This is a genomic window from Pseudoalteromonas rubra (assembly GCF_001482385.1).
GTDB classification, from domain to species: Bacteria; Pseudomonadota; Gammaproteobacteria; order Enterobacterales; family Alteromonadaceae; genus Pseudoalteromonas; species Pseudoalteromonas ardens.
Window position 1 is genome coordinate 576,714 of record NZ_CP013612.1, and the last position, 57,671, is coordinate 634,384.

The following is a 57,671-nucleotide window of genomic DNA, read 5'->3' on the forward strand; positions in this document are numbered from 1 at the left end:
TACCAGTAACTCCTGTGTTTGGCAGGTCTGGGTGGCCACGAGTATAACCTGTGTCCATGATACAGACCTTTTTGTTACCTGCACTGCTGTCACTTACCTGGTTTGCCTGAACCATAGTGATACCGTACGGAACCGACTCAGCAAGTGGTACCACAGAACCGGCAGTTACCTCTGGCAGATAGCGCTTCGGATCGACTTCAATTGAAGCAACGTTGCCACTTGCTTCAAGGGCTGACAATTGCTCTGGAGTCAGCTCCATAACAACGGCATTCACGCTTGGCAATGTTTCGATTGCTTCGACGTTGGCTTGTGTCGCGATGCTCGCAAGGCCTTGTGTTTTGAACTGAGCAAGTTCAGCATCAGACACGCGCATTGGGAGCGTGTTAGCTACTGCTGAATCTTTAACCGTGACGATGACTCGTTGTGTTTCAGACGCTTGTGCTGTACCGAGTGCCGCAGTGACACCTAATGCTAGCAAAGAGTATTTTACGCTTGTTAGAACTTTGGTTTTCATAAGTTTACCTATATTACATGTTGTTAACCCTTATAACTAAAACAGGGAATGCTAGCGCTGTCAATAATGAAAAAATAAGGAAAATTTTGCTGAGGAAATTTTATACTATTTATGGGGGTTTTGTGGATTGAAGTTTGTTGCAAATGCAACTTGTGGGGTATTTTATTTTTTTATATATAGAATAAAAAAATTAAAATTTTAATTGCTGATTCAGTGTCTTAATATTGTAACTTTGGCCACCTATGGTGAACTGTTTAAAGTCAATGTCATTCAAATCTGCACTATGGAGGGTGTGATATAAAGGTCTAAATTTTTCAGAGTAAGGCTTGAATATAGCAATTTTTTGCTCTCCAATAGCGCTAATCTTATGGTCGTGGAATTTTCTAATCTCTGTTAACAAGTAGCCTCCCAATAGCACGTGGCCACCCAGTGACACATCGATGACAGTTTCATGACCTAAATCCCAATTTATCCCCCCAATCTTAAGTTTTTCTCTGATATTGAGTTCGGATGCTGCACGTGCCGCGCCGCGCGCAATTGGATCATTTGCGCACCAGATTAAACGGGTATCTGGAAATCGCTGCAGTAGCCCAAATGCCAGCTCGTAGGCACTTTGCTCAGACCATTGCGCATCAACGCGTTCAACCAGGTTGACCCCATAAGTGCGATTAGTGTAGCTAAGCAAGCCTTGTTCGCGTTGGATTGCGGCATTTGTGGCGACATCACCCAATAAAGCAAGCATAACGCTACGCTTATTTGTTTGTTTTGTACTGCTGGGTAATGCGTCATGGAGTAGTTTGGCCAGTAGCCGGCCGGCCTGATAGTTGTCAGGCGTGACGGAACCAAGCACGCCTATGCCCTTGGCTGTAATGCGCTTTAGTGCCAGCTTATCCGGACTATTCAGCAAAAATGCGACGCGCTTATGCTCACCAGGTACGGTAAGCAGTGCGTCCGTAATAACGCCTTTTTCATCAACGAGAATAAGATAGTCAGTTTTGGCGTTGAGCGCATCCTGTACGAGTTTCTTCATATGAATATGGTTTCTATCGGCGTACAGCGTGGTGAGGTTGATATCCAGGTCTTGTGCCGCAGCTTCCATGACCTTTGTAACGTTTTGCCAGAATGCGCCAGTCGGGTTGGTGTGTTTATGGCCAGGATTGACGAAAGTCACGGTGATTGTTTGTGCAAAGGGGGCGGAAGCCACAAAAAGTAGCACAACAGACATAATTAACTTTTTCATTGTGCACCTCGATGTCAGAGCGACAGTTTGTTTGCCGCGCTTTTACTTATATACTAGCCCATTCTTGAATAAGGGGGAAAAATGAGGCTGTTGATACTCTTTCTTTTTTCTGCACTTTTTGTGCAGTCAGTAATGGCACAGCAAAGCCAGGATCTAAATCAGACGATGAAGAATATGGGGCATGCGTACAAACAGGCGATGGAAGCTCAACAAGCAGAAGAGGTCAACAAGCATCTCGAAACCATGTTGCGTTTGATCCAGCAGAGTAAGCAACACAGCTTTAAAGCTGATGTAAAGGTGGAATCATTACAAGGGCTGGATAAGGTGGCTGATGTTATCCGCTCAGCGCAAGGGTTGCTGGCCAAGGCGCAACTGCAACAAGCTAAAGATTTACTCAGGCAGATAGACGGGTTGCGCAAGGAATATCACGAATTGCATGAGCCGCCTGGGTTTTGGGAGCTTTTATTCGGAAAATAACTGCCATCAGGGTATACGCAGGGGGAAGTGCTAATGAGCACTCCCCCTGTGTATGTATTTAGATCTGCCAACTGACATCAAATTTCACGGTACGCTCGGCATGAAATGGTGCATCTTCATCTGCAGTTGTTCTGTGAAGACGATTGAAGAGGTTTAACACACCAGCACGCACTGTCCAGCTTTCGTCTAAGTACCAATTTAGGTTTAGATCGACAACCAGGCTTTTGTCCAGCTCGGCTTCACCTGACCCAGGCTGGTGTTTCGCCAGTTGATAGGTTAGCGCGGGTTTAAACTCGAACGACTCCCATGCATACTGACCGGATATACTCAGTTTGCGAGGCGCGATATCCGACAGGTGATCACCATCATCACTCTTTCCTTTTTGATGTGTGTATCCTAGTGTATACGACAGTGCGTCGTTTACGTCGATTTTAGTTAGTATTTCAGCCCCTGAAATGCTTGCCTGATCCAGGTTAAGATAGGTTCTGTCTCCCGACTCCAGTTTTACTCGTTCAATGTAGTCGTCCAGGCGAGTATGGAACAGGTTTAGCGTTGTCTTAACAGTTTTGTGATCATGGCGGTAAGTCAATTCGAATCCTTGGCTGGTTTCAGGGTTAAGTTGGGGGTTACCAATGGTATTACCTCTGGGGGTAATACCGTTAAAGTACAACTCTGTCAGTGTGGGAAAACGAAATGCGTTAGCATAATTCAGCGACACGCTGTGAGATTGCCATGTCCTGGTTACTCCCAGGCTATGACTGAGGTGGTTATCGGACTTGTTGACGCCGAAGTTGCTGGCAGTAAAGTGATCAAATCGTGCGCCAAAATCTACTCGCCAGTTTTGCTGATCCCAGATACCGTTAATAAACGCGGCAATGTTGTCTTGTTGACCATCTAACAAGGTGTTGACTGTCATCTCGTTAGTCGCCTTGATACTGGTTTCCTGATCGCTAATTGACACTCCCCGTCTGGCAGTCCAGTCGAGACCAGCTCGAACAGGCAACTCATGCCAGTTAAATTCGTGATATAAGTTCGCTCCGAGGGTATGAGATTGGTAGGCCGTGAGATTGTGCCGTTTGCCAATGCGAAGTACGTCGCTATCCCAGTTTTGATAGTGGTGGAATACATTGACCAGCCATTGATCTGATTTCACCGATACTTGTGCCAGGCTATGTAAATCCTCCGGGTACATAGCAACCTGGCTGTCAGGGTAGGCGACACTGTTCTTTCCAACGTTTTTGCTGACGGAGGGCAACCAGGACATATTCAGCTCAATCTCGTCTGTTATCGCATGGCGATACCGAAAGCTGGACGAAAATTGCTCGTAGCCATTATTAAGTTCGTCGCCGTTAGGTGCAAAACCACGCTCTTTTTTTCTGTATGCGAAGGCCAGGTTGTAGTTTTCTTCACCGGTAATAGCCAGAATACGACGGCCATTACCTGTGTCTTCAAAGCCCACCTCTAATGTATCTTGCTCGCCCTGTACTGAGTTCATTGAGATAACGCCGCCAATAGCCTCTGACCCATACAACATCGCCGCAGGGCCTTTTTGTACACTGGCCAGCTGTAGCAAGCCTGGATCAATAAAGGAGGCTGAGTTACCGGCTCGGCGGTCTGTCAGGAGGACAATACCATTGACCTCAGTTCTGACTCGCCAACGGCTCAGACCGCGAATACTGTAACTTTGATAGAGCCCACCCTGGCCATTAAGTGAAACTCCTGGGATTTGGACTACCCAATCTGCAATAGTGTTGCTTGCACCACGCAAATCGTCCTTGCTGACATGAGAAATGTTAATGTTTGTAAATGGCTCTGAGGCAAGTAAATTTTTACCACCTATTACTTCAATTGTTTCAATGGCGCTGCCTTGCGCTGCGATCGTAGATAAAAGTAAAACCTGGATCATGTACTGCTAACCCTAAATTGACTGCTTTGATTCGTTAAGAAATCATTCATATTTGATGAATTTCTGTTATTGTTACAACTAAATGTACCCTTAATTGATAACGGGGTTAAGCTAAATGCGGTGAAATGACATTGTTTGTAACTTTCGGCATTTGTGCTTAACTTTATTGACGTTTTTGGGTGTAAACGGTACAACGCTAGTCTGATGTATCTGTTTACTTACAATCAATTAAAACTATAACTACTCTTTAAAAGGGAAAAATATGAAACTCTTACATCCTGTGAGCCTGGCTGTTGCAATCGCACTGGGTGGTGCCAGCTATCTGGCGTATCAAAATGCGCAACCAAGTATCTATGAGCAAAAAGCGGATTATCTGGCTGCTAAAGCTGAGAAAAAAGCAAACTCTCCAAAACGTTACGACAAACCTAAAGAGGCACAAGAGTTTTATATTTCGCAGCGTTTGCCTAAAGGGGCTGAGACATTGCCTACTGAGAAATATTCTAAAGCGTTAGAGCACATCAAAACGATGAAGCGCTACTCTTTGGCTGAAAGCAGTGTTGTATTTGATTATGCGCCGCGTTTGAATTCTACAGACGGCGTGAATCGTGAATTGGGTGAATGGGAAGAGCTAGGACCTGGGAACATCGGTGGCCGTACCAGAACGCTTATTATCCATCCAACAGAGCATGACATCATGTACACCGCAGGTGTTGCCGGTGGTGTATGGAAAACGACGGATGCAGGTCAGTCATGGCAGCCACTTAGCGATTTGGCGACCAACCTCGCGGTAACTACGCTGACATTTGCGCCGAATGATCCAAATACTATCTATGCCGGAACGGGTGAAGGCTTCTTTAATGCTGATGCCATTCGTGGTGATGGTATCTTTAAATCAACTGACGGTGGTGCGACCTGGACTCAGCTAGAGTCAACCGCAGGCAACGAGTTATTCCAGTATACCAATAAGATTGTATTCAGTAAAAATGACCGTGCGACTTTGTATGCTGCAACTCGTGGTGGTATACAGCGTTCTAAAGACCGTGGTGCAAGCTGGGAAACTGTATTTGTGGCTGAAGCTGCCGCGGTCGGTTGTACAGATCTGACTGTGGTTGATGATGGCGACAAAGATGTGTTGGTGACTGCATGTGGTTCATTCAGAACTGGTGGTATGCACCGAAGCGCTGATGGTGGTAATAGCTGGTCTGCGGTACTAGAGTTGCCAACTCAGGGCCGTTCAACAATTGCAGTCGCGCCTTCTGACGAGAACATTATGTACGCTTTGCTAGCGAATGTTAATGATCATGGTATGGAAGCTGTTTACAAATCCGAAGATAAGGGTTTAACGTGGAATGCAACAGTAACGCGTGATGGAGCAGATGCGTACAGTAAATTACTGCTTAGTAATACGGTGTATGGTTTATTCCCTGAGTGTGGATATGGGCCAGAGCCTCAATTTTACAACCAGGGTTGGTACGATAATATCATCGCTGTAGATCCATCTAACCCAGACGTAGTCTGGACTGGTGGTATCGACCTGTTCCGTTCAGATGATGGCGGACAGTCGTTTGTACCAGCCAGTATCTGGTGGTATGACATGGAGGATCCTCTATACGCACACGCTGACCAACATACATTGGTATTCCACCCAGCATACGATGGCGTGAACAACACAACTATGTTTGTGGGTAACGATGGTGGTATTCAGCGTACCGACAATGCCCTGGATGGACGCTATGACCTTGCACAAATCTGTGGTGCGCAAGATGCGGCTGGCCCTGAAGGTAAAGTGAACTGGACAACGCTTAACAACGGTTATGCGGTAACGCAGTTTTACCATGGTACGGTAATGCCTGATGGCACTGCTTATTTTGGTGGTACTCAGGATAATGGTACTTTGCTTGGTAACGACGGAGGCTTCAACGAGTGGCGTGAGATCTCTGATGGTGACGGTGGTTGGACTGCGGTTGACCCGACAAATCCAGACGTGATGTTCTCAGAATATACCGGTCTGACTATCCAGAAATCGACGGATGGTGGTGCAACTTTCACTCAGGTTACTGAAGGCATAACTGGTGACGGCTTCCCATTCATTACACGTTTTGAAATGGCGCCTTCTAACCCACAGGTGCTGTGGATAGGTGGTAACCAACTTTGGCGTACAACCAATCAGGCTGAAAGCTGGACTGCAGGCAGCCCTGTGTTAGACAGTGCTGTATATGCAATTGGTATCGCACCGCAGGATGAAAACATCGTCGCTGCAGGTACACGAGAAGGTTACATCTACATCAACTACGCTGCAGGTGAAGCAGATGCAGAGCAAGCCTGGAATAGTTTCAAAATAGGTGAAGAAGAAGAGCGGGCAACTATCAGCGCCATCGCGTTCGACCCAACAGATGCCCAGATTGCATATGCAACAGTATCAACATTTGACCAAGCCCACGTGTGGAAAACCACAGATGGCGGTAAGAACTGGATGCCAATTGATAGAGATATTCCAAACGTACCTGCTACCTCTGTTGCTGTTGATCCAAACAACGCGCAGCGCGTTATCATCGGTACTGATTTAGGGGTATTTATCTCTATTGACGGTGGTGAAAACTGGTTCGCGGATGGTTCTGGTCTGGCTAACACCAACATCGCTAAAGTCACGTTCCACAACAACGAAGTGTTTGCTTTCACGCACGGACGCAGTGCTTATAAAGTTGCGCTGGCTAGCTTTGGTAATGCAGAGCTGAGCACACAAGAGGATACAGAGCTAAATGTTGCCTCTGCATTGGTAAGCCGTTTCACAGACACTGCGTTTACAATGGTTGAGATCACCGAGGCACCTGAGTCTGGTACCTTAATGTTGGAAGATGAATATCTCGACACAGGGTCTGTTGTAGAGGGAGACGACGTTGCTAAAGTTGTTTACATGCCTGGCGAAGATTTCAATGGCGAGGATAGCTTTACTGTAGCAGGTAAAACCGATGGTTCCGACACACCAGAAGAAGTGGAAGTTGATCTGGTTATTGAGGCTGTGAACGATGCACCTGTTTTTGAGGAGATTGAAGATGTCCACATGGTGCTTGGTGAAGAGTTTACTTTTGACTTCAATGAAAAGGTCGCGGATGTTGATAGTGAGTCAATTGCACTGACTATGGAGCAGCAATTTCCGGGACTAACATTCGAAAACGGTGTTCTATCCGGTATGCCAGAAGAAATGTTCAGCGGTGATGTAACACTTACTGCGTCTGATGGTGAAATGGAAACAACAACCAGCTTTGCGCTGAATATTACTGGTCAAATTCCGGTTATTGAGGAGCAGCAGAGATTTGAAGTATTCGAAAATACTCCTGTAGGTACAACCATTGGCCAGCTGGCGTTCAATGATGAATATGTGTCACCTCTGGTAGCATTCCATGTATATGGCGACGACTACTTCAGTATCGATGTAGAGGGTAATATCACCGTTGCTAGAGAGTTGGACTTCGAATATCAGGAACTCGTTGTACTTGGTGTTCAGGCGGAAGATACTTTCGGTAATTTGTCTAACCACACAACGGTTAATATTAAAATTAAAGACCTTCGTGGTAACGATGATGATAACGATGATGGTGATGCCGGTTCATTCTCATGGCTTGCATTACTGAGCTTGCCGTTGGCGATGCTTCGCAGAAGACGTAAATAAGCAAAGCTTGACGTGAAAAAAGGCGAGTCAGCATTAGCTGACTCGCCTTTTTTATTGCTATCAAGTGCCTTTATTTTGGGGTTATCGAATCAAAGTCCTGCACTTAAAGTTACTTTTTATAATAAATTGTTGATAGATTGAGCGAACGGTCTATAAAGCACTGGATATTCCAAACTAGGCTGATATAACTATCAATGGATTGAGAAACAGGAATTCGTCACGATGGACAAAACACAACAATTGGATAACGGCGTCATCGCTGAGCTACAAAACAAAGATCATTCAGAACAATTAAAGCAGCTGGACAACCTGAGCTGTACTCATGGCGATATTATTGAGCTATTGGCACAGTATCTCGCTTTGAGTGAACAAGACGATGATAGTCAATTTGACGCCTGGTATGACGCTCTCTGTCAGGACCAGCTAACGGTATTGAAGACATTTGAAATCTTTAGAGCCCACTACGAGCAGGCTCACTAGAAGTGGCGTGACCCGGGTGCATTTAATGCCCGAGGAAGCGTGCTGAATTAACGGATAGATAAATCGTACTTGGCAATCAGGCTCTCAATGTACTTGTAACGGATGGACATGGGTTTTTCATGGTCCATGTGATGACTCAGCGCACGGTTTAAGAGTTTGAGTGCGCCGAGTAATTCAGTTCTGTGTTCAGACGGGATATGTCCAGCAGTGCGCTCTTCGGTGAGTGCATCGACCAGTGTCCGGCCTAAGTCTATGTAAACAACTTCTTCAACCAGACCATTTTGGCTGATAACGCCGTACTTGCTACACAGGAATTGCTGCCAACTTTGCTGTACATGTTCTGGTAAGTCTTCATTAAAGCGGCAGTCCTGACTTATCAGCCCCTGTTGTGCGCACTTTGTGAGAGTTTGAATATACTTCTGCTGAAATAGCTCATAGGCGTGTGTTGATTGCTCAACCTGATGTTTGAGTAATAGTTGGCCCCATTGCTCAGCGCCTCTTGGGTAATACTCTGTGTGCTCAACGCACTCATAGAGACCAAGGTACGAGCTACACTTTATTTGATTTTCCAGACTGTAGCTGGCATTGGGGAAAATGCAGGTTTCCTGCCAATGAGCCAGCTGCTCAGCAGTGATCCGGAGCGTACTGCATAGCTCTTCGGCACTGAAAAAGTGTGTATTTAAATGGTGAGTCAGGCGCATAAATTAGATAACTGGTTTTATATACAGTGGTTTTATTCTGGCTGAAATGGTCAGGTTAGGCAAGCTGTTTTGTAAATTTTCTATTTTCCCCCTCGGATCTGAAGGGCATTTGTGATAAAACTTAGCGCCAAATAATGAATTAAATGATATCTGTATGCGCAACATTGAAACGATAAAAAAAGCCAGTTTAATTACTGCAATTAAAACTCCGTACGATTCACAAGGTGAGATTGACCTTGCGTGTTTTGACAAACTTGTAGCTGCTCAGATTGCCGCGGGCGTTGATGGAATTGTCGTTGGTGGCACTACTGGAGAAGGGCAGTTGATGAATTGGGAAGAGCATTTGATGCTGATTGCCCATAGTGTTAATAAATTCTCTGACAAGTTGGTGATCGTCGGTAACACCGGCAGTAATAATACGCGTGAAGCCGTTAAGGCAACCGAGTATGGCTTTGCTTCGGGTATGGATGCTGCACTACAGATCAACCCTTATTATGGTCGCACTTCTGAGGCGGGCCTGGCAGAACACTTTGCGCGTTTACTCGATATTGGCCCGGCGTTTATTTATAACGTTCCGGGGCGAACAGGGCAGGACCTGACTCCTGAGTTAATAGAACCGCTTGCTGATCATGCAAATTTTGTAGGCATGAAAGAGTGCGCAGGGCATGAACGGATCGCGTTTTACGAGCAAAAAGGCATTGCTTGTTGGTCGGGTAATGACGATCAGGCCCATGACAGCCGTCATCAGCACCAGTCACATGGTGTAATCTCTGTTACGTCAAACCTTGTGCCACAGCTGTTCCGTACATTGATTGATAGTCCAAATGAGGCACTAAACACTCAGTTACAGCCATTGATGAACTGGTTGTTTTGTGAACCTAACCCGATCGCTATCAATACTGCGCTAGCTATGACGGGCGCAGCGAAGCCTGTATTTCGCTTACCCTATGTGCCATTGAGTGAAGCCCAGCAAAAGCAAGGTATGGAATTGATCAATCAGATTGATACTGAAATGGTGATTGGCGGTAACGCAGACCTTATCAATCCTGTTGATGTGAAACTATATTAACCCCACACAGGTGACACTGAGCCTGTAAATAGCGTATAATCTGCGGCCCTTCATTATTGGTCGCAGGTTTTTATTATGAATTTTAAGTCTTTCAGTTTTCCCGATGCCTTGTTACAGGCGCTTGATGAATTAAATTTCCATACCCTGACACCAATACAACAAGCGGCTATTCCGGTTGTGCGTCGTGGTCATGACGTACTGGCTACTGCTCAAACCGGCACGGGTAAAACGGCGGCGTTTGCACTGCCTGTGATCCAGCGTTTGTTAGAAGGGGAGTCAGTCGGCTCTGCACGTGCCCTTATCCTCGCACCGACACGTGAATTGGCCGAGCAAATTGCCAACAACTGTCAGGCATTCTGTCAGTATACCCCGCTGACCGTTCAGGCAGTATATGGTGGTGTGAATATTGAAGGGCAGACACAACGTTTATCTCAAGGGGTTGATATCCTGGTTGCAACACCGGGGCGTTTATTGGATCTAATCCGTCTTGGTGCTGTGAGCCTGGCACAGGTTAAATATCTCGTATTGGATGAAGCAGACCGCATGCTGGATATGGGCTTTGTTGCGGACATGCAAAAAGTCATCGATATGGTGAGCGAAGACCGTCAGTTATTGCTTTTCTCTGCTACTTTCCCTACAGCTGTTAAACAATTCGCAAAACAAGTACTTCGCGAGCCTAAATTGGTACAGGCTGCGAAAGAAAACACCACGGCAGAAACGGTAAGACATGTTGTTTATCCAGTTGAGCAAAAACGTAAGCAAGAGCTGCTTTCGGAATTAATTGGTAAAAAAAACTGGCTGCAAGTGTTAGTTTTTGTCAACATGAAAGATGATGCTGATCAGCTTGTTAAAGAACTGGAGCTGGATGGTATCAGTGCCACTGTGTGTCACGGTGATAAAAGTCAGGGAGCACGTCGCCGGGCATTACGTGAGTTTAAGGAAGGGAAGGTAAGAGTCTTAGTGGCTACAGAAGTGGCTGCTCGTGGCATCGACATAGATGGACTGCCTCGCGTAATTAATTTTGATTTGCCATATCTGGCTGAAGACTATGTGCACCGCATTGGCCGTACTGGTCGGGCAGGAAACTCCGGCCAGGCGATCTCGTTTGTTGCACGAGAAGAAGAGCAGACTCTGATCCATATTGAAACTTTGATTGGACAAAAAATTCAGCGTTATTATCTGCCGGGTTACGAAGTGGCGAGTCGCGAAAATCTGATCGATAACCTTGCCAGGAAGCCGTCTCACCAACGTCGTAAAGCACGAACTAATCGCCCGAGCAATCAGGCTAGTGGTGAAGCGCGAGCTAAAAATCGCTCCAAAATCAGCAATGTGCGCCAGAGACTGAAAGGCGCTCAGCTAAAGTTACAGAAGTAACGTATGGAGTCAGGTCTGGTTAACAAGCCAGACCTGACGATGAATGCTTAACGATACATCCCTAATTCAGTCCCTTCTTTCTTACACACAGCCTCAATGGCAGGGTGTCTCGAAATACCACTTAAATAACGACCCAGGTGCTCGAACTGAAGTGGTGGTTTAGCCAGTTCGTCCGCCCAGATACAAAGCATAAATAAATAGCAGTCACAGACTGTGAATTGTTCACCAACCATATAGGTTTTGTCTGCCAGATGCCTGTCGATTAAAGTCAGCATATCCTGAACACGAGATTGCTGAGTTCTGACAATATCGTCGTACATCAGTGCACTTTGCGTGTGGCGTTCAGGGTAAAAATAGATCATCAGCTCAGCCTGTACTGTTGTGGTTAAGTACATCAGCCATTGATAAAACTCTGCTTTTTGTTTTGTTTCGGTAGGAATTAAATGACCTTCCGGATGTTTTTCACAGAGATAAAGGCAAATAGCGGCACTTTCAAACAATACAAACTCGTCATCAACCAATGTTGGGATCCGTCCGGTAGGGTTGAGTCGTAAATATTGCGCAGATCTTTGCACATTTTTTTTTCGGTCTACAAGTTCAAGCTGATACGGGACCTGGAGGGCTTCGAGAACAAAATGGGGTGCTAAACTCGCATTGCGTGGATAGTAGAACAGTGTATACATGGTTAGCCTTAAATAGTTTATGTCGTAGGTTTAAAACTCCTTTTCGGCGATTCCTATAGGACTGTAGGACAGCATCGACTATTAAACAAATAGAACCTTGCACATTCGCCAAAAAAAATGCCAGCTTGCGCTGGCATAAATTTGTTAGGGTTGATAATAAATCGGAGAGTTCGGTCCGACTGGTAAGCCAAAACCAAATACCCAGATATAGAAAAGTGCAACCCACCCGATAAAGAAACACATACTGTAAGGCAGCATAGTCGCGACCAGAGTACCTATTCCCATATCCTTTTTATATTTAGTAGCAACGGCCAGTATCAAACCAAAATAGCTCATCATTGGTGTGATCAGATTTGTTACTGAGTCGCCAATACGGTAGGCGGCCTGGATAGTTTCAGGTGCATAGCCAACTAACATAAGCATTGGCACGAAGATTGGTGCTGTTACTGCCCATTGTGCTGAAGAAGACCCTAAGCTTAGGTTAACAACGGCACACATCAAAATAAACAGTACAAAGACTTCCGGGCCAGTGAGGTTGAGTGCTTGTAGCATAGCAGCGCCATTAATGGCCAAAATAGTACCTAAGTTCGTCCACTTAAAGAAAGCAACAAACTGAGCAGCAAAGAAGACGAGTACAATGTACATACCCATTGAGCTCATGCTTTTACTCATGGCATCTATTACGTCGCGATCGTTGCGCATGGTTCCGACAACTCGCCCGTAGACAAAACCTGGGATTGCAAACGTTACGAAAATAAATACCACGATGCCTTTTAAGAAAGGCGATCCAGCGACAGCTCCTGTTTCCGGGTGACGCAGAATGCCATTTTCCGGCACTATGGTTAACGCGAGTAAGGCAGATACAACCAGCAAAGCGACACCTGCCCATTTGAGGCCAGATTTTTCCGTTGCAGTCAGATGTTCGATATTATTGCTGGACAAATCAATGCTGGCTTCATCCGGATTGTATTTGCCAAGGCGTGGTTCAACAATTGCTTCTGTAACCCAGGTACCGACGATGGCAATCAGGAATACAGAGATCATCATGAAATACCAGTTTGCCTCTGGGCCCACCTGATAGGTAGGGTCAATCATCTGTGCAGCAGGAGTTGTGATCCCCGCTAGCAGTGGATCTATGGTACCTAACAGCAAGTTTGCACTGTAACCACCTGACACTCCGGCAAATGCGGCTGCTAGACCGGCTAGCGGGTGGCGACCAAGGCTGTGGAAGATCATAGCGGCAAGTGGGATTAAAACAACATAACCCAGCTCTGATGCAGTATTGGAAAGAATGGCTGCAAACACGACCATGAAAGTCACTAAACGTTTAGATGCGCCCATTACCATGCCACGCATAGCAGCAGAAAGCATACCTGAGTGTTCTGCAACACTCACACCTAGTAGTGCAACCAGTACCGTGCCTAAAGGTGCAAAACCGGTAAAGTTGGTAACGAGCCCGGTGACGATACGCTGTAGACCTTCGGCACTCATCAGGCTAACGACTTCAATCACCCCGTCAGGTGCTCTTCCCTTTGCTCCTTCGGGGCGAGGGTCTATGGCACTGAGACCCATCCAGTCGGCGATGCCACTGAAAATAACAATGGCGACACAGAACATGGCAAACAGGGTGATAGGGTGGGGTAACATGTTACCCAGGAACTCAACCGTTGCTAAAAAGCGGTTAAACAGGCCGCCTTGTTTTAGCTGTGGGTTGGATTGATCAGCTGACGTCTCTACAGCCTTCGACATAGCAAATTTCTCAATTATAAAAAATGCCGTTACTCTACCACCAATCGGTCATTTGTTTTATAGCTTCGCGTTAATTTTGAAAAATTCTGAGACAAAATGAGTAAAACAGCCATCTGTACCGACTAATGCAGGTTACTCTTTAGCCTCATTAGCCATTTGATAGATAAAGTTAAGTTTGTTGATAAAGTCTTCTTTGTTCTTTTCGTGTTGGTAATCGAGGTGATAGGTATTGTGGAAACCAAACCTGAGCAGTAGCGCACTGCCTTCTAAATATATTGTGTAACCGTCCGGGTCTGAGTATGCCCGGATCCCTTCGAACAACTTGCCATTCTCATCGGCATCGCCGTGTTGTTGGATGTATTCGTAAACGGCCAGGATCTGGCGACTGTCTAAATCATTTTTCATTTTACGCTCCTGTTGTTTGCATTTGCTTGCAACTCTACTCAAACGTCGTTTGACCGACCGGTTAGTATGAAGTCAACCGAACTAGTTCCACTCTAACTTAAGCTGTGGCAGGATCAATGCCTCAGCTGATATTTTGGAGTAGTTTTGCATTTACATTTTTTAGGGACCTCGTCAGGTAGCCCGAGCCAGAGCAGAAATGTCTCTGCAACAGGCGTCAGTTTTGATAAAACCAAGTCCTGGTTGCTGGTGGATTGTGGTGAAGCTACTCAGCACCAACTTTTAAAGTCGACCTTGTCTCCTTATCACTTGAGTGTGATTTGTATTAGTCACCTCCATGGCGACCATTGTTACGGCCTGCCCGGGTTACTGGCATCGATGGCCATGTCTGGCAGAGTTGAGCCTGTCTGTCTGATTGCACCGCAGGCTGTTATTCAGTTTGTCATGTCTACACTGGCGCTTACCCAGGTCACGCTGCCATTTGATTTAAATACGATGGCAATAGAGCAAAGTGATCAGTCTATTTGTCTTGGCTTTTGCAATATTGAAATCATTCCCCTTAAGCACCGGGTGCCGAGCTTTGGCTTTAAGATTAAGGAAACTCTGATCCCTCGAAAACTTCGGGTCAAACAATTGCAGCTTGAAGGGGTTGCGAGTGGCGCACATTATAACTTGCTCCAAAAAGGGGAGGATGTGATTTATAAAGGCCGTCATTTGTCAGCTGCTTCGTATGCGTTTCCTAGTTGGCGTCCAAGAGTCGTGATTATTTGTGGTGACAATGAAAAGCCGGCTTTATTATCAGGTTATTGCGGCGACATCGATATGCTGGTTCACGAGGCAACATTTACTCACCCAGATCTTATGAAAGTTGGCACACACACCGGCCACAGTGATGCTAAGCGTGTTGCTTTGTTTGCACAACAACACAATATACCGGCTTTGACGCTTACCCATTTTAGTGTTCGTTATCATGGTGAAGGGATGCTCGATAGCGTAGAGCATGAAGCCAGAACACATTATCAGGGGACTCTGCGTCTGGCTGGTGACTTTTTGGTTGTGACTATGCCAAAGAATTTACTTTCTGAGTGAGCAAAATAGTCCCCAGTCTTGTTCTACCTGACTGGCATAGAGATTTGCGGCGTTGACTAGCTCGGTTTTGGCCACGGGTAAAATATCAGCGACGACTTGCTGAAACATCAGTGATCGACGATCGCCACGCATGTGTGCGTAAGCAAGTGCTGTAGCGCAGGCTTCAGCATATTGACTTAAGCCGCTTCTCTGTGCGGCGCGTTTGCCAAGCACAATATGCTCGGGGTCAATGCCAACGCGTGCATGATGGCGAGAGCGTACCAGCCAGTGAGTGCCTTGCCACAGGGCATCATCCAAAACCAGGTCAGGCCGACGTTGCATCTTGCGCTGGCAATTGACGGTCAGGTGAGCATGGTTTAGCCGGTTGGTCGGGCTTAGGTCGGTGTAATAGTGCAATGGAGCTGCAAGTTGTTGCTGTTTGACTTCAACAATGTGATACAGCTCTGCAGATGAACAAAATTTAGGGCCAACCAGCAGGTAATAACGTTTTAGGTTGTTTGAACCTGTTCCTGCATCCAGGCGTTCAACGCAGTCGATGATCTCATCGTCGACATAAGGCCTGAAATATTCGATTAATGTAGTGCGAAAATCTTCATGTAGCCGTGAGAACTTTTCATCATCTTCCTTAAATCTGAGCGGGGGATTGTTTAGATCGACCTCTTTCGCCAGGCTGCTTTTGAGATTGAAGGCGGCGCCTCCAACCAGGCGCTGTAAGCCCTTTTGCCAGCGTTTATGTAAAATGTGCTCCTGACTGAACTGAGTAAGAGCGCTTTGGTTATTGTTTTCTCCGCGCAAAGACGCTTCACAAGTGGCCACATAGCTGTCAATGAAAGTGTGCTGGGCCTGAAGCACTTGTGCTTTATCTGCCAGGGGTTTTTGTCTGAGCTTTATATCTTCGCTGCTGCTTTGGATCAGGACACCTTCTTGCTGCGCCAGAGGCAAGCTGACCAAAAATCGAAACAAGTCCCAAACCGCATGACCAACACAGGCGTCATCAAAGTCGTTAGGTGAAAAAACCAAAGTCTCACCATGTGAGCCTTCTTCGCTTAAGAAGCCGAAGTTGCTGGCGTGACAATCTCCCAGTACGTTGGTAAGGGGAAGCTCAAATAGTGAGTGGGGCAGTGTAATGACGTCATTTGCCATATCCCGATACATCAAAGGAGCACTGCCGCGGAAAAAGCGAAATGCGCTGGCCGCCATTTTGCTGTGCTTGGGTAACGCCATGTTGGGGTGAGTCCCGTCATGCTGGTCAAAGTACTGACCGAGTACATCTGCTCTTTCCATTAGTCCTTCCTCTTGTGGTTAATGCCTAAATGCGCTTTTGCTAGCCTGACCACATTCGGGTCCACCGGTGGGGGAGTCGTATCGATTCCCTCACTAAGCGTTTTTACCAGCGTTTTCAATACTTCTACCCGGGTATACCATTTATGCTCACCGAGTACCAGGTGCCAGGGAGCTTGTTGGGTGTCGGTTTGAGCAAACATGTCATCTATAGCCTGCTCATAATCGTTACGCCTGTTGCGATTGCGAATATCTTCTTCCGTTAGTTTCCAGCGCTTATAAGGGTTATTGAGGCGCTCTTCAAAGCGTTTTAGCTGTTCTTCGGCGCTGATATGCAAGAACAGCTTAACGACTTTTACTTTGTCGTCATCGAGCAGGCGCTCAAATTCATTAATTTCCTGATAAGCGCGCTGCCATTCACCCTGCGTGGCAAACGCTTCAATGCGTTCAACTAACACCCGGCCATAGTAGGAGCGATCCAAAATAGTCAGTGTACCTGCTTTAGGGAGTTTGTTGTAGAAACGATAGAGATAATGTCTGCTCTGCTCTTCTGGTTTTGGTGCGCTAATGGGGAATACCTGATAACCTCTTGGGTCGAGTCGTTCAGTAATACGGCGAATTGCACCGCCTTTACCGGCCGCATCCCAGCCTTCGAAGACAATCAACGCGCGGCGATCCTGATGATAATAGGCTTGTTGTACGTGTAGCAGCTCATTTTGCCAGTACTTCAGTGCTCTTCGATACGCTTTTTTGTCATCCAATGCCGGATGTTCCATCGGGGCTTTGACCGACATCTGGCGATTTAGTAGTACACTTAACTTAGGTTCAATATTCACAGCTGCACCTCATAGGCAGTTTCACTGTCATGACCGCAATACGTTGTCAGCTACACAACATCTACGCTAGCTCACATAAATGACAGTTTCGTTAAGGTTGTCTAACGACAGCTGAAAACTTAGTCTTAAATGCGTGCTGAGACAACCGGGGTATCGCTATATACTGGCATAGTTTTTACTGCGCCGGATTGATCTGACAGGGGAAATAGTTTGTTAAGGCGCTTTAGTGAGCAGTCGAACGACTCAGGCAAAAAAAAGCAGTCGAATGACTGCTTTGACAAGTTACTGTGATAATACGCTTAACGCGCGTTAGTACTTTCGAAAATCTTGTCAGCTGACGCCGCAACAAAGCCTGTGTAAATTTCGCCATCTGGCTTGTTGTAGCGCAGGGCAAATTCATAGAAACAGCTTGGGATGCTGAATTCACCGTCGCTGAAAGCAACCGCATGCTGGTCAGCAAGCGTAGAGGATTGCTCAAGTAACACTTCTGGTGAACCTTTGATTTCGCCACCTGATGCGTTCAGTTCAAATCCGGCGTCTTTCAGGGCCTGATTTACGGCTTCAATGGTTTCGAAGTTGCTCAGGTGATTGATGCTTACAGTGAAGTGGTTTGCGCGGTAACCCCAAGCCGCCATCCATGCTGCATATTCAGATTCAGCTAAAAGTTGCTTGTAGGTTTCGTGGCTAACTTGCCAGTGTGTGCCTGAGTACAGGAAGTTTTCAGCAGTTACTGCCGTCTCATCGATTTGCTCGACAAGTGCGTCAACAATAGTTTGCAGCTCTGGTGAACACTTTTCTACTAAAAGCTCAGAAATGAATACTTTTGGTTTAGTCGGATCGCTGTGCTCAAAGTGCTTGGCGTATAACTTTTTGGCTTCGAAATGATATTCGCCGCACTCTTTATAGCCAACCGCTTTGAAATGCGCAGCTAGCTTTTCTAGGCCAATTTTTTCATGGTTAAAGGTACGCAGGGCAATGTGGTCGTTGATCACATCATCTTGCTGCGTAGAACCAAGCAGTTCATGGACTTTAACTGCAGATGGAGTAACTTCAAGGTAGTTATTCCATAGTTTTTCAAATAAGCTATCTACATTGTTGTGCATAATGACAATCCTTAAAATGGCGGCTTAGCCGCGTTAAATATTACGACTAAGCACGACGCAATTGTTTAAATCGGTTGGAACATCAGGGTAGTGCAAAATGTGTTTTACTGCCCTGACGCTCGAATGTATTTCACAGTAAGAATCCGCTGATCTCTTCACCGTCAACAATCTTCAGTGCAGATGCAATGTCTGCAGTGATTCTGAATGAGCTGGTTTTAGCACACCAGTTGACACGAGTATCAAAGGTGGCGCGAAAATCTGCTAAGCGACAATTGGATACTGACCAGGTTTCATCATTCACGCTGTCTAATTCACCTGAGTCCACAATTTGTGCTTTGCCACGTTTGGTTTCTCGTACTGTTTTGATGTTATGTAATCTGGACTCGACGGTTGGGCCTGCATCAAACAGATCTACATAGCCCCGGTGTTCAAAGCCTTCTTTTTCTAACAGACGCAGGGCTGGCTTGGTTTTTTCATGTACCTGACCGATGACGGCTTGCGCTTTTTTGCTAAGTAAGTTGGCATAAATAGGGTATTTAGGCATCAGTTCACTGATGAAAACTTTGTCTCCGAGTCCAACTAGATGGTCCGCTTGCGGGAATTCGATGCTGAAGAAATGTTCCTGTAGCCATTGCCAGAAAGGAGAGTGTCCATCTTCATCGCTGACACCACGCATCTCTGCAATCACCGTATCACTGAAACGGTCAGCATGTAACGCCATAAAGTTAAAACGAGAGCGAGATAAAAAGCGGCCAGCAAGGCCCTGTCGAAACGCTTCTCTGAGGAAAAGGGTACAAATCTCGGAGGCACCTGTATAGTCATTACACATACTCAGTATATCAACTGTGTTGTAGACATTCAGAGTACGTGAATGGTGGACTGTTTTGCCCAAATGATAGTGATACAGAGGCGTTTGCATACCAACTGCGGCTTCTATCGCGGTTGTGCCCAGGATTTCACCCGTATTACTGTCTTCAAGGACAAATAAGTAGCCTTCGTCCTGCGGTTGCTTAACTGCTTTATCAAAGCTCTGCTCTGAGCGTGCAATTTTACTGCTCAGCAAATCATCGTCCACCGGCAGCGACGTGAATCCATAACCAGATTCAATCGCGATGGTTTTCAAAGCTGCAAAGTCTTTGTTTGAAATGGGTCTGAGTACTTGCATAATTTGAACAGGGCGCTGACGCGCCCCTCTCAATTAACCGTTTACAACGTCCGCTACAGCCAGCTCAAAGCGAGCCAGACCAGCCTGGATATCTTCATCCGGAATGACCAAAGAAGGTGTGAAACGAACAACATTGGTGCCTGCAACCAGAGCCATCAAGCCATGTTTGCCGCTGGCGACCAGGAAATCGCGGGCACGGCCGTTAAATTTGTCATTCAATACAGCACCAAGCAGTAGGCCTTTACCGCGTACTTCACTAAATACATTGTATTTTTCATTAATGGCAGCTAGGCCATCGCGGAATAATTGCTCTTTATGCTTAACATCAGCCAGCAGCTGCACGTCATTGACGGTGTCAAATGCTGCTTCAGCAACGGCGCATGCCAACGGGTTACCGCCGTAGGTTGAACCATGAGTACCAATTTTCAGGTGCTTAGCGATATCTTTTGTTGTTAGCATTGCACCAATTGGAAAACCACCACCTAGTGCTTTTGCTGTAGTCAGGATATCTGGAGTTACGTTAAGACCCTGATAGGCATAAAGATCGCCCGTGCGTCCAACACCAGTTTGTACTTCGTCAAAGATCAGCAGGGCGTTGTGCTTGTCACACAGTTCACGAACACCCTGAATAAATTCACTCGTTGGTGGGATGATACCGCCTTCACCCTGAAGTGGTTCCATCATAACCGCACAGGTTTTATCAGAGATAAGCTTGGCGAAGGTCTCAAGATCGTTGTAATCAACGTGTGTGACATCCTGAGGCTTTGGCCCAAAACCATCTGAGTATGCTGCCTGGCCACCTACGGTTACAGTGAAGAAGGTACGACCATGGAAGCCTTTGTTGAAGGCGATGATTTGTGTCTTTTCTTCTGAGTAATTGTCAATGGCCCAGCGACGTGCCAGTTTTAATGCCGCTTCATTTGCTTCGGCCCCTGAGTTTGCAAAATATACTTGCTCACCAAAGGTTGCGTCAGTGAGCTTTTTCGCCAGGCGAAGGGCTGGTTCGTTGGTCATGACGTTAGACAGGTGCCAGATTTTCTCACCTTGTTCTTTCAGCGCGTTTACGAGTGCCGGGTGACAATGACCAAGGCAGTTTACGGCGATACCTCCAGCGAAATCGATGTACTCGTCGCCTTTTTGGTCCCAAACACGTGAACCCTTACCTTTAACCGGGATCACTTCAGACGGATTATAGTTAGGTACCATTACTTCGTTAAACAGCTCGCGATTCACTTGCATGACGACTTCCTCTTTAAAAACTATATATCTCAGGGATCTATTAAGCGCTCATTTGCAACAGACAAACTCGCTTTTCCCGCTTTTTTGTCATTATTACGCGTTGCGTTGTCAATTTGCAGTGCAAAAATAAATAAAATGATTAAAATAACAGTCAAAATGACGATTTAAGTTTTCACAATGATTCATTCACAAGACGAACGTTTACTTTCTGAGCTGAGGAAAAATGCCCGTGCCAGCATTTCAGAGTTGGCAAGAATTCTCGATATGTCCAGAACCACAGTGCAAAGCCGATTGCAAAAACTAGAGCATAGTGGCGTTATTCAGGGTTATAGTGTTGAGCTGGGCAGGCAGTATCAGGAATCTCAGGTTGCGGCTCATGTCTCAATTAAGGTCCGCCAGAAGTTAACTGCACAAACAAATAATGCACTAAAGCAAATTAACAACATTTCGGCTTTATATGCCATCAGTGGCGAATACGATATGATTGCAGAAGTTGAGGCGCAAAGCCTGGAGCAACTCAGTCAGTTGCTCGATGACATAGGGAACCTGGAAGGCGTTGAGCGGACTACGTCTTCGGTAATTTTAGAGACTAAGTTTAAGCGCTGAGGTGAATCCACATTGTTAGCTGGACTCTGGCAGCCACACACTGGTACCGGTGGATGCAATGTGGTTCATATTGCTTTTCAGTACTTTATTGCCTACGCGGCTGGAGGTTTCCGGGCGGCTGACCAGATAGCCTTGTACGCAGCGTATCCCCATTTGCTTGACCAATTCAAACTGTTCGACCTGTTCAACACCTTCTGCCACAATTTTAAGGTCAAGTTGTGCACCCAGTTCGCTGATTGAATTGAGGATCTTGTAGTATTTCGGGTTGTCCTTGGCCTGTGAAATAAACAGTTTATCAATTTTAATGACGTCTATGGGTAGATCGGCAAGCGTACTGAGTGAACTAAACCCGGTACCAAAGTCATCGATAGCAATAGTTACACCGGCAGAGCGGCAACGCTCGAGCTGAGCAATGATTTCATTACTGGCGGTTATGAGTGTTGACTCGGTGATTTCAAGCATTAGTGAAGTGGGTGGTAAGCCTGTTTTTTCTAACGCGGCCATTACCCAGTCAAAAATAGCGCGGTGCTTGAGTTGGATACCAGAGACGTTAACTGAAATTCTTACTCGCTTCATGCCGGCATTGTGCCAGGCAGACATTTGTCTACAAGACTCAAGCAGGATCCAATCACCCAAATCCAAAATCAGGTTGGACTCTTCCGCAATGGGAATAAACTCAGACGGTGGGATCAGGCCTTCAATAGGGTGGTGCCATCTGGCGAGTGCTTCAAAGTAGTCAATGGAGCAATCTTCAACATGCACAATTGGCTGAAACGACAAATGAAAATTCTGAGAAGCAATTGCCAAACGTAATTCTTCCAGCAGGTAGTGGTAGCGACGAATTTTGTTGCCCATTTCCGGGGAGTAAACGCGGAAAATTCCCCGGCCATCCGTTTTGGCTCGGTACATAGCGACATCAGACATTTGTAGTAGTGCATTCGGTGTCGCTGCACTGTCTGGGTATACGGCAATACCGATACTGGCGCTGATTTTTACCAGTTTATTGCCAAGGACAAAATCGCGTTCAATTTCCCCAAGTATGGTTTGAGCTACTTCAGTACAAAAGCCTGTGTCTTTGAGTTCCGGGATAAAGATAGAAAACTCATCGCCGCCGAGTCTGGACAGGTTTTGATCGAGCCCATGCACGGCATGCAGCGCCTGTAATTGGTATTGGCGTACGACCTGGCATAAACGCTCGGCAACCTGGATCAGTATCTCGTCGCCAAAACTGTGTCCGAACGAATCATTAACTTGCTTAAAACCATCCAGGTCGATAAATAGCAGGCCACATTTACTTTGCTGTTGTTCTGCCATAGCCAACTCGTTACTGATGTGTTCGATATAGGCATGGCGGTCTATCAGTTTTGTTAGTTTGTCCTGAAAGACATGGCTGTCGGTTTTAATTTTGATACGTTGAATATTGCTTGCAATGGTATGAACTGCATGGCTGATTTGAGCAACAGAGCCACCGATCGGCAAGGCTTTGTAATCAATCTCAAGGCCACTAATGATGTCTTTGAGATCCTGGTTAATATCGGTAAGCGCTTTAGCTCGGGCATGTTGTTGCCTTAATTCCCGTAGTTTGTTCAGCGTTAAGAGCAGCATTCCCATAACAAGTAGCAACAAGACTGGCGAAGAAAGTACACGCTTCATGACCTGTTTTACGGGAGCTGAGGTGAATGTTGATTGATCGTGCTTCAGCAATACATGTGCTTCGTCTTTTACTAACAAAAATCGTTGTTCAGCAAACAGGAAAGCATACCAGGGGGTATGTTCTGACTGGGAGTTGGTGGGTTGATTAGATACCGGCATAGTGGTGCGACCAGTCTGGATGTCGACCACATGTTTTGTAAACAGCAAGCTAATAACAATGCCAATCACAACAAAACAGACAATACAGGTTGCTATATTTTTAAAAACACTTTGCATGATTGAGCGTATCCACCTACCTAAAGAAATTCGTCCCTGCCAGGAGCAGTAAGTATACTATAAATAAGCCCTAAGTATGACATGTTTTACACCTAATTCATGTGGTTTCAATCGTAGCTCAGTGCCAGGGGGTATTCTAATAAATTAATACAACTGTGGTGTGTTTAAGATCAAGTATCAATTAAATTCACTTTACACGAGAATAGTTCTCACCTAACTTTTTAACAAGTTTTGGCGCGTTTATTGCCCGTATACTAAGATACAGGCAGTTGTGCCAGCTTTCTAAGTGAAAGTCACCATATTAGTGCAAGGCTGGACTGTCACTGCACTGTAATGAAGCGTACATACTGTACGTAGACAATAAGCAATTATGCTTTGTAGTTTCACAGCAACCGTTAGTCTAGCTGTAACGGGCACGGCACTGTGGCAAGGATAAACAACCTAGCGGTTTTTTGGAGCCCACAATGTTAACTAAGCGTTTTTTCAAAACAAAAAACGAAGCAGAAGTCACGTTTGAAATCACTCATCCTGAAGCAATCAAAGTGGAACTCGTTGCAGAGTTCAATGATTGGCAACCTTTAACGATGAAGTTTAATAAAAAAGACAAACGATTTAAGCTGAAACACCGCTTACCGACAGGGCAAGAATACCATTTCAGATATTTGATCAACGGTGAGCATTGGGATAATGATGATCAGGCCGACGGCTACGTGCCTAATGGCTTTGGCACGCAAAATAGCGTCGTAGATACTCATAAGCTGGCTTAACGCAATGCAAGGGCTGGAGCAACTATTTTACTTGCATGGAATAGGCTTTGATTACACCAAATATAATGGTGAACACGTTTATTTCGACCATGCAACTAGGGTCAGTGCATTGCGTTGTTGTGGCGTAGACACGGGACATAGTTCGGGCATCGCAGAGTTAAACTTTGCGCTAGATATCAAGCGCTGGTTTGACGTTGTGGGGGAAGTGGTATTGGCTGATGCCCACTCAGGAGGCTTCTCGCTAAAAATACCCGAGTCAGCCCGAAATGCATCTGTTGTTATTCAGATACCCGATTTATCAATATGCCACAGCTGCGCCTTGTCAGAAGCCGAAGTGGTCGGGGATTATCATTACAACGGCGAAACTTATTTAGATGTGAAAATCGAAATTGGGGCGCTGCCTGTTGGTTACCATAAGACGCAAATAGAAGGCCCCTTTGAGACGAAAATAACTGAGTTATGGTCAGTCCCCGAGCGTTGTTACGCCTTAGATCAGGAACAGTTAAAACGAACGGGCCTGTCGTTGCAGCTTTATACGTTACGTAGTGACCGTAATCATGGTGTTGGTGATTTTCGCGACCTATATCAATTACTCCGTGGTGCTGCGGCTAAGCATTGTGATTTTGTTTTGCTGAACCCGCTACATTTACTGTTTGAATCTGAGCCTGAGCGTGCAAGCCCGTACAGCCCCTCCCATCGGTGTTTGATTAACCCCTTGTATATTGCACTGGACTGGGCTGTTGAAATGTTCCGCGATCATTATCAGGTTAACGTGAGCGACGCTTGCTGCCCGGCTCCTCTTGATTCTCAGGCGCAGTACATTGATTACAGTGCCGTTGCTGAAGTGAAATATGCCATATTCACTCAATTGTATTACGAATGTATTGATATGCCCGATGTTAGGGAGGCTGTGCGAGCATTTAAAAACAATAGAATGCATGATCTGAACGTCAGCGCGCTCACGGATCGGGAGTGGTTTTTACAGTGGCTGGCCCATCAGCAGCTTCAGGCCTGTCAGCAACATGCAACCCAAGCGGGGATGGCCATTGGCCTGATTAATGATCTGGCTGTAGGCTGTGCTAAGGGAGGCTACGAGTTTGCTGAAAATGCGTCTCTTTTTGCATTCGGTGCAGATGTTGGTGCACCACCTGACCCATGGGCTGAAACAGGTCAGAATTGGGGTTTACCTGCACTCAACCCGATTAAAATACAAAAGCAAAACTATGCCTATTTCCGTTCTCTAGTTCGAAGCAATATGGCGTCTTTTGGCGCACTTCGGATCGACCACGTCATGGCTATTCGGCGTTTATGGTGGTGTTTTGAATCTCAGGGAAAACCGGATGGCTGTTATGTGTACTACCCTTTTGAACACCTTTTAGCAATTTTAAAAATTGAATCTCATCTGAATCGAGCCATGGTGATAGGGGAAGATCTGGGGATAGTGCCACCTGAGGTGTCATCAGCCATGAGTGAGGCGAACCTCTACGGTAATATTTTGATGTATTTTGCCAAAGATCAGCAGGGTCACTTTAAACCCTCCGAGCAGTATCGTGCTGACACATTGTTAATGGTTGCCAATCATGATGTTGCGCCATTTAATGCTTGGTGGACGCACAATGATATTCTAATTAGGAAAGACTACCAGCTATGCAGCGAACAAGAAGCCACGCAAATGTCGATGGCAAGAGAGGATGATAAGGCCAGCTTATTAGCATGGTTAGGGATAAATGACACATTCGCCTCACAGCAGCATTCGGATATTCACAGCATATATGGTGCACTGCTGAAAAAACTCGCAGCCAGCCCCAGTAAGTTGCTTGCTATTCAGCTTGATGATCTGGAACAACAACCGTTGCCAGTGAATATTCCGGGCACCGACCGCGAATATCCCAACTGGCGCCGCCGCCTGGCGACACCAGCCGAACAGACTTTAGAACAGAACCGTCATTTAATGGCAGAGATAAAAAGGATTAGAGAGCAGGCATGAATTCAGCAAGTAAATCGCCCATTGTAACCCTCGACTACGCAGCACAAATTTCGGCACTCGATGCCGGGTGCTTTCGTGATGCCTTCTCTTTTCTTGGTTTACACCCTGCCGGGCAGGGCTCAATTATACGGGTGTATATGCCCGGAGCCCTGGCTGTGTCAGTGAATGACGGACTCCACTCGACAGTCATGCAGCGCATAGGGCAATCAGCTCTGTTTGTCGTTGAGTTTGACCGCAAAGTATCGTCGGGGTATCACTTAACCGTTGAATTTATTGATACGGTTATTACAACCCGAGACGCCTACGACTTCAGCAGTGCGTTGGATGAGTCGGCGATGTATTTATTTAATGAAGGCTCGCTGGAACATGGTTACCTTCACTTTGGCGCCAGGGCTATTACTCATCAAGGCTGTAATGGTACACAGTTTTGTGTTTGGGCACCCAATGCGTGCAGTGTGTCTGTGATTGGCGAGTTTAATCATTGGCAGCCTTCTCAGCATTTTATGCGTTTTCATCCTGCCAGTGGTGTGTGGGATTTATTTATACCTCATCTTACGGGCGAGCAGGGTTATAAATATGCCATCGTCGGTGTGGATGGCGAAGTGACGGAACGAGCGGACCCTTATGCCGTTAAGATGCAGCAAGCGCCCGGTACCGCGAGTGTGATTCAGCCTGCTCAGCAGTGTATGACAGTGAGTGATGCCGATCAGGCACAGCGCCGAAAGCGCAATGCCATTGATGCCCCGATAGCGATATATGAAGTGCACCTGGGCTCCTGGAAACGCAGAGAAGAAGAGGATAACCGTTATCTGACTTATCGCGAGCTGGCTGATGACTTATTGCCTTACGTTAAGGAACTGGGCTTTACTCATGTTCAGCTAATGCCTATCAGTGAGTATCCATTTGATGGTTCCTGGGGTTATCAGCCAGTCGGGCTGTTTGCGCCGACTAGCCGCTTCGGCAGTCTTGACGATTTTCGTTATTTTATACATCAATGTGCGGTGCTTGAACTGGGCGTCTTGATCGACTGGGTTCCAGGTCACTTCCCGTCGGATCCGCATGGTTTGCATCGATTTGACGGCACCCACTTATATGAACATGCAGATAGCCGTCAGGGTTATCACCCCGACTGGAATACTTATATCTATAACTATGAACGCCCGGAAGTAAAAAGTTATCTGCTTTCTAATGCTAATTACTGGCTTGATGTATTTAAGCTGGATGGCCTCAGAGTGGATGCTGTAGCTTCCATGTTGTATCTCGATTATTCGCGCAATGATGGCGAATGGGTCCCTAATCAGTTTGGGGGCAGGGAAAACCTTGGTGCGATCGATTGTATTCAATCGGTCAATACCCGCAGCTATGGCAGGCACCCACATATTATGATGGTGGCTGAGGAGTCGACGGCCTGGCCTGGAGTCACGCAAGCTGTTGACCACAATGGGTTGGGATTCGGCTTCAAATGGAACATGGGATGGATGAATGACAGTCTGAGCTATATGCAAAGAGATCCAATACACAGGAAGTATCACCACCATGAAATGACCTTTTCCATGGCGTATGCGTACTCGGAAAATTATATTTTACCGCTGAGCCATGATGAAGTCGTACATGGCAAAGGGGCATTGCTGAGCAAAATGCCAGGCGACGATTGGCAGCAATTTGCTAACTTGAGAGCCTACTATGGGTTTATGTATGCTCATCCGGGCAAAAAACTGTTGTTTATGGGCAGTGAATTGGCACCTCGCACTGAATGGGATCATAACACGACGCTGGATTGGTCATTGCTGGAATCATCTGCTCATCAGGGGATTTATCAGACCGTCAAATCACTCAATCATTTATATAAAAACACTCCTGCTTTGTATGAGCTAGACAATTCGCCTTGTGGGTTTCAGTGGATAGACTGTCACAATGGTGAACAGTCAATTTTGAGTTTCGCACGTTTTGGTAAATCCAGCTCTGATCTTGTCGTGGTAGTTAGTCACTTTACGCCGCAGGTGCTGCATAGCTACCGGATTGGTGTTCCCAAGAGTGGCATATATCAGGTGGTGTTTAACTCTGACGAAAGCAGCCTGTATGGAAGTGGTACCACGCCAGTTGCCCATCAACAGCAAATGATACAAAGCAAGGCCATTGCCAGTCACGGCTTTGAACATAGTATTGAAATCACCATAGGCCCATTGAGCACTATCTACTTACAATATTTGAGTGCTGCCACGCCATGTTAACGTCGCACAGGGGTCAACCCTCACCATTAGGTAGTACTTTGCATGAACAAGGGGTCAACTTTGCTGTGTATGCACCGGCGGCCACTCAGATGCAACTTTGCCTGTTTGATCAAAGTGGCCATAGCGAAATTGCTAAGGTCACTATGTATCGTCATGAGGGAGGGTTATGGTCTGTATTTGTTTCTCCACTGCGTGCGGGGACATTATATGGCTATCGTGCAGACGGTGCCTATGCGCCTGAACAGGGCCTGCTGTTTAATCAAAATAAATTACTGTTAGATCCATATTGTAAAGATTTTCAGGGGGAATTTACCTGGAGTGAGCGCCACTTTTGTCATTTGCCTGTTGGCACCCTTAACGAAAGTGACAATGCGGTGGATATGCCCAAATCCAGAGTTATAGACATTGCCCGATACGATGGCCAGAGACCACACGTGCCATGGTCAAAAACCCTTATTTATGAATGTCATGTACGTGGCGCGACTAAGCACTGTGACTTTGTGCCTAAGCCGTTGCGTGGCAAGTTTCTGGGCCTGAGCCACAGCAACTTTATTGCTCATCTTGCCAGCCTGGGTGTCACAACGGTGGAGCTGCTGCCATGTCATGCTTTTATCTCTGAACAGTTTTTAACGACCAAGGGGCTGAAGAACTACTGGGGTTATAACTCGTTGAGCTTTTTTGTACCGCATAAAGCCTTTTTGGTAGAAGGGCAAATTAGCGAGTTTCAGCAAATGGTTCGCGAGTTCCACCTTGCTGGCATTGAGGTGATCCTGGACGTTGTATACAACCATACAGCAGAAGGCGGGCTAGACGGGCCAACCTTATCACTCAAAGGACTAAATAACACCGGGTATTATCGTATGGTGGGAGAACAGGCACATTATATCAACGATACAGGCTGTGGAAATACCCTTAACATCGACGATCCTTTTACTCTAAAGCTGGTTATGGATAGCTTAAGGTACTGGGTTGAGTATATGGGGGTCGATGGATTTAGATTTGACTTGGCAACGATATTGGCCCGCACGGAGCACGGCTTCAATTCGCAACACAGCTTCTTGCAGGCGATCGCACAAGATCCTGTTCTGAGTAAAGTTAAGTTAATTGCCGAACCTTGGGATGTTGGCCCGGGCGGCTACCAGTTAGGCGGCTTTCCCTCTCCGTGGCGTGAATGGAACGACAAATATCGGGATACGGTGAGACGGTTCTGGCGTGGAGATGCGGGCACTCTGTCTGAACTTGCCAAACGTGTGCATGGCTCTCATGAGTTGTTTGAACACAATCAACGCGGGCCGCTTAATTCTGTTAATTTTATCACCAGTCATGACGGGTTTACACTCGCTGATTGGGTGAGTTATGAACAAAAGCACAACTTTGCCAATGGTGAGGAGAACCGTGATGGTCACAGCGAGAATATCTCGTTTAATTGCGGAATAGAAGGCCAGACGGAACAAGCACACATACTGGCACTGAGGCATCAAATCCAAAAAAGTGCCCTGATCACGCTAATGATGTCAAAAGGTGTACCGATGCTAGCAGCTGGTTCGGAAATTGCGCACTCTCAGCAAGGTAATAATAACGCGTATTGTCAGGACAATGAGATTAACTGGTTGAGCTGGCCGCAGAATATTTCTGAACGACTGACTCAGAATCGACGTTTAAAGAAAGACTGGGATGATGACCAGGAAAGTGCCTTGAGTGCCTTGATAGCCCAGCTTCAGGAAATTAGGTGTCATTATGCAATATTCCATCACCCATTTTATATCCATACCCAAGACGAACGATTTAACATTAGCTGGTTTAACAAAGATGCACGCCCAATGTCTGAGGGAGACTGGCATGACAGCAATAATAAAACGCTGATCTATATGTTGACGGATACACTCAGAAAGCAAAATTTATTGGTGATATTACATGCTGGCAGTGACGACGTGGAGGCGAAGTTACCCGCTATACCGGGTGTTATCTGGCAGCTTTCACTCAGCTCCGTACATCCCACCGAAACCATCGCACAAAGTCAACAGACTCAATCCCTGAGCGCACACAGTGCCTGGGTATATCAATCTCATAATGAGGATCTCAAGAATGACTAAGAAAACGTCAAATGTGTGTGTTGTAAAGCATTGGCAGGAAGCCCCAAAACTAGATGAAAGCACGCTGGCTGATGATTTGATGCGGCATTTTTACTATACCCTGGGGCGTGACAAAGTCGGAGATTCTAAACACTATTTGTTTCAGGCTTTGGCGTTGACCGTCCGGGATCGGCTAGTGGCAAGATGCAGAGCGACGAATCAATATCTTGCCGACAACCAATGTAAACGTGCCGCATACTTGTCACTGGAATTTTTGATGGGCAGAGCGTTAGGTAACGCGGTGCTGAGTTTGGATCTGGAGAAGCAAACGCGTGAAGCGCTGAAAGAATATTGCACCGAGTTTGAATATGTTGAGCAAGCTGAGCATGATGCCGGTTTGGGCAATGGTGGCCTGGGACGTCTGGCGGCGTGTTTTTTGGATAGTTGTGCGACACTGGCTCTTCCGGTGATTGGTTATGGGATCCGTTATGAGTACGGCATGTTCAATCAGTCAATGGAGCAGGGCTTTCAGGTGGAGCAGCCAGATAACTGGTTACGTGAAGGCCACCCCTGGGAAATGCCAGCGCCGGAGCAAGCCAGAGTGATTAAATTTTTCGGTCATGTTGAGGCGCATAAGGATAAACAGGGTCGTACTCATCGCATGTGGGTGAACACTCAGGATGTGCTGGCTGTTCCTTATGATGTGCCTATTCCGGGGTATCGAAATGGGGTGGTGAATACCTTACGTCTATGGAAATCAGAAGCGACAGATGAATTTAACTTAAAAGAATTCAATGCCGGTAGTTATTCTGAAGCGGTAGCCAAGAAAAACCTCGCCGAGCAGATCACTATGGTGTTGTACCCGAACGATAGCAGTGAAAATGGTAAAGAGCTGAGACTCCGACAGCAATATTTCCTGTCGAGTGCCAGTTTGCAGGACATCTTGCATCAGTGGGTTGAGCAACATGGTACGGATTTTAGTGAATTTTCTGACCTTCATGTTTTCCAGCTTAATGATACTCACCCGAGTATTGCAGTAGCAGAGCTGATGAGGCTGCTGATTGATGAGTATGAACTCGAATGGGATCAGGCATGGTCAATCACTAATTCAACCATGGCCTACACTAACCACACTTTGTTGCCTGAGGCACTGGAAAAGTGGTCAGTGTCGTTGTTTGCTCGTCTGTTACCCCGCTTGCTGGAAATTATTTACGAAATTAATGCGCGCTTTTTATCAGAAGTGGCGCTGATGTGGCCTGGGGATATGGAAAAGCAACGTGCGCTGTCACTCATTGAAGAAGGTGACCACCCACAGATCCGTATGGCTTACCTGGCAATTGTGGGCAGCTTCTCGGTAAATGGTGTTGCCGCACTGCATACTGAGCTGCTTAAGTCAGGGCTGTTTCATGATTTCTATCAGCTCTGGCCTGCTAAATTTAATAACAAAACGAATGGCGTTACGCCCAGACGTTGGCTTGCCTATTGTAACCCTGAATTGGCTGAACTCATTACCAGCAAGATTGGCGAACAATGGCAGGCGGATTACGCTGAAATCAAGTCACTTCGCCGTTACTACGATAACAAAGCGTTCCAGAGTCAGTGGCAATCAGTCAAACAAAATAATAAGGAAAAACTTGCAAAGCTGGTGCAGTCTCGTTGCGGTGTGGAGTTTGACGCCAGCATGATGTTCGACGTGCAGGTTAAGCGCATCCATGAATACAAACGCCAATTGCTTAATATTCTGCATGTGATTTCTTTATATGACCGCATTCGCCGAGGCGATACTCAAGGTATGGTGCCTCGTTGCGTGTTGTTTGGTGGTAAGGCTGCGCCAGGCTATGCAATGGCTAAACTGGTGATTAAGCTAATCAATAATGTTGCGAATGTCGTTAATAAAGATGCCAAGGCTAAATCACTTCTACGAGTCGCATTTTTTCCCAATTATAACGTAACAGCCATGGAAACGATCTGTGCAGCGACGGACTTGTCACAGCAAATTTCAACGGCGGGCAAAGAAGCATCAGGTACCGGGAACATGAAGTTTATGATGAATGGTGCCCTTACCATTGGCACTCTGGATGGTGCAAATATTGAGATTAGAGAGCAGGTGGGAGCGGATAACTTTTTCTTATTTGGTGCTACCGCACAGCAAGCTGAGGAAGTGCGACAGCACTATGATCCAAATGCCATCATTCAATCCAGTCAGGCACTCAGCAATACTATGGCGTTGCTGGAGAGTGGTCATTTCAACTTGTTTGAACCTGGAATTTTCAACGACATCATTGCCGCGATCCGCAGCCCTCACGATCCCTGGTTGGTTGCACACGACTTTGACAGCTACCTGGATGCGCAGCAACGTGCAGCAGAAACCTATCAGGACCAGTCGCAGTGGCTGAGAATGAGCATACTTAACACGGCCGCTAGTGGCAGTTTTTCTAGCGATCGCACTATTCAACAATATTGTGACGATATTTGGCGCTTAACCCCAATGCAGTAGATCGTAGATAGACTTTTAATGGAGATAATGAATGCCCAGTTATGCAAACCGATATATTAGTAACCTGACCAGAGAAACCTATGCATTGATCCTGGCTGGTGGTCGTGGTAGCAGGCTGCATGAGCTGACCGACTGGAGAGCAAAGCCCGCGGTGTATTTTGGAGGCAAACACAGAATAATAGACTTTCCGTTATCAAATTGTATTAACTCGGGGATCCGCCGGGTTGGCATAGCGACACAGTACAAATCGCACTCTTTGATCCGCCATGTAAACCGCGCCTGGGGCCACTTTAAGAAAGAGCTGGGAGAGTCAGTTGAGATTTTACCGGCGTCTCAGCGATATGGTGACGAATGGTACTGCGGCACGGCGGATGCCGTATTCCAGAATATGGACATTATTCGTCATGAGCTGCCCAAGTATGTGATGATCTTGTCTGGCGACCATGTTTATAGAATGGATTATGGTGCTTTGCTGGCGAAGCATGTCGAAACCGGCGCTGATATGACCGTATGCTGTCTCGAAGTGCCGTGTGAGGATGCTGCCAATACCTTTGGTGTTATGACTGTTGATGAGAACAAGCGAGTCCGACGTTTTGATGAAAAGCCGGCAGCGCCAAGTGAGATCCCTGGTAAATCCGGCGTCTGTCTGGCCTCAATGGGCAATTATGTGTTTAATACAGAGTTTTTGTTTGAGCAGCTAAAGAAAGACGCGGAGCGGGAAGGTTCTGGCAGAGATTTTGGTCATGATATCATTCCGGCCATTATTGAAGAGCATAATGTATTTGCATTTCCGTTTCGTGATCCCAGCCACCCGGGTCAACCTTACTGGCGTGACGTGGGCACGATAGATTCGTTCTGGGAAGCGAATATGGAATTGGTGTCTCCGCAACCTCAGCTTGATTTATATGACCCGAGCTGGCCAATTTGGACATACCAGGAGCAGCTACCGCCGGCCAAGTTTATTTTTGATGACGACGAACGACGCGGTATGGCTGTGGACTCAACGGTATCTGGAGGCTGTATTATTTCGGGCTCCAGAGTACGAAAATCTCTCCTTTTTTCAAATGTTCATGTACATTCGTATTGTGAAATAGAAGGTGCCGTGGTGTTACCTGGTGTGGTGATTGAGCGTCATTGTCGTATCAAAAATGCCATTATTGATCGCAGCTGTCACATTCCGGAAGGCATGGAGATTGGTTATGATCAGGAGCAAGATAAAAGAAATGGCTTCAGAGTCTCTAAAAACGGCATAGTGCTGGTGACCCGTGATATGCTTGTTGCACTTGAAAAGCAACAGCTGTTGGCAGGTCAGAACCAGGAAACGGCGTAAAAGGACAATCATGCATGTAGTTATGGTGGCAGCGGAAAATGACCGCTTGCCGAGTTGTAAAGTTGGGGGTGTTGCGGACGTGATCCGTGACATTCCTTATGCACTGGCAGAGCAGCGTATTCGTTGCTCTGTTATCGTACCAGATTATGGCCAGTTTGAACTAAATCGGGAGTTCGTAGCAGATATTGCGGTGCCTTTTAAGCAACATTTAGAAACCGCGACACTCTGGCGAGTTGCAAGTGAATCGGGTGTAGATCAATATGTCGTGTCACACTCTTTGTTCTCGCAGCATGATGGGGCCATTTATTGTAATGATGGCGATCAGCCATTTGCAACAGATGCCAATAAGTTTGCTCTATTTTGTGCTGCGGTCAGTGAGCTGCTTGAGCATGAGATGATAGGGCCCGTTGACGTACTGCATCTGCACGATTGGCACGCCGCTGTAGTGGCGGTCCTTAAAACTTTCAGCCCTCGTTTTGTGAATTTGAAACAGATTAAAACTGTCTATACAGTGCATAATCTCGCTTTACAGGGGATCCGGCCGTTTAAGCATGATGACTCCAGTCTGGAATCCTGGTTTCCAACTCTGAGCTATGACGGTAGCCGGATATGTGATCACATTTACCCCCATTGCTTTAATCCCATGCGCGCCGCAATAAACCTCGTAGATAAAGTACACTTGGTGTCACCAACCTACTGTCAGGAAGTACAGCTAAGCAGCGATCACGAAAGTGGCTTCTTTGGTGGTGAGGGGTTGGAGCATGATATGCAAGCAGCTGACAGAGCAGGCAGGCTGGCAGGTATTCTCAATGGGTGTATCTATTCCCCGCATGCAGAGCAGGGAGCAGAAATCTCGCTGAGCCACTACTGTGATTTGGCCCAGGAGGCACTGTTTGTATGGATGTCCAAGCGCACAGAGCTGATGCCTGCCCATTACATTGCTCATCAGCGCGTCATTCAATGGCGCCAGCATGGACAATTTCGTCGACCTTTGGTTACCAGTGTTGGACGTTTAACGGACCAAAAGGCGCTTTTGCTCAGACAGCCAAAAGAGGGTCAACTGGTCCTGGATAAGGTGGCGGCTTTGATCAATGAGTACGGTGGGGTATTGGTGATTCTGGGCTCCGGCGATCCGCATCTTGAGTATCTGTTTACTCAGGTTATGGCCCGTCACAGTAATGTTTTGTACTTACAAGGATATGGACAGGCATTGGGCGATTATCTGTATGATCTCGGTGACCTGTTCCTGATGCCAAGTTCGTTTGAACCCTGTGGGATCAGTCAGATGCTGGCAATGCGTGCAGGCCAGCCTTGCCTTGCTCATCAGGTTGGTGGCCTAAAAGACACGATTGCACATGAAGAAACAGGCTTTCTGTTCGGTGGACGCAACCTGTCTGAGCAGGCTGAACAGTTACTTGAGGGCTTAAAGCAGGCGCTCGATCTACACAGGCATGAACCGCAAAGGTACCTTGATATAAAGGGCAATGCCAGAGCGCAGCGTTTTAGTTGGGATACTATTGCCAGTCAATATATTGAAAAATTGTATGAGTAGGCGTTTGCCTGCTCGCTCCGCTATCTACTATCCTAATACATTAATGTTTTAGTTTGATTTTTTTTCTAATGAAATGGGGTTAAAATATTCCCCATTAAGACAAACTAATAAAACAAAAGTGCTATTAATTGAGCAGTAGATAGCTGGGAGCAGTGATTTGAAAGTGTTTGTGGCAAGGCAGGCCATCTTTAACAGGAAGAAACAGGTGGTCGCATATGAATTGCTGTTTCGAGATGGTAAACAAAATTGCTTCCCTAATATTGCTGACGATGCCGCTACAGCGCGCCTTATAATGGATAACCAGCTCAATCTGGGCACTCGATATCTGACTTCCGGCAAAAAGGCTCTGATCAACATTGGAGAAGAGTCACTCAGTCAGGAACTTGCACATTTTCTGCCCAGTAGTGATGTGATCCTTGAGCTGTTGGAGACGATCCCCCCGACAAAAGACAATTACGAGCGTGTCAGGTCGTTGTTTCACAATAACTATCGACTGGCATTGGATGATTTTAATTACTCCAAAGACTGGGAGCCCTTTCTCAAACTGGTCCGGCTTATTAAGTTCGATCTTGTTGAAAGCCCGCTGGATACAATTGGCCCACTTATTGAGCAACTAAAAACACGTAAAAATCTGAAGTTATTGGCCGAGAAGGTAGAAACCGAAGAAGAATTCGTTGAAGCGAAAAAGATGGGGTTTACCTTTTTTCAGGGATATTTTTTCGCAAAGCCCACGATGATTTCTCAACAAGATATCGAAATCAACTACGCCATAGTCATGTTAATCTACGCAGAAGTGTTGAAGCCGAATATGAACCTTGGGCGGATTTCGGAGCTGTTTGCTCAAGATACGGCACTGGCCTACAAGCTACTGCGGTTGATCAATTCAGGGGTTTTTCCTATTAAAAATCGTATTGAATCCCTCAAGCAGGCGTTGGTTTATCTGGGCAACGAACGCGTGCTTAAGTTTGTGAATCTGATCATGACAGCTCATGTGGCGACCAATAAACCAACCGAGTTGACTCGTCTTAGTATCGTACGCTCACGTTTTTGTGAACTCATCGCACAACAAATCGTACCGGGCATTGCTGGTATGAGCTTTCTGGCTGGGTTGTTTTCTTTACTGGACGCAATTTTGGATAAACCGATGGAGCTGTTAGTTGGACGATTGCCCTTTCCGGAGATGATCCATGATGCGCTGCTGGGTAAATCAAACACCTTGTATTATATATTAAATGTAGTCAGGGCTTACGAAAGTGGCAGCTGGTGGGCATTACAAGAGGCCTGTGCGATGCTAAATATGGAAGATGACAGTTTGCCAGATTTTCATGCATCCGCAGTTACCTGGGCCGACATGTATCGCGACCACGTTTATTGATGTGAGAAATCAGTACCTTGATAGTCTGAGAGGGTTTGCATTGTTAGGCCTGAGCCTGACAAACTTGTTCTTCATGGCAAACTTTGCATATGGCTATGTGTCCCCAGTTACACGTGACGGGGTGGAGTCGGCTTTGTCGCTTTTAACCATTGTGTTTGCCGATGGACGCTTTCGCACCCTGTTTTGCCTAGTGTTTGGTGCTGCATTAGTGATTCAGTATAAAGCGCATAATAAGGGAGTGGATAATCTCTTTGTTATCAAATCTCGTTTGTGTGTTCTGGGCGTATTTGGAGTGCTACACGGTTACTTACTCTGGCCCGGAGACATTCTGCTGAATTATGCGTTGTCCGGCTTGCTGGCACTATTGTGGCTGGATGCGAAGCATAGATTGCTAAGCGTGGCGCTACTGACAGTCCTTCCGGTTATTTTGCTTGTGATACTCAGTATTCTTGTTAGCGAGCCTGGTTTTGACAGATCAAGTGCAGAGTATGCAACCTTACTGAGCTCATTGCCGGTAAGCTATGCCGAGTTGCTGAGCGAGAACATCAGCCATTTCAACATGATGATCATTCTTATCCCGCTAGCTACTTTATGGAATACGCTGGGTCTGATGCTACTAGGGATGGAACTATATGAACGAGGCTGGTTTTCAGGGAAGGCATTTGTATCAGGTAAGATGATGTGGGCTTGGTGGTGGGGAAGTGTGCTCGCATCCTTGTTAATTTGGTCCAATAATGAAACCATCCTGGGGCAGATGTTGGAAACATTGAATTGGTTGGCTGCAATACCTATGGCCCTATGTTATCTGATTTTGATGCAAGCCATCCACCAGCTTTGGCCTAAGCTTGGCCAGGTATTAGCGATAGTCGGGCGTTATTCCCTGTCTTTGTACTTGTTGCAATCAATGGTTGGGATTTTGGTGTTTCATTTTCTTTTTCCTGCAACAAGGGTGTCCTTTACTCGTGTCGAGTATTTCGGGTTTTTCCTGGCACTAACCCTGCTCCAGGTGATTTTAGCTATACTGCTTGATAGGGCGAAGAAAACTGGCCCTGCTGAGTATTTATTGAAGCGTTGCGTGCAGCGCCTTAGTCATATGTAACATAAAAAAGGCTGTTTATTGTGAAGTTGTTACAGTGTGTTTTATTGAGCTGGGGGTTGCTTTTCACCCCTTTAAGTTGGGCAAAAGCCGATTTTTCAGTGCTTTTAGTGAATCCGTCGATTTCTGGTGAACCGTTTTGGCATAAAGTTGAATCTATCGCTCAGGCCGCCAGTAAGCAGCTTAATGTAAAATTGGACGTGATTTATGGTGATGGCAGTCGCTATATTCAGCTGGAAGAACTACAGAAATACTTAGAGTATCGAGCAACACCTGATTTCGTTGTATTGATGCTGTACCCCGGCAATGCTGAACAACATCTGGACCTGCTAGAAAAGTACGGAATACAGTACTTAACCTTAGAGCAAACCATTAATGGGCCTGAGCAGGTTGAGATTGGCAAACCCGGGCAGAAATATAAAAACTGGTTGGGTGAGATTTACTTTGACAATTTTCGTGCAGGCGCTGATCTGGCGCAGGCTTTGACGGATTCATTACGCGAGAAGAGACCTAAAATTAAACCTCAGGCGCTAGCGATCAACGGTCATTATGGCAGCGAGTCGGATGCTCGTAATCAAGGCGCACAATCTTTTTTTGGCAGCCAGGGCGTTGCCCTGCAACAATCTATTTATGCAAGCTGGTCAAAAACCCAGGCGATGGAAAAAACGCAGCGTTTGCTAAAGCGTTACCCCAATACAAATATAATTTGGAGTGCATCAGATTTGATGGCAATGGGTGCACTAAGTGCGGTGAAGCAACGTGGTGAGATAGGCCAGGCGTTTGTTGCCATTGGTGGATTTGACTGGCTTAATGACACGCTCAGGTTGATTGAAAAGGGTGAATTGCAGGCCTCCGTCGGTGGTCACTTCATCATGGGTGGGCTGGCTATATTATCTCTGTATGATAAGTTCCATGGTCATTCCTATTGGCAAACCAACCAATCGATTACTTATCCACTTGTGGTCATTAATCAACATAATGTGCACCGCTATATATGGCTGGCCGAAAAAATTGACTGGACAGGCGTGGACTTTAGCGGGTTTAGTTTGCTTAACAATAAACAATCGAACTACTTGGTGTCTCCGACCTTTTTAGCCAAGGATAACGCTCCAGGTGTCATTAGCGATTGAGCAAGCCATAACGTTGGCTGAGTTAAAGCCACACCTGTTGATGAAATATTTCTACTGGCGATGAAATTTTGTTACCATGCGCCCCCCGTAACTGCCCGTTGGTCAAGCACCCCGGACTCTGAGCCTGTTTGCCGGATATCGGACAGTATTGACTCATTGCACACGAAAAGAAAAGTGTCCCTTTATGAATGAACCTAAGCGACTAAATAAATATATCAGCGAAACCGGGTTTTGCAGCCGCAGAGAAGCGGACACCCTGATCAGTGACGGCCGTGTCAGTGTTAACGGTCAGGTTGCCGAAATGGGTTTGAAAGTCAGTGATGCAGACACTGTTTTGGTGGATAATAAACCGCTCAAAGCTAAGCCTAAGCGGGTATATATCGCTTACAATAAACCCGTTGGTGTGACCTGCACAACAGAGCGAAAAATAAAAAGTAATATTGTCAGTGCCATTCAGTATCCGGAACGTATTTTTCCTATTGGCCGTTTAGATCGGCCTTCAGAAGGACTGATCTTTTTGACCAATGAGGGCGATATCGTCAACAAGATATTGCGTGCTGGCAACAATCATGAAAAAGAATATGTGGTAACCGTCAATAAGCCTGTCACCGATGCGTTTATAAATGGTATGCGCTCGGGCGTGCCAATTCTTGGCACCGTGACTAAAAAGTGTTTTGTCAAAAAGACCGGGGCCAGGCAGTTTACCATTGTTTTAACGCAGGGGCTGAATCGTCAGATACGACGTATGTGTGAGTACTTTGATTATGAAGTACAAACACTGAAGCGTGTGCGGATCATGAATGTGAACCTCAACGGTTTAAGGCCTGGGCAGTGGCGCCACCTGAGCGAGTCTGAAATGGCAGAGATTAATGCTTCAATTGAAGGTTCATCGAAAACCGAAGAGGCGTCTGTGGATACGTTTAAACGTGCACAGCGTCACACTGCGAAACCGCGTCAAGATAGTGAATCAGTGGCCAGAGGGCCGAGCAGAAAGTCTCCGTCTGAGCAAAAGCGTAAGCGCCCAGGCAATTCACACGGTGATAATACTGCAAATCGTGATAGACCGAAAAGTCGCTCTGGCGCTAAGCCAAAAGGCAGGGTGAAAGGGACTTTGTCTCTCAAAAAATAACTTAGAAAAAGGGCCGCACATTGCGGCCCTTTTGCTATTTTGGTGCGGTTACTTTGAAGAACAAACAGTAAATTACGGGAAGCACTATCAAAGTGAGCACGGTGGCAAAACCCAGACCAAACATAATGGTCACCGCCATGGATTTGAAAAATACATCGAACAGGAGCGGTATCATACCTAAAATGGTTGTCACGGCCGCCATAGATACGGGCCGTACACGACTTACCCCGGAATCAAACACCGCCTGATAGGGGCCTTTTCCGCTATCCAGTTCCAGATTGATTTGGTCCATCAATACAATGCCATTTTTAATTAACATGCCAGACAGACTAAGCAGCCCCAGCAGTGCCATAAAGCTGAATGGTGCCTGAAATATGACCAGCCCTGCGGTTACCCCTATGATAGCCAGTGGCACAGTGCTCCAGATGATCAATGGCTTACGCACTGAATTAAACAGCAGCACCGTAATGATAAACATGGATAAGTATCCGAGCGGGAGTGAGCCAAAAATGGCTTTTTGCGCTTTGCTGGATGACTCAAACTCACCGCCCCACTGCATCTCATAGCCTTGCGGCAACTCGATCGCTTCAATGTCAGCACGGATACGGGCAAACAGTTTAGCCGGTGTTTCATTGCCGATCACATCATGATCTGCCATGACGGTAATTGTGCGCTTGCGATCCCGACGCATTATCAGGCTGTCTTCCCAAATGACTTCGACGTCATCGAGGATCTGACCCAGTGGAACATACACATTGAGCACTGGGCTGAAAATTTGCAGGTCAACCAGGTTTTCAACGTTGCGACGTTCAACCTCGGGTGCTCTGGCCACAATCGGCAGCATTTTGGTGCCATCCCGATATAAACCCACTGTGTTGCCCGACACACTTGTCAGCAATAGCTGGTCAAGATCAGATTTACTGATCCCCAGTCTCCTTGCTTTTTGCTCATTAAAGGCCGGCTCAAGTACTTTAGAACGCTGGCGCCAGTTATCGCGAATATTAAATGCACCAGCGTCTTGTGCCAGATGGTTTTTAGCTTGATCAGCCAGCCTACGCAGTACTACAGGATCAGGACCAGAGAAACGCGCTTCGATTTTAGCATCTGTCGACGGGCCAATTTCCATGCGCTTGATTTTAAGCTTACCATCTAGTTCATTATGGTCAGCAAACTCGCGTACTTTCGCTATCATGGTCGCAACAGCTGCTCTATCGCTAACCCGAATGATCAGCTGACCATAGGATGCATATTGCTTTTCCGGGCTGTATGTCAGCATAAATCGGGGGGCACCCTGACCTATGGTGGTGGTGATCTCTTCAACCAGCTCGTCGGCATGCAAAAATGCTTCCAGCTTTTCGAGGTTATCTGCTGTACTTCGAATGTCAGCACCCTGATAGTGCCAATAATCGACATAAAACATGGGCGTATTGGAAGCGGGAAAGAATGATTGCTTAACTGACTTAAAGCCAACCATCGCGCAGCCTAGGAGCGCTAGCATCGCGATGACGGTAGTCCAGCGGAATCTCAGGCACACGCTAAGCAGCGCCTTGTAGGCGGTAAAAATTATGCCCTGATAGGGGTCATCAGTCTCTTTACCCTGCTGAATTTCTTGTTTGAACAACATGTTGGCAAAGAAAGGTGTCAGGGTAATGGCGGTAACCCAGCTAAGTAGCAATGAGATCAGCAGTACCCAGAACAGCGAGCCGGCAAATTCTCCACTGGCATCTGAGCTCAGCCCAATTGGGGCGAAGGCGGTAATGCCAATCACAGTTGCACCTAACAAAGGCCACTTGGTTTGTTCTACAATCTTGACCGCTGCTTTTACCTTGCTTTGTCCACGCTTGAGGTTGATTAGGATCCCTTCAGTGACCACAATAGCGTTATCGACCAGCATACCCAGCGTGATGATCAAAGCGCCAAGGGATATACGTTGTAAATCAATTGCGAACATCTTCATGAAAATGAAGGTGCCGAGCACTGTCAGTAGTAAGATACCGCCAATAAGAATGCCACTTTTAACACCCATAAAGATCAACAGCACGACAATGACGATGGCAACGGCTTCGAGCAAGCTGACAATAAACCCGTCTACGGATTTTTCGACTTCCTTAGGTTGGTTGTAAACGGTGTGGATCGACATGCCATGGGGGCGCTGATATTCCAGTGAGGTCAGGTGCTTCTCTATGGCCTTACCGACTTCTACCACGTTAACACCCGAGCTGAAGGAAATACCCAGGAGCAAAGATTGATCGCGATTATAACGGGTAATATGAGTTGGTATCTCAGCATATTCACGTTTTACGGTGGCTACATCGCCTAAATAGATGAGCTCTTTGGCACCGGGTTTAGAAATCAGCAAGTCCTCAAGTTCAGAAACCTGACTAAACTCACCGGTAGGGTGAATTCGGATAGACTCGTCGCCAACGCGTATTTTTCCAGCGTTTGATACGCTGTTTTGGGTCTGCAGCAGTGAAAAAATGCGGTTGTGAGATATCCCTAACTGCGACAGTTTTTGACTCGATATTTCAACAATGACCTGCGCTTGTTGTTCTCCTGCGATGGTCACTTTACTGACACCATCGACCAACACTAGCTCACGTTTAAGATAGTCAACGTATTCTTTTAGCTCTTCATAGGAATAGCCATCACCCGTCACGGCATACAACACGCCATACACGTCTGCAAAGTCATCCATTACTTTGGGTGTGAACACGCCAGGGGGTAGATCTGGCTTTAGATCGTTTATCTTACGCCTTAATTCGTCCCAGATCTGTTTCAGGTCTTCCTTTCGGTAGGTGCTTTTCATTTCCACCGTGATCTGCGATTGTCCCGGTGATGAGACAGACGTAACGTAATCCACATAAGGCAGGCTCTGAATGGCATTCTCTATGGGATAGGTCACCTCTTCCTCAACCTGTTGCGGTGATGCGCCCGGGTACACTGTGATCACCATGGCTTTTTTGAGCGTAAACTCCGGATCTTCCAGTTGCCCCAGGCCAAAGTACGAAACCGTGCCTGCTAAAAGCAACAGCAGAGCGAACATCGCACTGATCACCTTATTTTCAATAGACCATTTGGCAAGACTCATTTTACAGGCCTCGCTCTTTGGTCCATGGGCGTACTTTCAGGCCTTCACTAAGGTGATGAACACCGGCTGAGACAACGACATCGCCGGGCTTTAATCCACTTTTTATTTCGAAACCTTGCTGGCGTAACTGACCGGGCTGGATAGCACGTTTAGACACCTGCTGGGTCTTGGGGTCGTAAATCCAGACGTAGTGGTTGCCTTTAGCTGCTTGCGTTTGATCGGAAAATACAGCTTCGTTTGGTACTATGATTTCCGAAGTGCTGTGGTTGGTGATCTTGCTGGGATCGACATAAACGTGACCTGTCATCCCGGCGAGCAAATTAAAGTCTTCAGGAATAGGCAGCGAAAAGACAACCTTATAGGTAAGCGTCGCAGGGTCGGCTTGGGTATCCCACTCTTTTATATTCAGCAGATAAGATTTGTCCGGGTAACCATCAAAAATGACGGTTGGATGATATTCGAGATCTTTATTAACCCGGGCAACTAATTTTTCGGGCACCTGAATGACTACGTCCATACGGTCACGTGTCTCAAGGCGTAAAATATTCTGCTTTGCGACTATATTTTCAAAGTTCTTAACGAAAACTTTGGCAATTGTACCGCCGAATGGGGCCCTGAGTTCGCTGTTTTCCAGATTGGTTTGGGCTATTTTGAATGCTGACTCAGCAACTTGTTCGTTTGCCAGTGCCTGGTCATATTCGGCTTTGCTGGCAATAGACTTTTTAAATAAAGACTCAATGCGGTTAAGCTGAGCAACTGCGAGCTCAAATTGGGCTTTGCGTTGCTGATATTGAAGTTCAAAGTCTTCCGGGTCGAGTTTCGCCAGGAGTTGCCCCTTTTGCACTTCCTGGCCGGCCAACACAGGAAACTCAATCAGCTCGCCATTGACCCGAAAAGCAAGGTATGACCCCTGGTTAGCAACAACTTCGGCTGGAAAACTACGCAATTGGCTGGTTTGTGGGTCAGACACTGTATGTAGTTTAACTGGACGAACGACTTGACTTGTAGTGGTTTGCTGTGTGGCATCCTGACATGCGGATAATAACAACAAGGTTGGCAAAAAGAGTGCGAGTTTATTCACCAAAATTACTCCCTCATACTAAAACTTAGTGCAGGATAATGAATTTGGTCATAAAATAAAAATTATTAAAACTTTGGTATAAAATAAATTTTATTTATGAAGTTGGCTGATATTCAAGTACTCGATGCCGTCGCAAATGCACAAAGCCTGAGCGAGGCGGCAAAACATTTATATAAATCACAGCCCGCAGTCACGCAAGCGTTAAAGCGCCTGTCTGACGAACTGGGCTTTGCGTTGGTAACCCGTGAAGATTATCGGATCCGGCTTACCGAGCAGGGGAAGCGCTTCCACCAGCACGCTCAAAAGCTGCTGGAGCATCATAATCATTTAAAGAGCTTGGCGAATGAGTTCTCTCAGGGCAATGAAGCGAAATTTCGCATTTGCTATGAACCAATGTGTCATCACGAAACGTATAACGCCCGGATTAGTAGCACTTTTAAGCAATTTCCTTCGACTGAATTAGTGATTTCCAGTGGCAGACGTTTTGTTGCACTGGAGCAGGTAAACACCGGCGCCGCTGATTTAGGTATTGGGCCGTGGTTTGATTTGTTCTATGCCACTGGTGAGTTGGAATCAATCGCGATTGGCGAAACCAAGCTTGGTGTCGTAGCCAAACGTGGCTTGTTGCCCAAGCGTATGTACTATGATGAGTTGAGTCTATATCCCTGTTTGGCAATGGTAGAGAGTGGCTTCGATTTTGACAGCGAGAGGTTGGCTTATTCACGTGGATTACATGTTATGAAGCTGGATGATGTCAGTACTATTAAACTATTCTTATCTCAGGGGGTCGGGTTTGCCCTTACCAGCCTCAATACTTGCCGACAGGAATTAGAAAGCGGCGAGTTGGAACGCATTGAGATCATAGACAGACAGCATGAGTTCACAGCAGCAATTCACGCCTTTCGCCGCCATCAGAATCACTATGGTCCAGTTGGCCGACACTTGTGGCAACAGTTCACAGCATTAGGAGCGCAGTTTGCAAGAGGAAACTAAAGAGCAATTCAGAGTCAGGGTGTTTACGCTTATAGGCGCAATTCCAGTTGGAAATGTCGCAACGTACGGGCAAATTGCGGGGCTGGCCGGCGCACCTAAGCATGCCCGGGCAGTCGGTTACCTGTTAAAGCACTTACCGGCAGGGTCAAGTTTACCGTGGCACCGAGTGATTAACAGTCAGGGAAAAATTTCTTTTCCTCCCGAGAGCAGAAAGTTTATAGAGCAGAGTCAACTATTGCGCTCAGAAGGAGTGAAGGTACAGGGTGGCAAAATTGCCTTACGTCAGTACCAGTGGTGCTAAATTTATCCGTCATTTTTGAGTTATGGAGAGAGCAATGATAGAGCAAGCTTTTAACTTCAGCAGTCCCATTAAAATAGGGATAAGTGCGTGTCTTGCCGGAGACAAAGTCCGTTTTGATTCAGGGCATAAACGTAGCAATTTTTGTATGGATGAACTGGCACAGTACGTTGAATATGTCCGCTTTTGTCCAGAGGTAGCTATCGGATTACCTATCCCACGAAAAACCATCCGTCAGGTCAGAGTGGAGGACGTTATCAAAGTTGGGCCTGCACACAGTGATGAAGACTATGCCCCCGACCTGGCTGAATATGGGAAGAAGGTTTCCGAGGACCATGGTAGTCAGCTGTCTGGTTATATTTTTTGTGCTAAAAGCCCCAGTTGCGGTATGGAACGGGTCAAGATCTACAATGAAGCAGAGACAGGTAATACCTCTGAAGGCATAGGCATATTCGCCGAACAGATCATGGCGCGCAACCCGTTATTACCTTGTGAGGAAAATGGCCGCCTGAATGATATGCATCTCAGAGAAAATTTTGTGATGCGGGTTTACGTTTACAAGAGCTGGCAAGATTTGGTGGTTTCCAATCCTGGCTTACATGAATTGACCAATTTCCATGCCCGCCATAAGTACTTGCTGATGAGCCATAATTACGAGGCCTATCGTGATCTCGGCAGGCTGCTTGCTGAGGGCAAAGGGGTCGCGCTTGATGAACTTAGAAAGGCGTACATCAGCGGTTTGATGGAGGCGTTGTCGAGCCCGGCAAGGCGCAAGGATCAGGCTAACACTTTATCGCATTTACAGGGGTATTTTAAAAAAGTATTAGGTAAAGTCGAAAAGCAGGAGCTGTGCCGTGCGATTGATGACTATCGTATTGGTCAGGTTCCATTACAGGTCCCACTCACCTTATTGCGTCATCATTTGATCATGCACCCCAATGACTACCTGATGCAGCAGGTCTATTTTCATCCCTATCCCAATGAGCTTAAATTGAGGTTCGCGATTTAATGTCTACATTATTTTGGTTTCGGCGTGATTTACGTGTTTTTGGCAACGAAGCGCTCATAGCCGCAGTCGAAAATGGTGCCCGGGATGCACTCTTTTTGGTGTGCGAGCAGCAGTGGCAAGCGCACAATGCGGCACCTGTTCAGGTTGATTTACTTAAGCGACGGGTTAATTGGCTTGGGCATACATTGGCCAAGTTAGGTGTTCGTTTGCACGTGATTGATGCGGGTGATTTTACTCAAGTGCCATCCCTGATGTCTCAGTTTTGTCAGGCAAACGGCGTAGTGCAGGTTTACGCGAACCGCGAATATGAAGTGAACGAACAAGGCCGAGACAACGCCTGTCAGCAAGCCGGTGTGAAATTGCAATTATTTGATGGTGATTTGATTGCACCACCCGGTAGTGTAACGACGGCCAGCAATGAAATGTACAAAGTGTTTACGCCATTTAAAAAGGCCTGGCTTAAACAGTATGAGCAACAGCATTTTTACCTGCCTGGTTGGCCTGAGATAGACGTAGCTCCATTTGAGTGGGAAACCCCAGAGTTACTTATAGGGGAGGGTATTTCAGATAAATGGCCTGTTGACGATGAAACCCTGGTAAAAGTTGTCCAGGCGTTTATTCAGGAAAAAATGGTTGATTACAAAGCTAATCGGGATTTCCCTGGTGTAAAAGGTACCTCCGGGCTCAGCCCTTACCTTGCACTGGGGATTGTGTCGGTGAAGCAGCTACTGGCAGAAAGCCAGCTCCATTTTCCAGACCTGTTCCTGATGACCAGTGCACCTGCGTTTAGCTGGGTTAATGAGTTGATTTGGCGCGAGTTCTACCGACACCTTATCTGTGCTTATCCAAAGTTATGTAAAGGGGTTAATTTTAACGAGAAGTATAACCACGTTGACTGGCGACAGGACGATGCGCAATTTACAGCCTGGTGCGAGGGCAACACAGGGTACCCGATTGTAGATGCTGCAATGCGTCAGCTTAACCAGACCGGGTGGATGCACAATCGTTTACGCATGATTGTAGCAAGCTTCTTAACCAAGCATTTGTTGATAGACTGGCGTAAGGGCGAGCACTATTTTATGAGTAAACTGATTGATGGTGATCTGGCAAGCAATAACGGTGGTTGGCAATGGGCTGCCAGTACCGGGTGTGATGCGCAACCTTATTTTCGGATCTTTAATCCTATTAGCCAAAGTGAAAAGTTCGATCCGCAAGGCGATTTTATTCGTAAATTTGTGCCAGAGCTGAATGATGTCCCGGCAAAATCAATCCATTTTCCGCATGAATATTTACGGGCATTTGGCATCAGTGGTTACATGAATCCGATAGTTGAACATAAAGCCGCGCGCGAAAGAGCGCTTGCGGCGTTTAAGGTTTAACCTGTGATTGATGTTTCCCTTCAGCTCAGGTTTGACGCGGGGTGAGACGAGGTGCATGAAAAGCGAACAAAAAGTGCGTATTTTTGTGCCCGTTATGATTACATCCCCGTCAGATAAGGCGAAATAGCGTAAATATTTTAGTTAAAACGGGATTTTAGGCTTGCACAAAGAAAAAAAATGGATAACCATAGATTCCGCTTCGGCAAATTATAAAAACATAGGAATTATACAATGAATAAAGCTCAACTAGTTGAAAAGATGGCGGCTGACGCTGAGATCTCAAAAGCTGCAGCGACACGCGCGCTGGAAGCATTCACTGGTGCTGTAACTCAGTCTCTTAAAGATGGTAACTCAGTGGCACTGGTTGGTTTTGGCACTTTCTCTGTAAAAGAGCGTGCAGCGCGTACGGGTCGTAACCCGCAAACTGGCGCTGAAATCCAAATTCCAGCGGCAAATATCCCTTCTTTCAAAGCGGGTAAAGGCCTTAAGGATCAAGTTAATCCTTAATAGAAAAAAGGGGCTTAAGCCCCTTTTTTAGCTCTCCATATCCTGTTATCCCTTGAGTGCTTTATCACCTCTCCCTATTCCCACAGTACCAGAACGAACCACCTCAATAATATCGCTCTCGTGTCTAAGCATATCCAGAAATGACGCTATTTTGTCGCTGCTACTGGCCAGCTGAACCGTATAGCTGCGTTTACCCATGTCCAGTATCGTCCCCCCAAATACGTCTGTAACACGTGTAACAGAGGCTCTGGTTTGTTCGTTACCAGCAAATACTTTGACCAGTAACAGTTCTCTTTCGATGTGGCTGGAGTCCGTTAAGTCAATGATCTTAAGTACATCAACCAGCTTGTTTACTTGTTTGGTTATCTGTTCTACCACCCGGTCGTCACCCTGAGTTGTAATGGTGATCCGCGATAGTGTCGTGTCATCGGTTGTGCCCACTGTAAGGCTGTCGATGTTGTATGCGCGTTGTGAAAATAACCCCACTATGCGAGACAAAGCACCGGGTTCGTTTTCTAGTAATATAGATAATATTCTGCGCATTATGCTTTTACTCCCTTTTTCAGCCACATATCATCGATGGCACCTAATTTGATTTGCATCGGATAAACGTGTTCATTTTCGTCCACACGAATATCAAGGAACACCAGTCTGTCGGTAATTGAAAAGGCTCTCGCCAGTGCATCGTCCAGCTCATCAGGGTGATCTACTCGGATCCCAATGTGGCCATAACTTTCGGCCAAAGCCACAAAATCAGGCAGAGAATCCATGTAAGAGCTGGAGTGGCGCCCACCGTACATCATATCCTGCCATTGCCTAACCATGCCCAGAGAGCGGTTGTTTAAAGAGATTATTTTGACATTCAGGCCGTACTGAAGACAGGTAGAAAGTTCCTGAATGTTCATCTGTATTGAGCCATCTCCCGTTACACATACGACGTCAGCTTCGGGGTAGGCAACTTTCACCCCCATTGCAGCGGGCAGGCCAAAGCCCATGGTGCCAAGGCCGCCTGAATTGATCCATTGTCTTGGGTTTTTAAATGGATAATATTGAGCGGCAAACATCTGGTGCTGGCCAACATCTGAGCTGATATAGGCATTGCCCTGAGTAATTTTGTAAAGCTTCTCTATGACCGTTTGCGGTTTAATAACGTTGCCTTGTACATCATAAGCCAGGCAGCGTTGCTCTCGCCATGCCGTGATTTGTTGCCACCAGGACTCTTGGGCAGCTCTGTCGATACGTAGTGCGCTTTTATCTATGGCGCTTTGTAATTGTGAAAGTACGGTCTCCAAGCTGCCAACGACGGGAATGTGTGCCTGAATTGTTTTTGAGATTGAAGTAGGGTCAACATCAACATGGACTATGGTTGCATCTGGGCAAAACTTTTTGACGTTATTGGTTACCCGATCATCAAATCGTGCACCCAATGCCAGTATCACGTCGGCGTTGGCCATCGCTTTGTTGGCTTCTAATGAGCCGTGCATACCCAACATACCGATAAAGTTAGGATGTGTGCCGCTGATCCCACCCAGGCCCATTAAGGTGTTGGTAATGGGCGCGTTTAGGGTCTCGACCAGTTCAGTTAGTTGCTCAGAGGTATTGGAAAGAATGATACCGCCCCCTGAATACACAACCAGGCGTTTGGCGCCCAAAATTGCATCGACCGCTTTTTTGATCTGACGCGAATGCCCTTTAGAGCTTGGGCTATAAGTGCGCATATCAATTCGAGCGGGCATTTCGTAGATGTATTTAAGTTGCGGGTTGAGAATGTCTTTGGGCAACTCAACGACGACAGGCCCTGGTCTGCCAGAACTTGCCAGATAAAAAGCTTTTGCCAGTACAGTCGGGATCTGTTGGGCGTCACGGCAGTTAAAACTGTGCTTAACAATTGGGCGCGAACAGCCGACAATGTCTGTTTCCTGGAACGCATCATCGCCAATTAAATTAGAAGGCACCTGGCCTGACAGTACAACCATAGGGATACTGTCCATGTAGGCCGTGGCAATGCCTGTTACACAGTTGGTCGCACCCGGGCCGGACGTGGCAAGTACGACTCCGGTCTTTCCGGTACTTCTGGCGTAGCCATCGGCCATATGCGTTGCTGCCTGTTCATGTCTCACCAGAATATGTTCGATGTCATCTTGTGCAAATAGTGCATCATAAAGATCTAATACCGATCCGCCTGGGTAGCCAAATATATAGTCAACATCGAGTTCGGTCAGTGCCTTAACTACTAGCTCTGAGCCATTAAATTGCTCATTCATTACCTCATTCCTCAGCAAAATTTAAATTAAAGGCAAAAAAAAACCCCGCTGGTGCGGGGTCTGTGCAAACGTTCGCTCACAACGGCCCCGCCGGACTTATCACTAAGACCAGTACGAGTACCACAACTGTGAAGAATAGAGTTTGCATGTTTAATGTCTGCGTAAAAGTTTAATCTGATATTCTTTATTTAAAGGCTTATATGCGGCAGTGTCAAGGCTCAAAAATGAACAAAGTGCATTAATATACCTTTTTGGTGTTTTAAATGTTGAAATATAGTATTTCACTACGTCAATTTGTAATATTGGTGGATAATTAATGCGTTTTTTGGTGGCTGCAGGAGGTTAGAAATATCTTCTTCAACCTGCTACTATCGTGAACACTATCGCATTGGGTAAATCAGTATGAAATTCAGTCTTTTAGTTCTTCTTCTTATCGTTGTTGCAACGCCTGTGTCAGGGTTACAGCTGGATCAACAGCAACTTCGGTTTTGGCTAGAAAAACGCGAAGGGAGAAGTTTTTCTGATTATGAGGCCAGGCAAAAGATTTTGGACTATCTCTCTGGATTTCAAAGCCCAGAGTTGCGTGCTCCATTCAATGGAAAGAAACCAGCTCAGTCAACGGCCTTGCGCGGTTATCAGGCTGCATCTGCAGGACCGTTAGAGGGGGCAAAAATTCTCGCTATTCTGGTAGATTTTCCAGATCTGTCTAATGACGATAATCGCCTTGAGCAGGGCGACTCGGACATGTACTACGCTCAGTATCCGAGTAGTCATTACAGCGAGCTCATTTTCTCCGAACAAGGGTTTAGTGGGCCAGACGGGCAGGTACTAACCAGCGCCCATCAGTATTATCAGCTAGCCTCAGGGGGAAGTTTTGGGCTTTCAGGAGAAGTCTTTGGCTGGGTCACGGCAGCAAAAAATGCGAGTTATTACGGGCAAAGAGTGGGTGCCCGACGTGATAGCAGAGTGGCCGAGTTGATTAAAGAGGCGGTTGAGTTGGTAGTACAACGTTATGATATCAACCTCAGTGATTATGATTTAACGGATTTAAGTGATCGTGATGGTGATGGAATCGTGAATGAGCCCGATGGCGTTGTTGATCACATCATGGTATTTCACTCCAGCATTGGAGAGGAAGCGGGTGGGGGAGTGCTGGGCACTGATGCCGTATGGTCCCACCGCTTTGTGGTTGCTGAAGACGGTTACACCCCTGTCTCTATTGCAAACAGCGATATAGGTATCCACAACTACACCATTAACCCGCTTGACGCGAGCATGGGTGTAGTAGTACATGAGTTTGGCCATGAGCTTGGACTTATAGACGAATATGATCTTAATAGCAGTGCTATCGGTGAACCGGTGGCTAATTGGTCGGTGATGTCCAGTGGCAACTGGTTAGGTTCGCTACGTGGGTCACAACCTGTTTCATTCTCTCCCCGTAACCTGGAAAGGTTACAACAAAAGTTTGGCGGTAATTGGGTAAATCAAATTCAGTTGCAGTTCGCACAATTAACCCAGGGCTACCAGGCCAGCATTAGTCATGTTGGTGAATATACCGGTGAAACTGATCAGCTGAAAGTCACGTTGCCAGCCAGTTTAGAGTATATTGGCGAACCTATATCTGGACAGTATCAGTATTACTCCGGGCAGGGGAACGATAAATTAAACACTGCCAGCATGACGCTCACTTTACCTGCATCAGCAGATTTGGTACTTACAATGCGCGCTCGTTTTGATATTGAGAGCGGCTATGATTTTTTTCAGGTAAAGGCCAACCAGGTATCGCTTGTGGGTAATTATACCAAAGCCCAGCACCCAATTTATCCGACAGTGGCACATTATATTGATGGCCATAGCGGGCAAGTAACGGGTGGCACGGATGGCACTAAAGTAACTGAATTAAGATATTCACTCGCAGAATATGCTGGCCAGATAGTGACACTGGAGTTTCTTTATCAAACTGACAGTGTTGAATATGGCTTTGGCATGTTGCTGGATGATATCTCTGTCGTAGATGGTGAAAACACTGTTGCTTTGGCGGATGCAGAGTCATCAGAGCTGTTGTCTTTAAATGGCTTTCACAGAATAAGCCGCTATCGTGAAGGGTTAGAGCAGGCATATTATCTGCAACTCAGGTCGCATCTGGGTATTGATGCCGGCTTGCAAGGTGCCAGCTATGCACCAGGGGTACTCGTGTGGTACGCCAATGAGAATATTGAAAATAACTCGGTTTCTTTGCGCCCGGGTGAAGGAAAAATTTTGGTCGTTGATAATGATCAGCAGATCATACCCGGCGCCAATGGTTTTAGCCCGGCATCCACTCGGATCCAGCTAAGAGACGCAGCACTAAGGTTACAGGATCAGCCCGCCGGGCTTGGTGACACTCAGTTACAGGCAATTTCTACGTTCAATGACAGCCAGGACTATAGCCATCCACAGCAACCGATTTCCGGGGTTATTCTGCCTGAACATGATGTAACAATTGAATTGCTCGAAGTGAGCGAGCAATACCAAACAGCACAATTACAATTGAAAGCGGCCACAGAGCCTAAGATTGTTGCCAGGGCAGAGGGGCTGAAAGTGAGCTTTTCTGTTTCCGGGATGCCTTTGAGTACATTGGATACGTACGAATGGCAATTTGGTGATGGTAACAGCAGTGAGTTCCTTACACCGGCGCATCAATACAGTAGCGAAGGGGTCTATACGGTTGTATTTGTCCAAACGAATGCGGCTGGCGAAGTCCGCTCTGTTAATCAGCAAGTGACCCTGGCGGCTGCGCTGGAACTGCTCGATACAAACATCACTGACGATGATGGTAACATTTCCGCCAGTGTGACGTATCGTGGCGGGGTGGCACCCGTGGCAATTCGTTGGGATCTCGGCGACGGTACTCGGTTGAATGGGGCTGAGATCCAGCATCAGTATAAACTGTCCGGGCGCTACCGGATTGTGGTATCGCTGGAAGACGCCAATGGCAGCACAGTAAGCGAGTCAATAGACAAAAGCGTAACTGTCCCCTTGGCGGGTAAGATTAACGTATCACAAAGTGGGTTAACCGCCAGCTACAGCGTTTCAATTAGTGGTGGGTCAGGTAACTATTCAGTGAGTTGGGCGTTTGGAGATGGGCAGGAAGGTACCGGTGCGGTTATCAGTCACACTTATCAGAATGCAGGGAGTTATCAGGTGAGCGCGACAGTAAAGGATCTTGATAACGGTCAACAAGTAAAAATCACGGCAGATGCTACGCTTTCCATGGCGACCACAGGTGAGCAAGATGATGGTGCGGGCAGTTTGTTATGGCTAAGTGTGTTACTAATGATGGTGGTGCAGATAAGAAAACGCCCAGCTTAAGCTGGGCGTTGGTAGTTACTTTTTCAGAGCTATTACAGGCGCTCGATAACCGCTTGTGTGAAGTCTGTTGTGCCGTGGTTGCCACCCAGGTCGCGTGTCGTACGATCGCCAGATTTGATAACATCTGCCACTGCATTACGGATTTTGTCAGCAGTTTCGCCCATATCAAGATATTCAAGCATCTGAATTGAAGCCAGAATAACCGAAGTTGGGTTAGCCAGGTTTTTACCTGCGATGTCTGGTGCACTACCGTGTACTGCTTCGAAGATTGCAGCGTTTTCACCAATGTTTGCACCCGGCGCCATACCCAGGCCGCCAACGAGACCAGCACACAGGTCAGAAATAATGTCACCAAACAGGTTAGTAGTGACAACAACATCAAACTCTTCTGGAGTCATGACCAGTTTCATACAGGTTGCATCAACGATCATTTCAGCTGACTCGATATCAGGGAAGCGCTCGCCTACTTCACGTGCAACTTTAAGGAATAAACCTGATGTTGATTTAAGGATATTGGCTTTGTGAACTGCAGTGACTTTTTTACGGCCTTCACGTTGTGCAAGCTCATAAGCAAAGGTGACGATCTTTTCAGCGCCTTCACGGGTGATTTTAGACATTGCCTCGGCTTCACTGCCATCTTCAGACACAACTTGCCCCAGACCTGAGTACATGCCCTGAGTGTTTTCACGTACAGTGATAATGTCGATGTCATCGTAGCGAGCTTTGGTGCCTTCAAATGATTTTACCGGGCGAACATTGGCATACAGACCAAAGTGCTTACGCAGGGTTACATTGATAGAAGTAAAACCTTCGCCTACAGGTGTTGTAAGCGGCCCCTTAAGCGTAATTTTATTGCGTTCAATGGCGTCTAACGTCTCAGGAGGTAGCAGCTCACCAGTTTTTTCCAGTGCTGCAAGCCCTGCGTCAACGTACTCATAGTCGAATTCGCAACCCGCTGCATTTAAAATTTCAATTGCCGAGTCGATGATGCTTGGACCGATGCCGTCGCCACGGATCACCGTGATAGTTTGCTTAGCCATTTATGTTTCCTTTATCAAAAAGTAAAATCACTGCTTAAAACAGATCTAACTAAGTTTAGTAGACCTGTTCTTGTGATGTTGGTTCGCTTGAAAATTTAAGCGCGTTTTATAGCAATTTATTCATTTATATTCCAGTCAGGAATGAATAAAAGGCATAAATTAAATGAATAGTGGGAATGCATGGTATTTATCGCGTAAATATCACTCAATTAAATTATATAAACCAAGAGATTGTAGGTGTGACAGCAGGGTATTCAAATCAGGCCATTGGTGTACTTTGGCTTGCTCGTCTAATAGCTGGCGTTGCCAGGCTGAAGTTTCGAAGTTGGCATCGCAGATTTTCAGTGTCAGCACCTTGACAGCGGCAAAGGTCAAAGATAATCCATTCAATTTTGATTTTTTGTATAACTCTGATTGCTCAAATGCGCGGTGGGCCTCACTATTGGCGAAGTGAGTGTGAAAGTAATGCTTGAAGGCTTCCTCATCATATCCGGCAAAGCCGTATAGATGTGCCAGGGAAACCGGGTGGGGGTTGGTGTTACATTCACTGGCATGCACGAATCTTTTTATATCAACACTGTGGTGCTTGAGCATAAATGCAATGGCTGCGCTGACTGGCGACAGGATGTTCTCATAGTGATGGCCATAGTTTTGCTGGAGCAGTGCGGCCAGCACCTGAGCAAATAATTGATACTTGTGCCAGATGTCCTTTGCAAAAGGGTGTTTGAGTTGCACAATCAATTGCTCGACCAGCACCCGCTGACATAACAGGGCTGCGGCATCAAGGCCAACCATAGTAAGACAATGGCGGAGGTTAGCCCCTTTTTGGGCCTCGCGGTTGTAGAGTCTGGCGGCCTGAGACAAAGCAGCCTCAATTTCTGGGAATGGCACTATCGTTTTTTCTATTGCTCTGAAGCTGCTAAAATTTTCACCCCCCAACTGTTCAACAACATGCAACGCTTCTGTCATTTGATCTGACGTGGTCGCAAGCGGCTGCGGCGGAATACGAGACCACACCCGGTATAGCAGTTGCGTATCTGACACCCTAAACGCCTGGTAGCGTTGCTGATATCGTCTTTGCGTTTTGATTAACCGAGTGATCTTACCTGACTGTATAACAGCAAGGATTGCATGATTGTCTTCTTCGCAGAGTAACAGCGCCTGATGCTCATCGTGGCGATGTATGGCACCAGCCGGATAGGCACTAAATTGTCGGGCCAGAAGTTGTAAGCTGATTTGCACAAAGGTGTCAGTATTATTCAGATACAGCTGTTTAATAATGGTCGGTAGTGAAGCACGATGGTTCTTCTTCATTAATGCAACGCCAGCCTGAGTCGCAATAGCGACTAATAATGTCACATTGTCATACAGTGGTGTGGTGCTCTTACGACTTATTGATAGTTCATAATTGGAGAGCCGCGCGAGAATGCGGGTAACCTGAGCTGATTTGAGCTGGCCGGTACCGAGTACTTTTACTGCTAATTGATGGCGCAGCCTGAGCTTTTTGGATTCCAACTGAGATAAAGGCCTATCCGCTGCCGCTTTGTCATATTCACGGCTGGCACACAGGACACTGGCAAAGCTTGCTGACAAAAGTTCATGAATGATTTGCTCAGTATAGCCGTGCGCGTAACCGAGCATACAGAGCAATATAGATTGTTTCACCAGAACGTTGGTCGAGTGACGATAGGGCGTCGCGATAAAGTGCAGGTGAGCGTGCAGCGCGTTTGGTGCCTGGCGGTACAGGCGAGTGTATTGTTCTGCCAACTGGGTCAGGGTCACATCAATGTGAGGCCAGCTGTCTTTGTCGTAATATAGTGATAACACTGACTCAGATTGAGTCAGGAGTTTGTGCAGTTGCCTTGCGATGTCTTCATTGACTGTCATTCAAAAGCCTTGTCGTACGCGACGATCGCGCCAGCTCCCCAGAGCGTGAGTTTGCCATTTTCAAACAGCAAGCCAGTACATTCGTCTTGTGTGGT

At 46.5% G+C, this 57,671-nt stretch carries 44 protein-coding genes (2 of these 44 cut by a window edge); 24 read left to right on the plus strand and 20 right to left on the minus strand.

Features of this window, described 5'->3' with window-relative positions:
* Positions 1-514, minus strand: partial view of a S8 family serine peptidase gene (locus tag AT705_RS21635; protein ID WP_058798422.1) — the 5' portion only. Its footprint begins 1,127 nt before the window's first position; the window shows 514 of its 1,641 coding nt (coding positions 1-514); it begins with the start codon at positions 512-514; its stop codon lies off the left edge, out of view.
* A gap of 190 nt (positions 515-704) precedes the next feature.
* Entirely contained in the window at positions 705-1,754 is a 1,050-nt protein-coding gene (locus AT705_RS21640; protein WP_058798423.1) for an ABC transporter substrate-binding protein, read from the minus strand.
* 81 nt (positions 1,755-1,835) lie between these two features.
* Between AT705_RS21640 and AT705_RS21645 the strand changes: the two genes are divergently transcribed.
* Positions 1,836-2,231 (plus strand): cytochrome b562, encoded by a 396-nt coding sequence (locus AT705_RS21645; RefSeq protein WP_058798424.1) that lies wholly within the window; start codon positions 1,836-1,838, stop codon positions 2,229-2,231.
* Positions 2,232-2,289: 58 nt separating this feature from the next.
* On the opposite strand, the gene AT705_RS21650 is transcribed toward AT705_RS21645, so the two are convergent.
* Entirely contained in the window at positions 2,290-4,137 is a 1,848-nt protein-coding gene (locus tag AT705_RS21650; protein WP_058798425.1) for a TonB-dependent receptor, read from the minus strand.
* A 262-nt stretch (positions 4,138-4,399) separates the two neighbouring features.
* On the opposite strand from AT705_RS21650, the gene AT705_RS21655 reads away from it, so the two are divergent.
* On the plus strand, positions 4,400-7,807 hold the full coding sequence (locus AT705_RS21655; RefSeq protein WP_058798426.1) for a rhombosortase-dependent cadherin domain-containing protein: 3,408 nt from the start codon (positions 4,400-4,402) through the stop codon (positions 7,805-7,807).
* A gap of 222 nt (positions 7,808-8,029) precedes the next feature.
* A complete protein-coding gene (locus AT705_RS21660; protein ID WP_010381100.1) occupies positions 8,030-8,287 on the plus strand; it encodes a hypothetical protein in 258 nt (85 codons plus the stop codon).
* 47 nt (positions 8,288-8,334) lie between these two features.
* On the opposite strand, the gene AT705_RS21665 is transcribed toward AT705_RS21660, so the two are convergent.
* Positions 8,335-8,988 (minus strand): DUF6058 family natural product biosynthesis protein, encoded by a 654-nt coding sequence (locus AT705_RS21665; protein ID WP_058798427.1) that lies wholly within the window; start codon positions 8,986-8,988, stop codon positions 8,335-8,337.
* Positions 8,989-9,142: 154 nt separating this feature from the next.
* Here AT705_RS21665 and dapA point away from each other — a divergent pair, with 154 nt between their 5' ends.
* Both dapA and AT705_RS21675 read left to right on the plus strand, forming a co-directional pair.
* The gene (dapA, locus tag AT705_RS21670) at positions 9,143-10,057 is read left to right on the plus strand and encodes a 4-hydroxy-tetrahydrodipicolinate synthase (protein ID WP_058798428.1); all 915 of its coding nucleotides are present in this window, start codon (positions 9,143-9,145) and stop codon (positions 10,055-10,057) included.
* 75 nt (positions 10,058-10,132) lie between these two features.
* Complete coding sequence (locus tag AT705_RS21675) at positions 10,133-11,431, plus strand: DEAD/DEAH box helicase (protein ID WP_058798429.1); 1,299 nt, start codon at positions 10,133-10,135, stop codon at positions 11,429-11,431.
* Positions 11,432-11,478: 47 nt separating this feature from the next.
* On the opposite strand, the gene AT705_RS21680 is transcribed toward AT705_RS21675, so the two are convergent.
* From AT705_RS21680 to AT705_RS21690, 3 genes are all read right to left on the minus strand, one after another.
* Positions 11,479-12,114: a glutathione S-transferase family protein gene (locus tag AT705_RS21680; RefSeq protein WP_058798430.1), complete on the minus strand. Its 636-nt coding sequence runs from the start codon at positions 12,112-12,114 to the stop codon at positions 11,479-11,481.
* A gap of 144 nt (positions 12,115-12,258) precedes the next feature.
* A complete protein-coding gene (locus AT705_RS21685; protein ID WP_049864910.1) occupies positions 12,259-13,863 on the minus strand; it encodes an AbgT family transporter in 1,605 nt (534 codons plus the stop codon).
* Between the two features lie 132 nt (positions 13,864-13,995).
* Complete coding sequence (locus tag AT705_RS21690) at positions 13,996-14,268, minus strand: DUF3081 domain-containing protein (RefSeq protein WP_058798431.1); 273 nt, start codon at positions 14,266-14,268, stop codon at positions 13,996-13,998.
* A 144-nt stretch (positions 14,269-14,412) separates the two neighbouring features.
* Here AT705_RS21690 and AT705_RS21695 point away from each other — a divergent pair, with 144 nt between their 5' ends.
* On the plus strand, positions 14,413-15,354 hold the full coding sequence (locus AT705_RS21695; RefSeq protein ID WP_058798432.1) for a ribonuclease Z: 942 nt from the start codon (positions 14,413-14,415) through the stop codon (positions 15,352-15,354).
* Here AT705_RS21695 and AT705_RS21700 read toward each other — a convergent pair.
* The 5 genes from AT705_RS21700 to AT705_RS21720 form a co-directional block, all read right to left on the minus strand.
* Positions 15,340-16,638, minus strand: a complete 1,299-nt coding sequence (locus AT705_RS21700) for a DUF2252 family protein (protein ID WP_058798433.1) — start codon at positions 16,636-16,638, stop codon at positions 15,340-15,342. The two genes, AT705_RS21695 and AT705_RS21700, sit on opposite strands and share 15 nt — an antisense overlap.
* Positions 16,638-17,429: a polyphosphate kinase 2 family protein gene (locus AT705_RS21705; RefSeq protein ID WP_058798925.1), complete on the minus strand. Its 792-nt coding sequence runs from the start codon at positions 17,427-17,429 to the stop codon at positions 16,638-16,640. Before AT705_RS21705 ends, AT705_RS21700 begins: the two co-directional genes overlap by 1 nt.
* Before the next feature lie 341 nt (positions 17,430-17,770).
* Positions 17,771-18,574, minus strand: a complete 804-nt coding sequence (locus AT705_RS21710; protein ID WP_058798434.1) for a DUF1338 domain-containing protein — start codon at positions 18,572-18,574, stop codon at positions 17,771-17,773.
* Between the two features lie 130 nt (positions 18,575-18,704).
* Complete coding sequence (astA, locus tag AT705_RS21715; RefSeq protein ID WP_058798435.1) at positions 18,705-19,739, minus strand: arginine N-succinyltransferase; 1,035 nt, start codon at positions 19,737-19,739, stop codon at positions 18,705-18,707.
* A gap of 33 nt (positions 19,740-19,772) precedes the next feature.
* Positions 19,773-20,978, minus strand: coding sequence for an aspartate aminotransferase family protein (locus AT705_RS21720; RefSeq protein ID WP_058798436.1), 1,206 nt, complete (start codon positions 20,976-20,978; stop codon positions 19,773-19,775).
* Between the two features lie 177 nt (positions 20,979-21,155).
* On the opposite strand from AT705_RS21720, the gene AT705_RS21725 reads away from it, so the two are divergent.
* Positions 21,156-21,584, plus strand: coding sequence for an Lrp/AsnC family transcriptional regulator (locus tag AT705_RS21725; protein WP_010381122.1), 429 nt, complete (start codon positions 21,156-21,158; stop codon positions 21,582-21,584).
* Between the two features lie 15 nt (positions 21,585-21,599).
* Here the strand turns inward: AT705_RS21725 and AT705_RS21730 are convergent, their stop codons facing one another.
* The gene (locus AT705_RS21730) at positions 21,600-23,513 is read right to left on the minus strand and encodes a putative bifunctional diguanylate cyclase/phosphodiesterase (protein ID WP_058798437.1); all 1,914 of its coding nucleotides are present in this window, start codon (positions 23,511-23,513) and stop codon (positions 21,600-21,602) included.
* A 464-nt stretch (positions 23,514-23,977) separates the two neighbouring features.
* Here AT705_RS21730 and AT705_RS21735 point away from each other — a divergent pair, with 464 nt between their 5' ends.
* The 11 genes from AT705_RS21735 to rluF all read left to right on the plus strand — a co-directional run bounded on the left by AT705_RS21735 (position 23,978) and on the right by rluF (position 40,679).
* Positions 23,978-24,280, plus strand: a complete 303-nt coding sequence (locus AT705_RS21735; RefSeq protein WP_010381125.1) for an isoamylase early set domain-containing protein — start codon at positions 23,978-23,980, stop codon at positions 24,278-24,280.
* Positions 24,281-24,284: 4 nt separating this feature from the next.
* The gene (gene malQ, locus AT705_RS21740) at positions 24,285-26,267 is read left to right on the plus strand and encodes a 4-alpha-glucanotransferase (protein ID WP_058798438.1); all 1,983 of its coding nucleotides are present in this window, start codon (positions 24,285-24,287) and stop codon (positions 26,265-26,267) included.
* Positions 26,264-28,498, plus strand: a complete 2,235-nt coding sequence (gene glgB, locus AT705_RS21745) for a 1,4-alpha-glucan branching protein GlgB (RefSeq protein WP_058798439.1) — start codon at positions 26,264-26,266, stop codon at positions 28,496-28,498. The genes malQ and glgB overlap by 4 nt, the downstream gene beginning before the upstream one ends.
* Positions 28,492-30,591, plus strand: coding sequence for a glycogen debranching protein GlgX (gene glgX / locus AT705_RS21750; protein ID WP_082669109.1), 2,100 nt, complete (start codon positions 28,492-28,494; stop codon positions 30,589-30,591). Before glgB ends, glgX begins: the two co-directional genes overlap by 7 nt.
* Positions 30,584-33,067 carry a glycogen/starch/alpha-glucan phosphorylase gene (locus AT705_RS21755; RefSeq protein ID WP_058798441.1) on the plus strand — a complete coding sequence of 828 codons (2,484 nt, stop codon included), beginning with the start codon at positions 30,584-30,586 and terminating at the stop codon, positions 33,065-33,067. The genes glgX and AT705_RS21755 overlap by 8 nt, the downstream gene beginning before the upstream one ends.
* A gap of 31 nt (positions 33,068-33,098) precedes the next feature.
* Entirely contained in the window at positions 33,099-34,397 is a 1,299-nt protein-coding gene (gene glgC, locus AT705_RS21760) for a glucose-1-phosphate adenylyltransferase (protein WP_049865630.1), read from the plus strand.
* Positions 34,398-34,407: 10 nt separating this feature from the next.
* Positions 34,408-35,949 (plus strand): glycogen synthase, encoded by a 1,542-nt coding sequence (locus AT705_RS21765; protein ID WP_058798442.1) that lies wholly within the window; start codon positions 34,408-34,410, stop codon positions 35,947-35,949.
* A gap of 157 nt (positions 35,950-36,106) precedes the next feature.
* Positions 36,107-37,324, plus strand: coding sequence for an EAL and HDOD domain-containing protein (locus tag AT705_RS21770; protein ID WP_058798443.1), 1,218 nt, complete (start codon positions 36,107-36,109; stop codon positions 37,322-37,324).
* Between the two features lies 1 nt (position 37,325).
* Positions 37,326-38,423 carry a DUF418 domain-containing protein gene (locus tag AT705_RS21775; RefSeq protein WP_167552017.1) on the plus strand — a complete coding sequence of 366 codons (1,098 nt, stop codon included), beginning with the start codon at positions 37,326-37,328 and terminating at the stop codon, positions 38,421-38,423.
* Positions 38,424-38,443: 20 nt separating this feature from the next.
* Entirely contained in the window at positions 38,444-39,550 is a 1,107-nt protein-coding gene (locus AT705_RS21780; RefSeq protein WP_058798445.1) for an ABC transporter substrate-binding protein, read from the plus strand.
* 184 nt (positions 39,551-39,734) lie between these two features.
* Positions 39,735-40,679 (plus strand): 23S rRNA pseudouridine(2604) synthase RluF, encoded by a 945-nt coding sequence (gene rluF, locus AT705_RS21785; protein WP_058798446.1) that lies wholly within the window; start codon positions 39,735-39,737, stop codon positions 40,677-40,679.
* Between the two features lie 34 nt (positions 40,680-40,713).
* Here rluF and AT705_RS21790 read toward each other — a convergent pair whose 3' ends face one another.
* Together AT705_RS21790 and AT705_RS21795 are read right to left on the minus strand one after the other, a co-directional pair.
* On the minus strand, positions 40,714-43,767 hold the full coding sequence (locus tag AT705_RS21790; RefSeq protein WP_058798447.1) for an efflux RND transporter permease subunit: 3,054 nt from the start codon (positions 43,765-43,767) through the stop codon (positions 40,714-40,716).
* A 1-nt stretch (position 43,768) separates the two neighbouring features.
* A complete protein-coding gene (locus AT705_RS21795; protein ID WP_058798448.1) occupies positions 43,769-44,854 on the minus strand; it encodes an efflux RND transporter periplasmic adaptor subunit in 1,086 nt (361 codons plus the stop codon).
* A 90-nt stretch (positions 44,855-44,944) separates the two neighbouring features.
* Between AT705_RS21795 and AT705_RS21800 the strand changes: the two genes are divergently transcribed.
* The 5 genes from AT705_RS21800 (at position 44,945) to AT705_RS21820 (ending at position 49,034) form a co-directional block, all read left to right on the plus strand.
* Positions 44,945-45,841: a LysR family transcriptional regulator gene (locus AT705_RS21800; RefSeq protein WP_058798449.1), complete on the plus strand. Its 897-nt coding sequence runs from the start codon at positions 44,945-44,947 to the stop codon at positions 45,839-45,841.
* Complete coding sequence (locus tag AT705_RS21805) at positions 45,825-46,142, plus strand: MGMT family protein (RefSeq protein WP_058798450.1); 318 nt, start codon at positions 45,825-45,827, stop codon at positions 46,140-46,142. The genes AT705_RS21800 and AT705_RS21805 overlap by 17 nt, the downstream gene beginning before the upstream one ends.
* A gap of 34 nt (positions 46,143-46,176) precedes the next feature.
* On the plus strand, positions 46,177-47,148 hold the full coding sequence (locus AT705_RS21810; RefSeq protein ID WP_058798451.1) for a YbgA family protein: 972 nt from the start codon (positions 46,177-46,179) through the stop codon (positions 47,146-47,148).
* Complete coding sequence (gene phrB / locus AT705_RS21815) at positions 47,148-48,527, plus strand: deoxyribodipyrimidine photo-lyase (RefSeq protein WP_058798452.1); 1,380 nt, start codon at positions 47,148-47,150, stop codon at positions 48,525-48,527. Before AT705_RS21810 ends, phrB begins: the two co-directional genes overlap by 1 nt.
* A gap of 231 nt (positions 48,528-48,758) precedes the next feature.
* Positions 48,759-49,034: an HU family DNA-binding protein gene (locus AT705_RS21820; protein ID WP_010381157.1), complete on the plus strand. Its 276-nt coding sequence runs from the start codon at positions 48,759-48,761 to the stop codon at positions 49,032-49,034.
* Between the two features lie 45 nt (positions 49,035-49,079).
* Here AT705_RS21820 and ilvN read toward each other — a convergent pair whose 3' ends face one another.
* Both ilvN and AT705_RS21830 read right to left on the minus strand, forming a co-directional pair.
* Positions 49,080-49,577 (minus strand): acetolactate synthase small subunit, encoded by a 498-nt coding sequence (gene ilvN / locus AT705_RS21825; protein WP_058798453.1) that lies wholly within the window; start codon positions 49,575-49,577, stop codon positions 49,080-49,082.
* Positions 49,577-51,298, minus strand: coding sequence for an acetolactate synthase 3 large subunit (locus tag AT705_RS21830; protein ID WP_058798454.1), 1,722 nt, complete (start codon positions 51,296-51,298; stop codon positions 49,577-49,579). The genes ilvN and AT705_RS21830 overlap by 1 nt, the downstream gene beginning before the upstream one ends.
* 402 nt (positions 51,299-51,700) lie before the next feature.
* Between AT705_RS21830 and AT705_RS21835 the strand changes: the two genes are divergently transcribed.
* Positions 51,701-54,649 carry an immune inhibitor A domain-containing protein gene (locus tag AT705_RS21835; RefSeq protein WP_058798455.1) on the plus strand — a complete coding sequence of 983 codons (2,949 nt, stop codon included), beginning with the start codon at positions 51,701-51,703 and terminating at the stop codon, positions 54,647-54,649.
* A 32-nt stretch (positions 54,650-54,681) separates the two neighbouring features.
* On the opposite strand, the gene AT705_RS21840 is transcribed toward AT705_RS21835, so the two are convergent.
* The 3 genes from AT705_RS21840 to AT705_RS21850 all read right to left on the minus strand — a co-directional run.
* Positions 54,682-55,689, minus strand: a complete 1,008-nt coding sequence (locus AT705_RS21840) for an isocitrate dehydrogenase (protein ID WP_010381161.1) — start codon at positions 55,687-55,689, stop codon at positions 54,682-54,684.
* A 201-nt stretch (positions 55,690-55,890) separates the two neighbouring features.
* A complete protein-coding gene (locus AT705_RS21845; protein WP_058798456.1) occupies positions 55,891-57,576 on the minus strand; it encodes a hypothetical protein in 1,686 nt (561 codons plus the stop codon).
* Positions 57,573-57,671: the end of a DUF3192 domain-containing protein gene (locus tag AT705_RS21850; protein WP_058798457.1), read on the minus strand. Its footprint extends 288 nt past the window's final position; only the last 99 of its 387 coding nucleotides appear in the window; the start codon falls outside the window, past its right edge; its stop codon occupies positions 57,573-57,575. The genes AT705_RS21845 and AT705_RS21850 overlap by 4 nt, the downstream gene beginning before the upstream one ends.

Bases quoted from the DNA above. Each gene is read 5' to 3' on its own strand.
- AT705_RS21640 (WP_058798423.1), bottom strand. From the start codon at position 1,754: ATGAAAAAGTTAATTATGTCTGTTGTGCTACTTTTTGTGGCTTCCGCC.
- AT705_RS21645 (WP_058798424.1), top strand. From the start codon at position 1,836: ATGAGGCTGTTGATACTCTTTCTTTTTTCTGCACTTTTTGTGCAGTCA.
- AT705_RS21650 (WP_058798425.1), bottom strand. From the start codon at position 4,137: ATGATCCAGGTTTTACTTTTATCTACGATCGCAGCGCAAGGCAGCGCC.
- AT705_RS21655 (WP_058798426.1), top strand. From the start codon at position 4,400: ATGAAACTCTTACATCCTGTGAGCCTGGCTGTTGCAATCGCACTGGGT.
- AT705_RS21660 (WP_010381100.1), top strand. From the start codon at position 8,030: ATGGACAAAACACAACAATTGGATAACGGCGTCATCGCTGAGCTACAA.
- AT705_RS21665 (WP_058798427.1), bottom strand. From the start codon at position 8,988: ATGCGCCTGACTCACCATTTAAATACACACTTTTTCAGTGCCGAAGAG.
- dapA (WP_058798428.1), top strand. From the start codon at position 9,143: ATGCGCAACATTGAAACGATAAAAAAAGCCAGTTTAATTACTGCAATT.
- AT705_RS21675 (WP_058798429.1), top strand. From the start codon at position 10,133: ATGAATTTTAAGTCTTTCAGTTTTCCCGATGCCTTGTTACAGGCGCTT.
- AT705_RS21680 (WP_058798430.1), bottom strand. From the start codon at position 12,114: ATGTATACACTGTTCTACTATCCACGCAATGCGAGTTTAGCACCCCAT.
- AT705_RS21685 (WP_049864910.1), bottom strand. From the start codon at position 13,863: ATGTCGAAGGCTGTAGAGACGTCAGCTGATCAATCCAACCCACAGCTA.
- AT705_RS21690 (WP_058798431.1), bottom strand. From the start codon at position 14,268: ATGAAAAATGATTTAGACAGTCGCCAGATCCTGGCCGTTTACGAATAC.
- AT705_RS21700 (WP_058798433.1), bottom strand. From the start codon at position 16,638: ATGGAAAGAGCAGATGTACTCGGTCAGTACTTTGACCAGCATGACGGG.
- AT705_RS21705 (WP_058798925.1), bottom strand. From the start codon at position 17,429: ATGTCGGTCAAAGCCCCGATGGAACATCCGGCATTGGATGACAAAAAA.
- AT705_RS21710 (WP_058798434.1), bottom strand. From the start codon at position 18,574: ATGCACAACAATGTAGATAGCTTATTTGAAAAACTATGGAATAACTAC.
- astA (WP_058798435.1), bottom strand. From the start codon at position 19,739: ATGCAAGTACTCAGACCCATTTCAAACAAAGACTTTGCAGCTTTGAAA.
- AT705_RS21720 (WP_058798436.1), bottom strand. From the start codon at position 20,978: ATGCAAGTGAATCGCGAGCTGTTTAACGAAGTAATGGTACCTAACTAT.
- AT705_RS21725 (WP_010381122.1), top strand. From the start codon at position 21,156: ATGATTCATTCACAAGACGAACGTTTACTTTCTGAGCTGAGGAAAAAT.
- AT705_RS21730 (WP_058798437.1), bottom strand. From the start codon at position 23,513: ATGCAAAGTGTTTTTAAAAATATAGCAACCTGTATTGTCTGTTTTGTT.
- AT705_RS21735 (WP_010381125.1), top strand. From the start codon at position 23,978: ATGTTAACTAAGCGTTTTTTCAAAACAAAAAACGAAGCAGAAGTCACG.
- malQ (WP_058798438.1), top strand. From the start codon at position 24,285: ATGCAAGGGCTGGAGCAACTATTTTACTTGCATGGAATAGGCTTTGAT.
- glgB (WP_058798439.1), top strand. From the start codon at position 26,264: ATGAATTCAGCAAGTAAATCGCCCATTGTAACCCTCGACTACGCAGCA.
- glgX (WP_082669109.1), top strand. From the start codon at position 28,492: ATGTTAACGTCGCACAGGGGTCAACCCTCACCATTAGGTAGTACTTTG.
- AT705_RS21755 (WP_058798441.1), top strand. From the start codon at position 30,584: ATGACTAAGAAAACGTCAAATGTGTGTGTTGTAAAGCATTGGCAGGAA.
- glgC (WP_049865630.1), top strand. From the start codon at position 33,099: ATGCCCAGTTATGCAAACCGATATATTAGTAACCTGACCAGAGAAACC.
- AT705_RS21765 (WP_058798442.1), top strand. From the start codon at position 34,408: ATGCATGTAGTTATGGTGGCAGCGGAAAATGACCGCTTGCCGAGTTGT.
- rluF (WP_058798446.1), top strand. From the start codon at position 39,735: ATGAATGAACCTAAGCGACTAAATAAATATATCAGCGAAACCGGGTTT.
- AT705_RS21790 (WP_058798447.1), bottom strand. From the start codon at position 43,767: ATGAGTCTTGCCAAATGGTCTATTGAAAATAAGGTGATCAGTGCGATG.
- AT705_RS21800 (WP_058798449.1), top strand. From the start codon at position 44,945: ATGAAGTTGGCTGATATTCAAGTACTCGATGCCGTCGCAAATGCACAA.
- AT705_RS21810 (WP_058798451.1), top strand. From the start codon at position 46,177: ATGATAGAGCAAGCTTTTAACTTCAGCAGTCCCATTAAAATAGGGATA.
- phrB (WP_058798452.1), top strand. From the start codon at position 47,148: ATGTCTACATTATTTTGGTTTCGGCGTGATTTACGTGTTTTTGGCAAC.
- AT705_RS21820 (WP_010381157.1), top strand. From the start codon at position 48,759: ATGAATAAAGCTCAACTAGTTGAAAAGATGGCGGCTGACGCTGAGATC.
- ilvN (WP_058798453.1), bottom strand. From the start codon at position 49,577: ATGCGCAGAATATTATCTATATTACTAGAAAACGAACCCGGTGCTTTG.
- AT705_RS21830 (WP_058798454.1), bottom strand. From the start codon at position 51,298: ATGAATGAGCAATTTAATGGCTCAGAGCTAGTAGTTAAGGCACTGACC.
- AT705_RS21835 (WP_058798455.1), top strand. From the start codon at position 51,701: ATGAAATTCAGTCTTTTAGTTCTTCTTCTTATCGTTGTTGCAACGCCT.
- AT705_RS21840 (WP_010381161.1), bottom strand. From the start codon at position 55,689: ATGGCTAAGCAAACTATCACGGTGATCCGTGGCGACGGCATCGGTCCA.
- AT705_RS21845 (WP_058798456.1), bottom strand. From the start codon at position 57,576: ATGACAGTCAATGAAGACATCGCAAGGCAACTGCACAAACTCCTGACT.